The organism is Leisingera sp. ANG1, from assembly GCF_000203975.2.
GTDB lineage: Bacteria > Pseudomonadota > Alphaproteobacteria > Rhodobacterales > Rhodobacteraceae > Leisingera.
On record NZ_AFCF02000008.1, the window covers coordinates 452,349 to 509,428 of the forward strand.

General features: G+C 63.8%; 54 protein-coding genes (2 of these 54 cut by a window edge). 26 read left to right on the forward strand and 28 right to left on the reverse strand.

Features of this window, described 5'->3' with window-relative positions:
* The 3 genes from GC1_RS14825 to GC1_RS14835 form a co-directional block, all read left to right on the forward strand.
* Positions 1-757 carry the 3' portion of a DMT family transporter gene (locus GC1_RS14825; RefSeq protein WP_019298382.1) on the forward strand. It extends 152 nt beyond the left edge of the window, so 757 of the gene's 909 nt are visible here — the last part of the coding sequence; its start codon lies off the left edge, out of view; the stop codon is at positions 755-757.
* Positions 758-849: 92 nt separating this feature from the next.
* Positions 850-1,293 carry a hypothetical protein gene (locus GC1_RS14830; RefSeq protein ID WP_019298381.1) on the forward strand — a complete coding sequence of 148 codons (444 nt, stop codon included), beginning with the start codon at positions 850-852 and terminating at the stop codon, positions 1,291-1,293.
* Positions 1,290-2,201: a DMT family transporter gene (locus tag GC1_RS14835; protein ID WP_019298380.1), complete on the forward strand. Its 912-nt coding sequence runs from the start codon at positions 1,290-1,292 to the stop codon at positions 2,199-2,201. The genes GC1_RS14830 and GC1_RS14835 overlap by 4 nt, the downstream gene beginning before the upstream one ends.
* Positions 2,202-2,213: 12 nt before the next feature.
* On the opposite strand, the gene glmM is transcribed toward GC1_RS14835, so the two are convergent.
* From glmM to GC1_RS14880, 9 genes are all read right to left on the reverse strand, one after another.
* Complete coding sequence (gene glmM, locus GC1_RS14840; protein ID WP_019298379.1) at positions 2,214-3,560, reverse strand: phosphoglucosamine mutase; 1,347 nt, start codon at positions 3,558-3,560, stop codon at positions 2,214-2,216.
* Between the two features lie 23 nt (positions 3,561-3,583).
* Complete coding sequence (folP, locus tag GC1_RS14845; RefSeq protein ID WP_019298378.1) at positions 3,584-4,579, reverse strand: dihydropteroate synthase; 996 nt, start codon at positions 4,577-4,579, stop codon at positions 3,584-3,586.
* Complete coding sequence (locus GC1_RS14850; protein WP_019298377.1) at positions 4,576-5,496, reverse strand: dihydroneopterin aldolase; 921 nt, start codon at positions 5,494-5,496, stop codon at positions 4,576-4,578. The genes folP and GC1_RS14850 overlap by 4 nt, the downstream gene beginning before the upstream one ends.
* Positions 5,497-5,625: 129 nt before the next feature.
* Positions 5,626-6,282 (reverse strand): cell wall hydrolase, encoded by a 657-nt coding sequence (locus GC1_RS14855; RefSeq protein WP_029205058.1) that lies wholly within the window; start codon positions 6,280-6,282, stop codon positions 5,626-5,628.
* Between the two features lie 172 nt (positions 6,283-6,454).
* On the reverse strand, positions 6,455-9,031 hold the full coding sequence (locus GC1_RS14860; RefSeq protein ID WP_019298375.1) for a putative PEP-binding protein: 2,577 nt from the start codon (positions 9,029-9,031) through the stop codon (positions 6,455-6,457).
* Between the two features lie 178 nt (positions 9,032-9,209).
* Positions 9,210-11,417: a glycine--tRNA ligase subunit beta gene (glyS, locus tag GC1_RS14865; RefSeq protein ID WP_019298374.1), complete on the reverse strand. Its 2,208-nt coding sequence runs from the start codon at positions 11,415-11,417 to the stop codon at positions 9,210-9,212.
* 73 nt (positions 11,418-11,490) lie between these two features.
* Positions 11,491-12,027: a DUF6446 family protein gene (locus GC1_RS14870; RefSeq protein ID WP_019298373.1), complete on the reverse strand. Its 537-nt coding sequence runs from the start codon at positions 12,025-12,027 to the stop codon at positions 11,491-11,493.
* Positions 12,020-12,559 (reverse strand): hypothetical protein, encoded by a 540-nt coding sequence (locus GC1_RS14875; protein WP_019298372.1) that lies wholly within the window; start codon positions 12,557-12,559, stop codon positions 12,020-12,022. The genes GC1_RS14870 and GC1_RS14875 overlap by 8 nt, the downstream gene beginning before the upstream one ends.
* Positions 12,556-13,485: a glycine--tRNA ligase subunit alpha gene (locus GC1_RS14880; RefSeq protein WP_019298371.1), complete on the reverse strand. Its 930-nt coding sequence runs from the start codon at positions 13,483-13,485 to the stop codon at positions 12,556-12,558. The genes GC1_RS14875 and GC1_RS14880 overlap by 4 nt, the downstream gene beginning before the upstream one ends.
* Before the next feature lie 256 nt (positions 13,486-13,741).
* Between GC1_RS14880 and GC1_RS14885 the strand changes: the two genes are divergently transcribed.
* Entirely contained in the window at positions 13,742-15,514 is a 1,773-nt protein-coding gene (locus GC1_RS14885) for a trypsin-like peptidase domain-containing protein (RefSeq protein WP_019298370.1), read from the forward strand.
* Between the two features lie 271 nt (positions 15,515-15,785).
* On the opposite strand, the gene GC1_RS14890 is transcribed toward GC1_RS14885, so the two are convergent.
* From GC1_RS14890 to GC1_RS14905, 4 genes are all read right to left on the reverse strand, one after another.
* Positions 15,786-16,427, reverse strand: a complete 642-nt coding sequence (locus GC1_RS14890) for an SDR family oxidoreductase (RefSeq protein ID WP_019298369.1) — start codon at positions 16,425-16,427, stop codon at positions 15,786-15,788.
* 28 nt (positions 16,428-16,455) lie between these two features.
* Entirely contained in the window at positions 16,456-16,971 is a 516-nt protein-coding gene (locus tag GC1_RS14895) for a DUF1178 family protein (RefSeq protein WP_019298368.1), read from the reverse strand.
* 78 nt (positions 16,972-17,049) lie between these two features.
* Positions 17,050-17,823: an EcsC family protein gene (locus GC1_RS14900; RefSeq protein WP_019298367.1), complete on the reverse strand. Its 774-nt coding sequence runs from the start codon at positions 17,821-17,823 to the stop codon at positions 17,050-17,052.
* A 47-nt stretch (positions 17,824-17,870) separates the two neighbouring features.
* On the reverse strand, positions 17,871-18,377 hold the full coding sequence (locus GC1_RS14905) for a GNAT family N-acetyltransferase (RefSeq protein ID WP_019298366.1): 507 nt from the start codon (positions 18,375-18,377) through the stop codon (positions 17,871-17,873).
* A gap of 79 nt (positions 18,378-18,456) precedes the next feature.
* Here GC1_RS14905 and GC1_RS14910 point away from each other — a divergent pair, with 79 nt between their 5' ends.
* A complete protein-coding gene (locus GC1_RS14910; RefSeq protein WP_019298365.1) occupies positions 18,457-19,062 on the forward strand; it encodes a flavin reductase family protein in 606 nt (201 codons plus the stop codon).
* A gap of 8 nt (positions 19,063-19,070) precedes the next feature.
* A complete protein-coding gene (locus GC1_RS14915) occupies positions 19,071-19,712 on the forward strand; it encodes a CatB-related O-acetyltransferase (RefSeq protein ID WP_019298364.1) in 642 nt (213 codons plus the stop codon).
* A gap of 251 nt (positions 19,713-19,963) precedes the next feature.
* On the opposite strand, the gene GC1_RS14920 is transcribed toward GC1_RS14915, so the two are convergent.
* Positions 19,964-21,607: a SulP family inorganic anion transporter gene (locus tag GC1_RS14920; protein ID WP_019298363.1), complete on the reverse strand. Its 1,644-nt coding sequence runs from the start codon at positions 21,605-21,607 to the stop codon at positions 19,964-19,966.
* Positions 21,608-21,836: 229 nt separating this feature from the next.
* Between GC1_RS14920 and GC1_RS14925 the strand changes: the two genes are divergently transcribed.
* The 4 genes from GC1_RS14925 (at position 21,837) to GC1_RS14940 (ending at position 26,020) form a co-directional block, all read left to right on the forward strand.
* Positions 21,837-22,475 carry a PRC-barrel domain-containing protein gene (locus GC1_RS14925; protein ID WP_019298362.1) on the forward strand — a complete coding sequence of 213 codons (639 nt, stop codon included), beginning with the start codon at positions 21,837-21,839 and terminating at the stop codon, positions 22,473-22,475.
* A 280-nt stretch (positions 22,476-22,755) separates the two neighbouring features.
* Positions 22,756-24,246 (forward strand): hypothetical protein, encoded by a 1,491-nt coding sequence (locus GC1_RS14930; RefSeq protein WP_019298361.1) that lies wholly within the window; start codon positions 22,756-22,758, stop codon positions 24,244-24,246.
* A gap of 215 nt (positions 24,247-24,461) precedes the next feature.
* Positions 24,462-25,340, forward strand: coding sequence for an S-methyl-5'-thioadenosine phosphorylase (locus GC1_RS14935; protein WP_019298360.1), 879 nt, complete (start codon positions 24,462-24,464; stop codon positions 25,338-25,340).
* A gap of 140 nt (positions 25,341-25,480) precedes the next feature.
* Complete coding sequence (locus GC1_RS14940; protein ID WP_019298359.1) at positions 25,481-26,020, forward strand: adenine phosphoribosyltransferase; 540 nt, start codon at positions 25,481-25,483, stop codon at positions 26,018-26,020.
* A gap of 218 nt (positions 26,021-26,238) precedes the next feature.
* On the opposite strand, the gene GC1_RS14945 is transcribed toward GC1_RS14940, so the two are convergent.
* The 11 genes from GC1_RS14945 to coxB form a co-directional block, all read right to left on the reverse strand.
* Entirely contained in the window at positions 26,239-27,657 is a 1,419-nt protein-coding gene (locus GC1_RS14945; protein WP_019298358.1) for an FAD-binding oxidoreductase, read from the reverse strand.
* A gap of 41 nt (positions 27,658-27,698) precedes the next feature.
* Positions 27,699-28,523, reverse strand: a complete 825-nt coding sequence (locus GC1_RS14950; RefSeq protein ID WP_019298357.1) for an MBL fold metallo-hydrolase — start codon at positions 28,521-28,523, stop codon at positions 27,699-27,701.
* Positions 28,524-28,781: 258 nt separating this feature from the next.
* Positions 28,782-29,372: a GNAT family N-acetyltransferase gene (locus GC1_RS14955; protein ID WP_019298356.1), complete on the reverse strand. Its 591-nt coding sequence runs from the start codon at positions 29,370-29,372 to the stop codon at positions 28,782-28,784.
* Entirely contained in the window at positions 29,372-30,634 is a 1,263-nt protein-coding gene (locus GC1_RS14960; RefSeq protein WP_019298355.1) for a M16 family metallopeptidase, read from the reverse strand. Before GC1_RS14960 ends, GC1_RS14955 begins: the two co-directional genes overlap by 1 nt.
* Positions 30,631-32,019: a threonine synthase gene (thrC, locus tag GC1_RS14965; RefSeq protein WP_019298354.1), complete on the reverse strand. Its 1,389-nt coding sequence runs from the start codon at positions 32,017-32,019 to the stop codon at positions 30,631-30,633. Before thrC ends, GC1_RS14960 begins: the two co-directional genes overlap by 4 nt.
* Before the next feature lie 20 nt (positions 32,020-32,039).
* On the reverse strand, positions 32,040-32,702 hold the full coding sequence (locus tag GC1_RS14970; RefSeq protein WP_019298353.1) for an SURF1 family protein: 663 nt from the start codon (positions 32,700-32,702) through the stop codon (positions 32,040-32,042).
* A 102-nt stretch (positions 32,703-32,804) separates the two neighbouring features.
* On the reverse strand, positions 32,805-33,614 hold the full coding sequence (locus GC1_RS14975) for a cytochrome c oxidase subunit 3 (protein ID WP_019298352.1): 810 nt from the start codon (positions 33,612-33,614) through the stop codon (positions 32,805-32,807).
* A 23-nt stretch (positions 33,615-33,637) separates the two neighbouring features.
* On the reverse strand, positions 33,638-34,225 hold the full coding sequence (locus GC1_RS14980) for a cytochrome c oxidase assembly protein (protein WP_019298351.1): 588 nt from the start codon (positions 34,223-34,225) through the stop codon (positions 33,638-33,640).
* Positions 34,225-34,404 carry a hypothetical protein gene (locus GC1_RS14985; RefSeq protein WP_019298350.1) on the reverse strand — a complete coding sequence of 60 codons (180 nt, stop codon included), beginning with the start codon at positions 34,402-34,404 and terminating at the stop codon, positions 34,225-34,227. Before GC1_RS14985 ends, GC1_RS14980 begins: the two co-directional genes overlap by 1 nt.
* Before the next feature lies 1 nt (position 34,405).
* Positions 34,406-35,347: a heme o synthase gene (cyoE, locus tag GC1_RS14990; RefSeq protein ID WP_019298349.1), complete on the reverse strand. Its 942-nt coding sequence runs from the start codon at positions 35,345-35,347 to the stop codon at positions 34,406-34,408.
* A gap of 97 nt (positions 35,348-35,444) precedes the next feature.
* Complete coding sequence (gene coxB, locus GC1_RS14995; RefSeq protein ID WP_019298348.1) at positions 35,445-36,290, reverse strand: cytochrome c oxidase subunit II; 846 nt, start codon at positions 36,288-36,290, stop codon at positions 35,445-35,447.
* Positions 36,291-36,485: 195 nt separating this feature from the next.
* On the opposite strand from coxB, the gene tldD reads away from it, so the two are divergent.
* The 3 genes from tldD to topA all read left to right on the forward strand — a co-directional run bounded on the left by tldD (position 36,486) and on the right by topA (position 42,145).
* On the forward strand, positions 36,486-37,907 hold the full coding sequence (gene tldD / locus GC1_RS15000) for a metalloprotease TldD (RefSeq protein ID WP_019298347.1): 1,422 nt from the start codon (positions 36,486-36,488) through the stop codon (positions 37,905-37,907).
* Positions 37,908-38,138: 231 nt separating this feature from the next.
* Positions 38,139-39,320, forward strand: coding sequence for a DNA-processing protein DprA (gene dprA, locus GC1_RS15005; RefSeq protein WP_036762742.1), 1,182 nt, complete (start codon positions 38,139-38,141; stop codon positions 39,318-39,320).
* Between the two features lie 182 nt (positions 39,321-39,502).
* Positions 39,503-42,145 (forward strand): type I DNA topoisomerase, encoded by a 2,643-nt coding sequence (gene topA, locus GC1_RS15010; RefSeq protein WP_019298345.1) that lies wholly within the window; start codon positions 39,503-39,505, stop codon positions 42,143-42,145.
* On the opposite strand, the gene GC1_RS15015 is transcribed toward topA, so the two are convergent.
* Positions 42,142-42,729, reverse strand: coding sequence for a TetR/AcrR family transcriptional regulator (locus GC1_RS15015; protein WP_029205054.1), 588 nt, complete (start codon positions 42,727-42,729; stop codon positions 42,142-42,144). The genes topA and GC1_RS15015 overlap by 4 nt on opposite strands.
* A gap of 65 nt (positions 42,730-42,794) precedes the next feature.
* Here GC1_RS15015 and GC1_RS15020 point away from each other — a divergent pair, with 65 nt between their 5' ends.
* The 3 genes from GC1_RS15020 (at position 42,795) to GC1_RS15030 (ending at position 44,713) form a co-directional block, all read left to right on the forward strand.
* The gene (locus GC1_RS15020; protein WP_019298343.1) at positions 42,795-43,220 is read left to right on the forward strand and encodes a VOC family protein; all 426 of its coding nucleotides are present in this window, start codon (positions 42,795-42,797) and stop codon (positions 43,218-43,220) included.
* Positions 43,221-43,358: 138 nt separating this feature from the next.
* The gene (locus GC1_RS15025) at positions 43,359-44,084 is read left to right on the forward strand and encodes a CoA transferase subunit A (RefSeq protein ID WP_019298342.1); all 726 of its coding nucleotides are present in this window, start codon (positions 43,359-43,361) and stop codon (positions 44,082-44,084) included.
* Positions 44,084-44,713, forward strand: coding sequence for a CoA transferase subunit B (locus GC1_RS15030; RefSeq protein WP_019298341.1), 630 nt, complete (start codon positions 44,084-44,086; stop codon positions 44,711-44,713). Before GC1_RS15025 ends, GC1_RS15030 begins: the two co-directional genes overlap by 1 nt.
* Positions 44,714-44,774: 61 nt before the next feature.
* On the opposite strand, the gene GC1_RS15035 is transcribed toward GC1_RS15030, so the two are convergent.
* Positions 44,775-45,251: a hypothetical protein gene (locus GC1_RS15035; protein ID WP_019298340.1), complete on the reverse strand. Its 477-nt coding sequence runs from the start codon at positions 45,249-45,251 to the stop codon at positions 44,775-44,777.
* Between the two features lie 876 nt (positions 45,252-46,127).
* The gene (locus GC1_RS15040) at positions 46,128-46,937 is read right to left on the reverse strand and encodes a lytic transglycosylase domain-containing protein (RefSeq protein ID WP_019298339.1); all 810 of its coding nucleotides are present in this window, start codon (positions 46,935-46,937) and stop codon (positions 46,128-46,130) included.
* 358 nt (positions 46,938-47,295) lie between these two features.
* On the opposite strand from GC1_RS15040, the gene GC1_RS15045 reads away from it, so the two are divergent.
* The 10 genes from GC1_RS15045 to GC1_RS15090 form a co-directional block, all read left to right on the forward strand.
* Complete coding sequence (locus GC1_RS15045) at positions 47,296-47,502, forward strand: hypothetical protein (protein WP_019298338.1); 207 nt, start codon at positions 47,296-47,298, stop codon at positions 47,500-47,502.
* A 176-nt stretch (positions 47,503-47,678) separates the two neighbouring features.
* Positions 47,679-48,536: a Flp pilus assembly protein CpaB gene (cpaB, locus tag GC1_RS15050; protein WP_019298337.1), complete on the forward strand. Its 858-nt coding sequence runs from the start codon at positions 47,679-47,681 to the stop codon at positions 48,534-48,536.
* Between the two features lie 215 nt (positions 48,537-48,751).
* Positions 48,752-50,158, forward strand: a complete 1,407-nt coding sequence (locus GC1_RS15055; RefSeq protein WP_029205052.1) for a type II and III secretion system protein family protein — start codon at positions 48,752-48,754, stop codon at positions 50,156-50,158.
* 15 nt (positions 50,159-50,173) lie between these two features.
* The gene (locus GC1_RS15060; protein ID WP_019298335.1) at positions 50,174-50,803 is read left to right on the forward strand and encodes an OmpA family protein; all 630 of its coding nucleotides are present in this window, start codon (positions 50,174-50,176) and stop codon (positions 50,801-50,803) included.
* 155 nt (positions 50,804-50,958) lie between these two features.
* The gene (locus tag GC1_RS15065) at positions 50,959-52,188 is read left to right on the forward strand and encodes an AAA family ATPase (protein WP_029205051.1); all 1,230 of its coding nucleotides are present in this window, start codon (positions 50,959-50,961) and stop codon (positions 52,186-52,188) included.
* A gap of 24 nt (positions 52,189-52,212) precedes the next feature.
* A complete protein-coding gene (locus GC1_RS15070) occupies positions 52,213-53,649 on the forward strand; it encodes a CpaF family protein (protein WP_019298333.1) in 1,437 nt (478 codons plus the stop codon).
* The gene (locus tag GC1_RS15075) at positions 53,649-54,617 is read left to right on the forward strand and encodes a type II secretion system F family protein (protein ID WP_019298332.1); all 969 of its coding nucleotides are present in this window, start codon (positions 53,649-53,651) and stop codon (positions 54,615-54,617) included. Before GC1_RS15070 ends, GC1_RS15075 begins: the two co-directional genes overlap by 1 nt.
* A 10-nt stretch (positions 54,618-54,627) precedes the next feature.
* Complete coding sequence (locus GC1_RS15080) at positions 54,628-55,611, forward strand: type II secretion system F family protein (protein ID WP_019298331.1); 984 nt, start codon at positions 54,628-54,630, stop codon at positions 55,609-55,611.
* Complete coding sequence (locus tag GC1_RS15085) at positions 55,611-56,201, forward strand: tetratricopeptide repeat protein (protein ID WP_019298330.1); 591 nt, start codon at positions 55,611-55,613, stop codon at positions 56,199-56,201. Before GC1_RS15080 ends, GC1_RS15085 begins: the two co-directional genes overlap by 1 nt.
* 31 nt (positions 56,202-56,232) lie before the next feature.
* On the forward strand, positions 56,233-57,080 hold the 5' portion of the coding sequence (locus tag GC1_RS15090; RefSeq protein WP_019298329.1) for a tetratricopeptide repeat protein. The gene runs 1 nt beyond the window's last position; the window shows 848 of its 849 coding nt (coding positions 1-848); the start codon lies at positions 56,233-56,235; its stop codon straddles the right edge of the window (only 2 of its three bases are visible, at positions 57,079-57,080).

Sequence of the window (57,080 nt, forward strand, 5' to 3'; positions counted from 1 at the left end):
CCTGGGGGTGGTCTCTGCGATGGGAATCGGCTTGCCCTCACCGCGCACGCGTGACGGCCGGATCATCTGGGCCTGCGCCATCGGCATGGGATTTTTCACCAACGCCCTACCCTTCACCCTGCTCAGCTGGGGGCAGACCTATGTGGCCAGTGGCTTTGCCGGGGTCTGCATGGCGGTGGTGCCGCTGTTTGTGCTGCCGCTGGCGCATCTGCTGGTTCCGGGCGAAAGCATGACCCTGCGCCGCACCATCAGCTTCCTGATCGGCTTTGCCGGCGTGGTGGTGCTGATCGGGCTCGACGCCTTCCGCTCTGCCGGCACCGACTTTGAATCGCTGGCCCGCCTGGCCTGCCTGGGCGCTTCGCTCTGTTACGCCATCGGCTCAATCATCACCCGGCTCTGCCCGCAGGTGAACATGCTGTCGCTCTCCGCCGCCGCTCTCCTCTGCGGGGCCGCCATGATGACCCCGGCCGCGCTCTGGGCCGAAGGTGTGCCGGAATTGCCCGCCGTCCTGCCGCTTGGTGCCGTTATCTACCTTGGCCTGCTGCCCACTGCCCTCGCCCAGGTGCTGCTGGTGCAGGTCGCCCGCAGCGCAGGCCCGGCGTTCCTGTCTACCGTGAACTATCAGGTGCCGGTCTGGTCGGTGATCTTCGGCGCGGCCCTGTTGGGTGAAACCCTGCCGCCGCAGCTGTTTGCGGCGCTGGCTCTGATCCTCGGCGGCCTCCTCCTCAGCCGCAGCCGCCGCCCGCGCGTGGCGTAAAGCGCAGACTGTTCGATCGGTAACAAAGCAATTGCCATTGACCCCGCCCGCCCGGCGGGGTCTTGTCGCGCGGTGAACGGCAAGAGGACCCCATGCCCGATATCGCACCTCGCGACACTCCCAAGCAATGGCTGATGGCAATTGTGATCTGGGCCTTTCTGGGTGTTTGGATCTACTTCTTCTCATTCAGCCTCTACGCCTCCGGATGCCGCAAATTCAGCCACCCTGCAGAGGAACGGCTGCGCAAATGCGAAAACAGCCTGCGTTTCACAGGCTTCCTATTAACCGACCACCAGCGCGCCACCAATTTGATCAATCAAGGCATAGCGCAGGCCGATCTTGGCAAAGATGCAAAAGCAATAGTCCTGTTCTTCGAGGCCATCCCCTTACTAACCGGAGCCAACTCGTCCAATTTTCGCCCACCTCAGCGACAGCTCGAGATACTTGAGCGAAAGATGAAGGACCTGGCAATCCCGCCACGCGCCCACGAACTCTTTCGGACCGCATTTGACGAATGGGCCAAGAGCCGATCATGAGCACAAGCAGCATCGCCCCGCGCTACTGGCTGATGATTGCCACCCTGGGCTTTGTCTGGGGCGGAACCTTTCTGCTGATCAAGCTGGCGCTGGACGGCATCACCCCGTTCTGGCTGGCGGCCAGCCGGATCGGATTTGCCGCGCTCCTGCTGTGCGCGGTCTGGGGCTGGCGCGGGTTCAAGCTGTTCAAGGCTGAGACCAACTGGCCCTCGCTGATCCTGATCGGCATCCTCAGCACCGCCCTGCCTTTCATGCTGATCAACTGGGGGCAACAGCATGTCTCCTCCGGCTTCACCGGCGTCAGCATGGCGGCAATCCCGCTGCTGGTGCTGCCCTTGGCGCATATCTTTGTGCCCGGCGAGCAGATGACCCTGCGCCGCCTCATCGGCTTCTGCATCGGCTTTGCCGGGGTTGCTCTGCTGATCGGTGGCAAGGCATTTGAAACCAGCGGCGCCGAACTGGAGGCCTATGGCCGCGCCGCCTGCCTGTCAGCGGCGGCCTGCTACTCGGTCAGCTCAATCCTGACCCGCCGCCTGCCGCCTGCCGACCCTGTCGGGCTGGCCGCCATATTCCTGGTGATCGGCTGTTTCATCATCTTTCCAGCCGCATGGGTTGCCGAAGGTCCGCCGGTAATGCCAGACACCCGGACCTTGCTGATTGCCGCCGTGCTCGGCCTGATCCCAACAGCCGCCGCCAACCTGCTGCGGGTCATCGTGGTGCGCGAGGCAGGCCCCACCTTCATGACCCTCACCAACTATCAGGTGCCGGTCTGGGCCGTGGTGCTGGGCGCGGTTTTCCTGGGCGAGGAGCTGCCGCCCTCGATGCTGCTGGCAATGGTGATGATCCTCGGCGGCCTCGGCCTCAGCCAGTTCGGCAGGCTCAGCCGCCTGTTCGGAAAACGGGGCTGAGCGCCCGCCGCCTTAATCGGCGACGGCGGCCTCAACCGCGGCAACCACGCTGTCGACTGCCAGCGTCATCAGCTCAGCGTCTTCGCTTTCAGCCATCACCCGCACCAGCGGCTCGGTGCCGGACTTGCGGATCAGCAGACGGCCCTGGCCGTCCAGCATCTTCTCTGCCGCGGCAATCGCCTCCTGCACCCGGGCTTCCTCCAGCGGCACCTGGCCTGCCTGGAAGCGCACGTTGCGCAGCCGCTGCGGCACGGTTTCAAACTGATGCGCCAACTGGGACGCCTTCTGCCCCGTCTGCACCATCTCCGCCAGGAAATGCAGCCCCGCCATCAGCCCGTCGCCGGTGGTGGCGTAATCGCTCATTACGATATGGCCGGATTGCTCCCCGCCCAGGTTAAAGCCGCCTTCGCGCATCCGCTCCACCACGTACCGGTCACCAACAGCCGTGCGCTCCAAGCCCAGGCCATTGGCTTTCAGATGCCGCTCGAGACCAAGGTTCGACATCACCGTCGCAACCAGTGCGCCGCCGTCCAGCTGCCCCTGCTCAGCCCAGCGGGTCGCCAGCAGCGCCATCAGCTGGTCGCCATCAGCGACAGTGCCGGTCTCGTCGATCAGGATCACCCGGTCTGCATCGCCGTCCAGGCAAATGCCTACATGGGCGCCATGCGCCACCACCGCCTCTGCCGCGGTCTGCGGATGCGTCGAACCGCAGCCGCGGTTGATATTCAAACCATCCGGCGACACCCCAACCGGGATCACTTCCGCCCCCAGCTCCCACAGGACCTCAGGCGCGGTCCGGTGCGCCGCGCCATTGGCGCAGTCGATCACAACCTTCAGGCCATTCAGACCCAGGTTTCGCGGAAGCGAGCTTTTGACCCGCTCACCATAGCGGAAGCGGGCATCGTCGATCCGCTTGGCGCGGCCGATGTTTGCGGCCTGGGCCGGCTCAACCCCGGCTTCAACCAGCGCCTCGATCTCCATCTCCACACTGTCCGACAGTTTGAAGCCGTCGGGGCCGAAGAACTTGATGCCATTGTCCTCGGACGGGTTATGGCTGGCAGAAATCATCACACCAAGGTCCGCCCGCATCGAGCGCGTCATCAGCCCGACCGCCGGCGTTGGCACCGGCCCCAGCAGCAGCACGTTCATACCGGTCGAGGTCAGCCCCGCGGTCAGCGCGTTCTCAAACATGTAGCCGGACAGCCGGGTGTCCTTGCCGATCACCACACGGTGCACCCCGGTGCCGTCGCGCCGGAAATACCGCCCGACTGCCGCACCGATGCGCAGCGCCATCTCGGCGGTCATGGGATGGGTGTTGGCGGTGCCGCGCACGCCATCGGTTCCAAAGAGTTTCCGCATTATGCTTTCCTGCCTAAAAGGCCTTACCGGACCGCCTGCCAAAGCCGCAGAGCCTGAACCGTCTCAGCCACGTCATGCACCCGCAGGAATTGCACGCCTTGCGCCAGGGCCGCAAGCCCCACCGCAATTGAACCCGGCGCCCGGGCATCCGCGCGCGGTGCATCGCCGATGGTGCCGATGAATTTCTTGCGGGAAACCCCCAGCAGCACCGGGCAGCCAAGCCCGTGAAACAGGCTGAGATTGCGCAGCAGCGTCAGATTATGCTCCTGCGTCTTGCCAAAGCCGATGCCCGGGTCGATCACGATCTGCTCACGGACCACGCCGATGGCCTCCAGCCGGTCGATCTGGTCGCTCAGGAAGTCATAGACATCCAGCAGCACATTTCCGTATTGCGGATCATCCTGCATCGTCGCCGGGTCGCCTTGCGCATGCATGATGCAGACCGGCACGCTGGCCTGCGCCGCCAGGGGCGCCAGCGCCGGATCAAAGGTAAAGCCGGAGACATCATTCAGCAGGTTCGCCCCCGCCTCCAGCGCCTCCATGCCCACCGTGGCCTTACGGGTGTCGATGGAAACCGGCACCGGGCACTCCGCGCGAATGGCCGCGATCACCGGCGCCGTGCGCTCGATTTCTTCGGCTTCCGGAACCTCAGCGGCCCCGGGCCGGGTGGATTCGCCGCCCACGTCGATGATCGTGGCGCCACCAGCCACCATCTGCAGCGCCGCTTCCTTTCCAGCCTCAATACCGGCATGCTTGCCGCCATCCGAGAAGCTGTCCGGCGTCACATTCAAAATGCCCATGATCTGCGGCTGGGTCATGTCCAGCCCGGCGATCGAGGCACGCCGCGCGCTCAGGCGGCGGCGCTCGGCCTCCGGCACCAGACCGGCAGGCACGATCCGCGGCGGCGCATCGCGGCTCAGGATCTCAACCTCGGTAAACCACAGGGCACTGCCCGCCAGCGGGACCGCGCCTTCGGGGCGCGCCTCGCCGTGCTGAACCAACGGCCGGTAATATGTCACAGTTGTGCTTGCTCCACGCTGACATCCCGCAGGGGGACACCGGGATTATCAGGCAAATCCCCGCCAAGCACAATCATCTCACCCGCTTCAAAGGTCGCTGCAAACCAGGCCGCCAGCGCAACCGAGTTCGACGGCGGCGCCGAAGGGCCGTCCACCGCGTCCAGCACGATCTTGGACGGCGCCCAGACGCAGATCTGGCGGTTCTTCATCGCCCAGTCCAGTTCGGTCCGGGTCGACACCACGACGCAGCGATCGTCCTTGGCGGCCAGACGCCAGGCATTCTGTTCAATCGCCAAGAGGTCGATCCGCCGCTGGGTCCATTTGTGCCCTGTCTCGGGCACCGCCAGCGGGTGCGTCCCGACACACAGGATCAGCGGCCGCTGGCGGCACTCCATCTGGTCGATCCATCCGGTCAGGTTTTCACTGTCGATGGCCGCGTTGGACAGATACATCAGCCGCGGATGCGGGCGGTCCTGCTCTTCCGCCAAATGGGTGATCTGGTCCTTGGAGCGCACCACTTCGACGCCCAGAGCGCCGGGGCCGCGGTCCAGCTTCTCGATCCGCACGAAGGCGCGCACCGCCTGATGCTCCAGCAGGATCCGTTCAGCCACGCGTTCTGCCAGCGTCTCCAGCAGGTTCAGCCGTTCCGCCGCCAGCTCATGGGCGATGGCTTCGGTCAGCTTGTCATAGGACAGGATCCGGTCGACATCGTCATCCAGGTCCTTGGGCAGCGGCGCGATTTCGACCACCACATTGAAACTGATCCGCTGGGTTGTGCCGCGCTCCGCCTGGAACGCGCCGATCTCCACCTCGACAGTATGATCGCGCAGCGAAATGCGGTCCAGCAGGCCGGGCGCGGCAGTGGCCATCGAACGCTCGGACGGATGCGCAAAGGCAAGGCGGATTTCAGAGGGCATGGCAGAACGGGCCTTTGGCTGGCTGTGTCAGGTGTGGGACCCAACAATAGACTTTCGGCGGCTTCTTAACAGTCCCGCATACGCCATGCCAGTAGCAGAAAGCGGCACATGCATGCCGCCTTCAGGCCATCAGTTGCTCATCGCGGTCTGGTAGCGATCGTCGCGGTAGAACAGGTGCACACCAATGCGCGTGGTGTTTGTGAAGGTGCGGCTCCAGCGCGGGCGCACCGCGGTGGTATGATAGTAGGTCGCACCTTCCGTCAGCTCCGACTTCAGCCCGTCCAGCGCCGCGCGCGCCACCTTGGCTACCCGCTGATACGCTTTCTTCTCGCGGATCACTTCCTTGTGGCCGTCGCAAGTGTAGGTGAACTGGCACTGGTACTTGCGCCCAGTTCCCTGGTTGATCACCCCGCAAGGGGTGTTCGGGAACTGCTCGCTTCTGACCCGGTTCAGGATCACCTCGGCCACCGCAAACTGGCCCTTCACGGTCTCGCCGCGCGCCTCGAAGTACAGGGCCTCAGCCAGGCAGGCGAATTGCTCGCCCCCGGTCGCTTTCGGCTGGTCATCCAGCCAGGCCTTGGAGTACTCCACCTGCTGCGTGCCGGTCTTGCGGTTCTTGAACGGATTGGAGCGGAATCCGAAAAATCCGCTGAACTTCCGCGCAGGCACCGCGTTGAGACTGGCCTGCTCACGCTCGATCAGCGTATCCAGGCCGGTTTCGGCAGCAACACTCTTACCCATCGTGATGGTGGCAGCCATCACGGCAATCATAGTCAACAATTTCATTCAGGGTTCCCCCGTCCTAACAGCCTGCAACCGGTTTCCCCGGCCACATGCGGTCGCATCCCTTAATGGAAACAGCCCCAAACGTCCAGCTTGCCGCCCCGGGGTGCGACAGCATGGTTAACGCAAGTGCGGAGCCATCCCCGTTTCCTGCGGCTGGATGACCTGAATTTTCCTAATATTTTGTGTAAGTTGGCGCGATCTGACCGGTTTTACTGCCAATTGCCAGCTGAGCGGCGGCTAACCGCGCAACGGGCACGCGGAACGGCGAGCACGAAACGTAATCAAAGCCCGCGTCACGGCAGAATGCAATCGATTCGGGGTTGCCGCCATGCTCTCCGCAGATCGAAAGCGTTATTTCGCCGTTCTCTGCCCGGCCCCGCTGAACCCCCAGTTTCAGCAGTTCGCCGACCCCGTCGGTATCCAGAACATGGAACGGATCCTCCGGAAACACCCCCTGGTTGACATATTCCGACATGAACCGCCCGGCATCGTCGCGCGACAGCCCATAGGTCATCTGCGTGAGGTCGTTGGTGCCAAAGCTGAGGAAAGCCGTGTGCGGCGAAATCTCCCCTGCCCGCAGGGCGGCGCGCGGTGTCTCCACCATCACGCCCAGCCGGTAGGTGAAATCCTCGCCCCGCTCCAATTTAACCGCCGAGGCCACCGCGTCGATGCGGGCCTTCACCAGCTCCACCTCCCGCTTGGCCGAGACCAGCGGGATCATGATCTCCGGCACCACCGGCTCACCCCATTTAGAGGCTTCAAGCGTGGCCTCGAAGATGGCCCGCGCCTGCATGTCATAGATTTCCGGCACCGTAACACCCAGCCGCACACCGCGCAGGCCCAGCATCGGGTTGTATTCGTCCATCTCCTCCACCCGGCGCGTCACATCGCTGACCGGAATGCCCAAGGCCTCCGACAGCTCACGCTGGCCGGTCTTGGTCGCGGGCAGGAACTCATGCAGCGGCGGGTCGAACAGCCTGATGCAGACCGGCATCCCCTCCATGATCCGGAACAGCTCGCGGAAGTCGTCGCGCTGCATCGGCAGCAGCCGCTCCAGCACCGCTTCCCGGCCCGAGGGCGTCTCGGCAAAGATCATCTCCCGCATCACCGTCAGCCGGCCGGGTTCAAAGAACATATGCTCCGTGCGGCACAGCCCAATGCCCTGAGCATTGAATTTCCGCGCCATTTCAGCATCTTCCGGTGTATCCGCATTGGCACGGATACCGATATCACGGGCCTCGTCCGCCCAGGCCAGCAAGGTCAGCAGCGCGCCATCCTCAGCCGCTTCCAGCATACGCGGCTGGCCTGCCAGAACCTGCCCGCTGCTGCCGTCGATGGTGATCGTGTCGCCCGGCTTGAAGATCCGCCCGTCTGCCGCCTCCAGCATCTTGCGCTTGCTGTGGAACTTCATGTTCGAGGCGCCGACGATGCACGGCAGCCCCAGACCGCGGCCGATCACCGCCGCATGGCTGGTCATGCCGCCCTTTTCGGTCAGAACCGCAGCGGCGGCATGCATACCGCGCACATCCTCGGGCGAGGTTTCCCGGCGCACCAGAATGCACGGCTCGCCGCGCGCGGCACTGGCCTGCGCCCCGGCGGCAGTGAACACCAGCTTGCCTGTGGCCGCGCCCGGGCTGGCCGCAATGCCGCGCCCGATCACGTCGCGTTCAGCATCCGGTGCCACCTGACGGTGCAGCAGTTCATTCAGGATATGCGCATCGACCCGGATCAGCGCTTCCTCCTTGGGGATCACGCCATCCTCGGCCAGCGCGACCGCAATCCGCACCGCCGCCTGGGCGCTGCGCGTCACCCGAACCCCGTCCAGGATATGCACCCGGCCGTTTTCGACCACAAATTCCAGCTGCATCTCCTCGCGCAGTTTCACCCGCATCAAGGCTGCATGGGCTTTCAGGTCGGCAAAGGCCTCCGGCGCCAGTTCCTCCAGCGACAACCCGCGCGCATCTTTCGCCAGATACAGCGCCCCGGCCCCGGCTCCCAGCGCATCGCGCCCCTGGCTCTGGCTCAGGTAGCGCCCCGTAAGCTGCGGCATGCCGGTGGTGGAATTCACCAGCTGCAATACGCCCGATCCGCATTCCCCTTGGCCCACGCCAGGGATCATTTCCTGCACCACCAGCCCGAGGCCCGCATCGGCAGGCGCGCCCTTGGCCTGGCGCAGCAGCCGGGCTGAGGTGCCCTCCCACGCCCGCGCCATCGAGCGCAGCACCGCCGCCAGCTGCTCACCCGGGTCCTGCGGGAACTGCTCGTCGGTTTCCGCCTCATAGGCGTGCAAGATCTCGGTCAGCGCATCCGGGCCGCCGTCCTCGACATCGTCGAACACATCCGGGTCCAGCCGTGCCACATGCACCGCATAGGACTGCACGAACCGCAGATAGAGCGCCGCCGCCGCCTCCCGCCCCAGGCTATCGCAGAGGTCGACGTAACGCGCATCGTTCATGCCGATATTCAGGATTGCCCCCGGCCCGCCCCAATCAGGGTCCTCCGAGGACGGGCGCACGCACAGCAATGCCTCCGGATCAAATTCAGCCAGCACCGCGTTCAGATCCGGCATCTGCCCTTCGGCAATGGAATGCACTGCGTCAAACGACAGCGCCACTGTGCGCGGCACCGGCAGGTCCAGCCGCACCAGCCGCTGCAGGCATTTCGCCCGGCCGCCATGGGTGGCGGTGGCAATAGGCGCTGTCGAAGTGATCAGCGAGGCCGGCGGGATCTGTTCGAAATCTTTCTGCACTGCAGCACGTCTCCTTTGAAAGTCACCATAAGGCCAAGACGCGACGGCGCAAGAGTCTTGTAACGGGCCGGTGACGGATCAGGCAGGCGCAGATACGAAAAACCGGCCTTCCCTTGCGGAAAGGCCGGTCCCTGCGGGGCGGGTATTTTTGACCAGAAAGAAGCAGCCGGTCCGGCGCTTAGCCCTCAACCTTGGTGAGGTCCGCAACCTGGCCGCAGACCTGGCGGATCTGGCTGAGGAGGTTCAGGCGGTTGCGGCGGACGATGTCGCTGTCCGCATTGACCTGTACCGCCTCGAAGAACGCATCGATCGGAGCGCGCAGGGCGGCCATGCCCCGCATGGCAGCCGCGAAATCTTCGGCCTCGATGGCCGGAGAGATCGCCGCCCCGCCCGCCTCCAGCGCATCAAACAGCGCCTTTTCGGTGTCGTCCTCGGCAAACTTGCGGTCGGCGCCATAGGAGTATTCCACGCCGTCCTTTTCTTCCGCCTGGCTGAGGATGTTGTTGGCGCGTTTGAAGCCCTGCAGGAGGTTGGTGCCGTCCTCGGTCTTCAGGAAATCCTCCAGCGCCCGCGCACGTTTCACCAGCAGCGTCAGGTCGTCATTGCCATCCATCGCGATACACGCGTCGATCACGTCGTGGCGGATGCCCTGATCGCGCAGGAACACCTTGAGGCGGTCGTGGAAGAAGGAGAGGAGGTCTATTGCCCGTTCGTCAATGTGCCGACCGCCTACATCTTTTGAAACGGTGATTGTAGCGGGACCACCCTGAATTGTTGCAGCCCCAGTTTTCTGTCTATAGTCCTCACCCAGCCTTTCTTGTTCGGCCGCGATGGTTTGCGAAATTGCAGTATCAGCCCTAGCTAGCTGAGAAGAGAACTGATCCAAAACAGCCACACGAACATCATTCTCCAGCACCAGCCGGATCACCCCCAGCGCGGCGCGGCGCAGGGCGAAGGGGTCTTTCGAGCCGGTGGGCGTTTCCTCAATCGCCCAGAAGCCGGTCAGCGTGTCCAGCTTGTCGGCCAGCGCCACGGCAACCGAGACAGGCTCCGACGGCACATCATCCCCCGGCCCCAGCGGCGAGTAATGCTGCTCGCAGGCGTTTGCCACGGCTGAAGGCAGGCCCGCAGCCTCGGCGTAGTAGCGGCCCATCAGGCCCTGCAGTTCCGGGAACTCATAGACCATTTCCGAGCTGAGGTCCGCCTTCGCGACCCGCGCCGCCTGCTCTGCCAGATCGGCATCGGCGCCCACCACCGGTGCGATCTCCCGCGCCAGCGCGGCAATCCGGTCGATCCGCGCCGCCTGGGTGCCCAGCTTGTTGTGGAAGGTCACATTGCCGAGGTTCTCCACCCAGGAACCCATGCCCGCCTCGGACTTCGCCGTGCGCAAATCGTTCTCCCAGAAGAACTTGGCATCCGCCAGACGCGCCGACAGGACCTTTTGATTGCCTGCCAGGATGGTGGCGCCATTGTCCGCGGTCTCGCGGTTGGCGACGGTGATGAATTTCTCGATCCGCCCCGTCTTGGGGTTCTTCACCGAGAAGAACTTCTGGTGCTCCTTCATCGAGGTCTGCAGCACCTCCGGCGGCAGCGCCAGGAATTCTTCGTCAATCGCGCCCATCAGCACCACCGGCCATTCGACCAGCCCGGCGACCTCAGCCAAGAGGCCCTTGTCCTCGACCACTTCCAGCCCGTTGGCAAAGGCCTGATTGGTCGCCTCCTGCCAAATCGCCTCCGCCCGCTCGCGGGCGTCCAGCACCACATGCGCGCGCTTCAGCTTGGCGGCGTAGTCGTCAAAGCCGGTGACGGTGATCTCCTCCGGCGCCATGAAGCGGTGGCCGCGGGTGGTGTTGCCGGACTTGATACCGTCGATGTCCAGATCGACCACGCTGGCGCCTGCCTCATCCGACAGAATGCACAGGATCGAATGCAAGGGGCGCACCCAGCGCAAGGATCCTGCGCCCCAGCGCATGGATTTCGGCCAGGGGAAGTTGCGGATGGTGTCTTCCAGCACTTCGGCAATGATTTCGGCTGCCGGACGGCCCGGCTTTTCGATCATCGCGAAATAGACCGCGCCCTTGGGGGTCTCGCGCTCTTCCAGCTGCTCGCGGGTGAGGCCCGCACCGCGCAGGAAGCCTTCGATGGCCTTGTCCGGCGCGCCCTTTTTCGGCCCCTTGCGCTCTTCCCGGATGGTGGGGCTTTCCGCCAGCAGGCCATCCACCGCCAGCGTCAGGCGGCGCGGCGTCGACAGTGCGGCGGCCCCGGCATAGGTGAGACCCGCCTCGACCAGACCATCGGTCACGCGCTTTTTCAGGTCCTCGGCGGCACGCGCCTGCATGCGCGCCGGGATTTCCTCGGAAAACAGTTCAATCAGCAGATCGGGCATCAGATATCCTCGGGCGTGGCCGCGCGGGCGGGCGCAGCGGAAAATTCAGAAAAGGCGGGCAAGATGCGGGGCACTATCCGTTGCCTCCGCCGGCCTCAGGCCGGGCTGGGCATTCCTCGCCCACCACAGTGCCGTCATAGGCTTTCTGGCCGCAGTCATTCAGCTCATGCCAGACATAGCCGCGGCCCTCGTCTGTGACGGCGACAATGCGGTCGACGCCATAGGAGATGTTCTTGACCGACAGGAAGGATTTGGCAGAGCCATCCGCCAGCTTGGCGCCGATGGCGGCGGCATCAAAGCATTCGAACCAGTCCGGCGCATTGCGCGGCTCAGTCTTGTCCGACAGGGTAAAGACCTGCGCCAGCGCGCCCGGCGTCATCTTGGTGCTGAAGCAAGCGCGGTAGCGGATGGGGGAGCTGTCAGCATCAATCGCCTCGAAATCCGCATAGGCAATCGGCTGGGCCTCGCCGCCGTCCAGCGGCACCAGCATCACATCGCGGCCCGGCTGCAGCGCGACCTCATCATAGAAGCCATAGACCTGCAGGTAATACATCGCCCCCCCGGCGGCGAGGCCGGAGACGATCAGGATCAGGGCCAGAAACTTACCCATCGGCACCTCCTCCAATTGAACCTTCATTCAGTGCGCCGGTTTCCACGCCGGTCAGAATTCGTTTCTGATACGGACGCAACAAAAGTCGCCCCTCAGACACGGTGCGCCCGGATCTTTGCAACTCGGCCGTCTCGTCTTCCGTGACTGCGGCGGACGTCAGCAACTTGCCCTCCGCTTCGCAGTCTTTAAGCATTTCCAAGAACCATGGCACATGAGAGGTGCACAAATTGACGGTAAACTCGAACCCATCTTCGCCAAGCGGCGTCAGCCAGAAGTGCTTACCTTTCGGGTGAGAGCGCGGTGAGTTCTGCTTCAGGTTTTCCTCATCACAGAAAAAAACTTCCAAGGAAACAAACCCATCCGCCGTCATGGGTTCCTGATGACAGTCCCAAATGTCCTGCCCCTTGTCATAGACAAAGCTGCCAAACCCATTGAGTCTGGTCACAAGCGGTCTCCAATTTCCTGTCGACCAGTTCACACTGCTTTCGAGGCGTTTCTCGAAGCTGTGAAACTGCATAAACAGCTTGGTCAAGCCGCATGCCCTCCAGCCTCGGTCAGCACGAATGCATCGGCGCATTGCTTGGCGAGCGCCCGGACGCGGCCGATATAGGCCTGGCGTTCAGTGACGGAGATCACCCCGCGCGCATCCAGCAGGTTGAAGATGTGGGAGGCCTTGATGCACTGGTCGTACGCGGGATGCGCCATGACAATGCGCTTGCCGGTCTTCGGGTCCATATGCTCCTGCGCCAGAATTGCCGCGCATTCGGCCTCGGCCTCCTCGAAATGGCGCAGCAGCACCTCGGTATTGGCCACGTCAAAGTTCCAGCGGGCGTATTCTTCCTCGGTCTGCTTGAACACATCGCCATAGCTCAGCGGGATCAGTGCGTCCGGGTCGTTGAAGGGCATATCCATCACGTGATCGACGCCCAGCACATACATCGCCAGACGCTCCAGCCCATAGGTCAGCTCACCCGACACCGGGTGGCAGTCATGGCCGCCGACCTGCTGGAAATAGGTGAACTGGCTGACTTCCATGCCGTCGCACCAGACTTCCCAGCCCAGGCCCCAGGCGCCGAGCGTTGGCGACTCCCAGTCGTCCTCGACAAAGCGGATGTCATGCATCGCCATATCAACGCCGATCGCCTCAAGGCTGCCCAGATACAGCTCCTGCAGGTTCGGCGGGCTGGGTTTGATCAGCACCTGGTACTGGTAGTAATGCTGCAGACGGTTCGGGTTTTCGCCATAGCGCCCGTCGGTCGGGCGGCGCGAGGGCTGCACATAAGCCGCGGCCCAGGCCTTGGACCCCAGCGAGCGCAGCGTGGTCGCCGGGTGGAAGGTGCCGGCGCCGACTTCCATGTCATAGGGCTGCATCACCGCGCAGCCTTTGGCGGCCCAGTAGTTCTGGAGCCTCAGGATAATCTCTTGGAAGGAGCGCGGCGCGCCGTTGGTCTGGGTCATCTCTTATCCCTTTGGGGGCATCTGGGGCAGCAATTGCGGTGTTCTTCCTATGCAAGGCTCTTGGCAGGGTCAACGCCCTGCGGCGCGTCAGGCCCCGGCTCTGCCCCGATGCCCGCAGCGCATCGGCAACAAAAGTGCGGGAATGCGGCAACGGGCGGGGAATTCCCCCTGTCATGAGGAGTTCCCTTTGCCGCCGCAAAATGCTTTATCTCCGCCTCAAAGAATAAGAGTACTTCCGGGATACGAGGCCCTGACCATGAAAAAACTGTTTGCCGCTCTGGCCCTGCCGCTGATTGCGCTGGCCATTGCGTTCACGGCGCCGGTTTCGGCGCAAAGCAGCCGCGACGGTGTCTGGATCCAGATTGCCGCCCGCCCCTCCCTGCGCGAGGCCGAAAACGAGGCCCGCAGCTATGCCGCCCGCCTGCCCGATGTCTCCGGCTATGCGCTTGGCGGCGGCTGGTACGGCGTGGTGCTGGGCCCCTACGCCCGCGAGGACGCGGAACGCGTGCTGCAGGTCTACCGCGCCGAGGGCCAGATCCCGCGCGACAGCTTCATCGCGTTCCAGCGCAACCTGCGCAGCCAGTTCTACCCGGTTGCCGCGGATGCCACCCAGCCCGCAGAGCCGGCTCCGGCGCCCGCACCGGCTGAACCTGCAGTGCAGGAGCCCGAACCGCAGCCGCAAACCGCTCTGCAGACCACCCTGCCGGATGAGACCCCTGCACAGGCACGCCGCAGCGAAAGCGCGCTCAGCCGTGAACAGCGGATGGAGCTGCAGGTCGCCCTGAAGGCGGCAGGCTTCTACAATTCCGGCATCGACGGCGCCTTCGGCCGCGGCACCCGCGCCTCGATGAGCGACTGGCAGGCGGCCCGCGGCTTTGAGCCGACCGGCGTGCTGACCACGGCCCAGCGCCAGGTTCTGATGGATGAATACAACGCGCCGTTGATCTCGGTCGGCATGGCCCGGGCCGAGGACGCCAAGGCCGGCATCGCGCTGCAGATCCCGGCGGGGGAAGTTGCCTTTGACCGCTATGAATCGCCCTTTGCCCACTACTCCAGCAAAGGCGGCCTGGGTGCCCAGCTGCTGCTGATCAGCCAGCCCGGCGACAAGCGCACCCTGTTCGGCCTCTACGACATCCTGCAGACGCTGGAAATCGTGCCGCTGGACGGCCCGCGCGAACGCAGCGCCAGCAGCTTCACGATCGAAGGCCGCAACAATCAGATCGTCTCCTTCACCCAGGCCAGCCTGAACAACGGCGAGATCAAGGGCTTCACCCTCGTCTGGCCCGCCGGTGACGAAGAGCGCCGCGCCCGTGTTCTGGCCGCGATGCAAGCCAGCTTCACCCGCCTCGACGGCGTGCTGGATCCGGCTGCAGGCGGTGAAGCCGTGCAGGATATCGACCTGGTCTCCGGTCTCGAAGTCCGCAAGCCGAAACTGTCGCGCACCGGTTTCTTCGTGGATGACCGCGGCAGCGTCCTGACCACGTCCGACGTGGTGGCCGGCTGCACCCGGATCACCCTCGATCACGGCTACCAGGCGGAAGTCGCGGCCAGCAACGCCGCCGACGGTATCGCTATCCTGAAACCGGCGGAGGCGCTGGCGCCTGCGGCGGTCGCCGGCCTCAGCACCGCCTCGCCCCGCCTGCAGTCCGAGGTTGCGGTCTCCGGCTTCTCCTACGAGGGCGTGCTTGGCGCTCCCAGCCTCACCTGGGGCAAGATCGCTGATGTGAAAAGCCTGGACGGCAACACCAATGTTGCCCGGCTGGAGCTGGCAGCACAGCCCGGCGATGCCGGCGGCCCGGTGATGGATGCAACCGGCGCGGTGCTGGGGATGCTGCTGCCGCAGCAGACCGGCGGCCAGCAGCTGCCCGAAGGCGTCAGCTTTGCCGTGAACGCCGATGTGATCCGCGGCGCCCTGGACGCTGCAGGTGTAACCCCGGCTGCACAGCCGGCCTCCGCGGGCAGCCTGCCGAACGCGGCGATCACCCGTCTGGCCTCCGGCATGACCGTTCTGGTCAGCTGCTGGGAGTAACCTGCGCCTGCAAGCAAACTGATGACACAAAACAGCCGGCGCGGATTTCGCGCCGGCTTTCTTCTTTGCAGTGCCCGCAGTCTCCCATGCGGTGGCGCGCTCCCGCCCGGCACCGGGCCTTTTCAGGCCCTCAGCCCGTTGGGCATGGCACCGTGCCTGCGCACGGTGCCGCGCCGCGCATCCGCGCGGCGCCCGGCCCAAGGCCGCCAAGGCGTCTGGCGCAGCCAGGCACCTGCGGGCGCGGGAGCGCTCCGCTGCCTGAAGCCTCTGATCAGTAGGGGTGGATACGGCCGTCCCAGGTGTGAAAGCAGCCGGTGGTGTCCAGGGTCAGAACGTCGAATTCGTTGATCAGCCCAGTAACCGACTCCTGCACCGTGATATCGCCGTCATAACCGCCCATATCGGTCTGCACCCAACCGGGATGATAGATGCCGACGGCAATCCCTTCCGGCTTCAGGTCGGTTGCCAGGTTGCGCCCGATATTCAGCGCCGCCGCCTTTGATGCGCGGTAGGCATAGCTGCCGCCCGGCGCTCTGGTGTGGCTTGCCATCTGCGACGACAGAATGGCGATCTTGGGGCTTTCCGCCAGCCGCAGGTTCGGCAGCATCGCCTGCACGGTCAGGAACACGCCGGTCACATTGGCGGCCATCGTTTTGGTCCAGACCTCGGCGGAATAATCCTCTAGCCCCATTGCCTTGTCGATATAGACGCCGGCATTGCAGACCAGCAAGTCCACCGGGCGGCCCTTGATCTGGGCCGCAAAACGCGCCTGCTGGCCCGGGTCGGAGACATCCAGCTTGACGCCCGAGGAATGGTCCCGCGAGGTGCCCGTCACCTCATGACCCGCCTCCCGCAGCTGCTTTACCAGCTCCTTGCCGATCCCACGGCTGGTTCCCGTTACAACTGCATGCATTCTGCCCTGTCCTTCAGTTTTCTGGCCCTCAATTTGATTTGCGTCCGGGACGGAAGGGCAGCGGCATCACCGGCACCCCTTCCTCGATCAGCTCCCGCGCGTCTTCCAGCTTGGCCTCACCGTGGATCGCCCGCTCCGGCGCCTCGCCCAGATGCATCGCACGGGCCTCCCGCACGAAGCTGTCCCCCACATAATCGGAGTTTTCCTCAACCTTCTTGCGCAGCTCGGCCAGCGCCTTTTCCACCTCGCCAGAGGGGCGGCTCAGCATGCCCGGCCCTGACGCAGAGGGCACAGGTGCGGGGGGCGCAGGCGCAGGGACTGGCGCAGCTTTCGGCGCGGCCTGTGGTTCCGGCTCGCCGACACCGGACACGGCCTTGCGGCCCGTGCGCACCCGCGGCGCCATGATGGCCTTTGTCACCTTGGTGCCGCCGCAGACCGCACAGGACACCATCCCGGCTGCCGCCAGCTTGTCAAAAGCCGCCGCCGACTGAAACCAGCTGTCGAACGCATGCCCGTCCGCACATTTGAGGCTGTATTGAATCATGCTTTCTCTCTTAGCAGGAAAGGCTGATTAAATCTGCCTTTCCGGCAAGCGCAAGAGGTCTCTGTGTCCGCCGCGCAGCTACCGCGCGCCATTCTGGTTCTGCAGCCGCTGCCGCAGCCGTGCTGTCAGCTCCTCCGGCGCCACATCCGCCTCCACTGCCAGCCTTCTCAGGCCAAAGTGCACATGCGCCATCTCCCGGTAATAGCCGGAAAACACATAGTTCACCGCCGCCCCCGCAACTGCGCCGGCAACCGGCACCGCCTGTGCCGCCAGTTTTTGCCCCAGCACCGCACCAAGCTTGGGCGCCACCTGCGCAATCAGCTTGTGCAAGGCCCCGGGCAGCCCCAGCCGGACAGAGACAAACCCCAGGTCGGCCCCGTCATCCTCCGCCAGAGGCCCAGCCGCGGCAAACACCTGGATGCAGTCAAAGGTCACGCTTTCAGCATCGGGATCAAACCCTTCTTCCGCCGCCGCGCTCTGGATGGTGCGCAGCAGAAAGGCGGTGGTGGCCGGCAGTTCCACCAGGGCGCCCGGCAGCCCGGCAGCGCCGCCCGCGGCCCCCATGGCCGCGCTCACCATCCGGTCAACGCCGGGTTTCTGATCCGGCACCAGGCGGCGCGACTGGCTGGCGCCCTTCATCGCCACCCGCAACGCGGTCTCCGTGGCACCGGTCAGCCCTGCCCGCACCGGTTCCGGCAGCCGCTCCAGCAGGCTCTCACCGCTGCCGCCCAGCCGGTTCAGCAAGTCAACGCCGGCCCCGCCAGCCGCCCGGTAGCGCGCCGCCAGCGCATCCAGCTCGGCGTCGATCTCCTGCGGGGTATAGGCCCGCGCGTTTGTCACGATGTCTTCCACATGCGCCTCCTCTGCCTCCCTAAAGATCGGCAGCGAAAGGCATAATTTCAAGCCTGCCAGCGGCTCACCTGCCCCTGCACGCCGTCCCAGGCACCCGCCTGCAGCGCCAGCCCCAGAACCCGCTCCGGGTTGGTCGGGGGCGGCATTTCCACCCCCGTGAGCTTGGTAAAACCAAAGCGCTGGTAATAGGGCGCGTCCCCTACCAGCATCACCCTGGCCCAGCCGGTTTCCTCTGCCTTGGCCAGGCTGTCGCGAATCAAAGACCCGCCCAGCCCCTCGCCTTGCCGCGTCGGGTGCACTGCCACCGGGCCCAGCAGCAGCGCAGAGGCACCGCCAATCAGAACCGGCCAGTACCGGATTGCCGCGGCCAGAATGCCGTCGCTGTCGCGTGCCACCTCGCTCAGGCCCTCAACCGGCGGCACCCCATCGCGCAGACGGTAGGACGACAGCGCCTCGCGCCCGGGCGCAAAGCACAGGTCATACAGCGCCTCGACCTCCCACCGGTCCTCCGGCTGCTCTGCCCTCAATTCGATCACGCTGCCCTGCCTCCGCATTCTTCCCTGCAGGCTGGCGTTTGGCCTAGCATGCGCGTAAGCCTTGGGCAAACATCTATGACCAGAGCAGGAAACAGAAATGTTCTACCGGCCCGAGGACGGCCACGGCCTCCCCCACAATCCGTTCAACGCCATTGTCACGCCGCGCCCGATCGGCTGGATTTCCAGCCGCTCACCGGACGGGGTGAACAACCTGGCGCCCTATTCCTTCTTCAACGCCGTCGCCTATACCCCGCCGCAGGTGATGTTTGCCTCCACCAGCGCCAAGCCGGACCAGGACGGTACCAAGGATTCGGTCGCCAATATCGAGGCCACCGGCGTCTTCTGTGTCAACGTGGTCTCCTACGCGCTGCGCGATGCGATGAACGCCAGCTCCGCCGCCCTGCCCAAGGGCACCGATGAGTTTGCCCATGCTGGCCTTGAAGCCGCGGAATGCGAAACCATCATCTGTTCCCGCGTCGCCGCCGCCCCCGCGGCGCTGGAGTGCAAACTGACCCAGATCGTCACCCTGCCGGGCGAAGCCAACAAGGTGGTCTTCGGCGAGGTGACCGGTGTGCACCTGCGCGACGACTGCCTGCGCGATGGTGCCTTCGATGTCACCGCGTTCCAGCCGCTGGCCCGCCTCGGCTACCGCGATTATTCTGTGGTGCGCGACCTGTTTTCCCTGTCCCGCCCCGGCGAGTGAGGCCCGCGATGCCGCTTCCCGATCCCCGTAAGCGCAACCCGATCACCCTGCCAGACGGCACGCCCCACGCGGGCACCGTGATGCTTTCGCAGGTCCTCGATCATCCGAACATCAAGGCAGGCGACTATTCCTACGCCTCCGATTTCGATCCGCCGCAGGACTGGGCGCAGCACCTGGCCCCCTACCTGTTCCCCGGATCGCGCGAGCGGCTGGTCATCGGCCGCTTCTGCCAGATCGCCCACGGGGTCCGCTTCATCACCGCCTCGGCCAATCACGCCCAGGAGGGCCTCAGCTGCTATCCCTTCCCGGTTTTTGACCCGGAGCAGATGGCAGGCTTCCAGCCCGACACCCGCGACACCACGGTGGGCAATGACGTCTGGATCGGCTACGGCGCGCTGATCCTGCCCGGCGCCCGCATCGGCGACGGCGCCATCATCGGCGCCGGCGCGGTGGTGCGCGGCACGGTGCCGCCCTATGCCATCGTCACCGGCAACCCGGGCGCGGTGCAAAGCTACCGCTTCTCCAAACCCCAGATCGCCCGCCTGCTGGCGCTGAAATGGTGGGACTGGCCCGCCGACCTCATCACCCGCGCCGAACCGGCGCTGCTGTCCGGCGACCTCGACATGCTGGAAAGCATCGCCCCCGACTGACGCCCTGCCCCCGCGACAAGCCGCGCATCACCGGCGCGCGCGGGGGTGATCCCGACGGTCGTGACTGGCAATTTATCTCTGCCAAGTCCGTAGACCCTCTCTCTGTTGCGCCCAGCCTCACCAAATCACCGCCGCGTGGGCGCGCGCCGGTGATGCGCGGCGGCCTGCGGCCTTGTTCCGCGCGCACCGGAAAACAGAAAAACCCGCGGATCAGCCAATCCGCGGGTTTTCTCATTTTGCCGTCAGGCCGCTCAGTGGCCGCCCAGGATCCCGGTCTTGACCGAGTAATCCACCGCAACCTCATACTCCGGGTCGTCGTCGCTATCGACCATCAGGTGGCCCGCCTTTGACAGCAGCTGATGGCAGTCCCGGCTCAGGTGCCGCAGCACCAGCGTCTTGCCTTCCGCCTCATACTTGCCGGCCACCGCCTCGATCGCCTGCAGCGCCGACTGGTCCACCACCCGGCTGCGGGCAAAGTCCACGATCACGCGCTCCGGATCACCTGCCACATCAAACAGCTCGATGAACCCGTCAGTGGAGCCGAAGAACAGCGGCCCCTCGATTTCATAGACCTTGGCGCCCTTGTCGGTCGCGGACTCGCGGGTATAGGCGTGGATACGGCGCGCGTTGTTCCAGGCATAGGCCAGAGCCGAGACGATGACGCCCACAACCACCGCAACCGCCAGGTCCGACATCACTGTGACAACCGTCACCAGCACAATCACAAAGGCATCCATCAGCGGCACCTTGGTCATGATCTTCAGGCTGTTCCAGGCAAAGGTTCCGATCACAACCATGAACATCACACCCACAAGTGCGGCCAGCGGGATCTGCTCAATCAGCGGCGAGGCGACGACGATGAACAGCAGCAGGAACAGCGCCGCGGCAATGCCCGCAATCCGCGTCCGCCCGCCGGATTTCACGTTGATCATCGACTGGCCGATCATCGCACAGCCGCCCATGCCGCCAAAGAAGCCGGTCACCACATTGGACGCGCCCTGCGCGATGCATTCCTGCGACGCGCCGCCGCGCTTGCCGGTGATCTCCCCCACCAGGTTCAGCGTCAGCAGGCTCTCAATCAGGCCGATGGCAGCTAGGATCACCGCATAGGGCAGGATGATCCACAGCGTCTCCAGCGTGAACGGCGCCAGCGCAGTGCCATAAAGCCCCTCACCGGTGCCGAACGGGTTGTGGAACGCCGGGAATCCGCCCTTGATCGAGGCCATATCGCCAACCGTCGGCACGTCGATGTTCAGCGCAATGACCAGAACCGCCACAACGCCGATCCCCGCCAGCGGCGCCGGGATCACGGATGTGATCTTCGGCATCCCCCAGATGATCAGCATGGTGAGGCCAACCAGCCCCAGCATCATATAGAGCTGCATCCCGCTCAGCCATTCCGCGCCACCGGTGCCCGGCACCTTGAACTGCGTCAGCTGCGCCAGGAAGATCACAATGGCAAGGCCGTTCACAAAGCCCAGCATCACCGGATGCGGCACCAGGCGGATGAACTTGCCCCAGTGCATGACACCCGCAATGATCTGCAAAATCCCCATCAGCACCACGGTGGCAAACAGGTACTCCACCCCGTGCTGCGCCACCAGCGCCACCATCACCACCGCCAGCGCGCCGGTCGCGCCTGAGATCATGCCCGGACGCCCGCCGAACACAGCCGTGATCAGCCCCACCATGAAAGCCGCGTAAAGCCCGACCAGCGGATGCACCCCCGCGACAAAGGCAAAGGCGACGGCTTCCGGCACCAGCGCCAGCGCCACGGTCAGGCCCGACAACAGCTCGGTGCGCACGCGGCCCACGGTAAAGCCCTCGTCCTGCATGATCGAAAGATTGGGCGGGGAAATCTGCTTGGCCAGCAAAGCCACGGCTGCGCGTCTCATGTCAGGTACCTGTGCTCGGGAGGAGGAGTGTTCGCTGCCCGCCCCTAGCGGAAAACCGCCAACGGGGCAAGGGCGCGGGGCGTTTGCGCACCATTGCGGCCCCATCGGCCTCTGCCTCGCCGCCCAGCAGCGGCTTTTTCTCAAATCCCGCGGGAACCGAACCCCGCGCAGGGCGTTTCTCCGATGAGTACTCACGCACAAGCAACCAACACACCGAGGAGTGAACGCTATGAAAAAGCTGCTACTTTCCACGGCGCTTGCCGCCGTGACCGCCCTGCCCGCCTTTGCCTCCGATACCACCGTCGGGGAAGCCGCCGAGGCAACCGCCGAACAGGGCGCTGAACTGGCGTCCGATGCCGCAAACGCAGCTGAACAGGCCGGCGAGACAATTGCCGAAGAAACCAGCGAAGCAGCGGCTGAGGCAGAAGCGGCAGCTGAAGCTGCGGCAGAAGAAGTGACGGAAGAAGCCACAGAGGCGGAAGCCGCAGCCGAAGCAGAAACGGCTGAAACCGAAACCATGTCCGGCACCGGAACCACCGCCGCCATGCAGCCCCGCGCCCCGGTTGAGCGCGACGGCTACATGACCGCGGAGGAAACCGACCTGACCGCCGAGAAACTGACCGGCGCCGCCGCCTATGACGCCAACGACGAATGGATCGGCGAGGTCTCCGAACTGCTGCTGACCGACGAAGGCAAGGTCAAATCCGCAGTCATCGACGTCGGCGGTTTCCTGGGCCTTGGCGAAAAGCCGGTTGAGCTGGAGCTCTCCAAGATCGACATCCTGCGCGCCGACGACGGCTCCGACCTGCGCGTCTACATCCCGATGACCGAGGACGAACTGAAGGCAATGCCCGACTACGAGGGCTGACCCCAACCGCGCTGCCCCTGCAGACCACCGAGACCCCGCCCCCCGGCGGGGTCTTCGCGTTTCCGGGCGGCTTGCGTAGCGGGTTTGCAAACCGGGCCGGCTTTCCCGTGCCTCTTTTGATGCCTCTCCCCGCCCAGCTCGCAATGTGTCGCGCGCGAAAAATCTGGTCAGACGGGCCGGGATAAAACTTTAGCGCTTGTTGGGATTTCACTGCTCGCCCCGCCTTGTAATCGCGCCCCAAGCCGCCGATGATCCCCAAATTCGGTTTGAAGGATTTGAGATGCAGCGGTTTAAAAGCTGGAGCGAGATTGAACCCACCGCAACCAAGGCGGAGCGGAAGCTGAAGCAGGCGGCAGTGGCCGGTAAACTCTGCATCTGCGGCCCCGATGGTCAAACCCCGCCAGAGCCAGAGGACTGGTCGTCGCTGCCCGCTGACCGCCACATCCGCGCCGACGTGCTGCGCTTCTTCCTGCGCGGCGGCTGCGAAAACAGCCAAGTCACGGAAGTCGGCGTTGGACTGGCAGGCGTGGTAATCACCGGTGAGTTAAATCTGAGGGACTGCGAAATCCCCGGCAACATGCTGCTGCACAATTGCCGGTTTCAGCATGGCATCTACGCCACCCGCTGCAACGCTAAGAAAGATTTCCGGCTGCGCTCATGCAAGCTGCCGTTTCTTTCCGCTGGTGGCCTTAAGGTCGGCGGGCAGCTGAACTGCAAAGGGGCAGAGTTCCAAAACAAGGGCGGAGAGGCGCTGAACCTCCAGGACGCAGATATTGGCCAAACCCTGTCCCTCGACTCTGTAAAAGTCCTCGGCGCGGCGGATCTGAATGGCCTCAAAACCGGCGGGCAGTTGGATTGCGAAGGGGCAGAGTTCCAGAACGAAGGCGGAAAAGCGCTAAACCTCCAAAATGCGGTTATTGGCAAAGGCTTTCTCTTTCGCGATCAGGTAACTGTACAGGGGTCCATTGACCTGGCCGCTGCACACTGCGGTGACTTGGTGGATGATCCTGACTGCTGGCCGGACAGCGGGCACCTCATCCTGGACGGCTTCACCTATCGCCGCCTTCACGGCCCCACCGATGCCCGCACCCGGCTCAACTGGCTGGCGCAGGGTGACCGCTGGAATGGGGAGTTCTACCCCCAGCCCTACAAACAGCTCGCCAAGGTGCTGCACGATATGGGACATGAGGCGGATGCGATGAAAGTCCGCGTCACACTTGCCTGCAAACTGCGCGCAGAAGCACGGAAGGAAGTCGTTCCAAGGTCACCTGTCTTCGCATTCATGCGACCAGTAAGACGCGGCGTGCTTTGGGTCTGGCACGGGCTTTCGTATTTATTGACGGCACACGGATACCGCCCTTGGCAGTCACTTTTTGCGCTGACCCTTTTGATTGTCATGACCTCCATTCCAACAAAGCGGGCCTGGGAAGAAGGCAGCTTTGCGCCCAATTCCAGCGTGATCCTGAACTCGCAAAGCTGGGCAACCTATGCCTCACATTCCAGCCATCCACCGCACCCGAATCCGGCACAGGATTGGAGCAAAACTTCCATCCCTGGCCGTGACTGGGAAAGCTTTCACCCGCTCGCTTACGCAGCAGACGTCGTGATCCCTATCATCAACTTCGGCCAGACCGACGCCTGGGCGCCCTCGACAGAGCGCGGCACGTGGGGATATCACCTCTGGTGGGCACGCTGGGTCTTCACCACTCTTGGCTGGATCGTCACCGCCCTCGGCGCGGCGGCGCTGACCGGGATCATCCGGCGCGAATAGCCCCCGCTCTTTCATCTTTCCCCAAATACTCATGTCCCGCTGCCCGGCAGGCGGCTCTACCGCCGAGAGGGGCAGGCAACCGCCCCCGGCACCCATCCGCTGCACAGGGGGTGCACAGGGGGTGCACGCATGTCACCCCCTGTTGATCACCCCGCTCTTGCCAAATCCCATCCCGCTTGCGCATATCCAAATCAGCAGCAACAGGAGGGCAGGACATGACCCGGGAAACCATGATCGCCGTGATCGGCGGCTCCGGTATTTATGAGATCGACGGGCTGGAAGGCGCCCAGTGGACCACGGTCGAAACGCCCTGGGGCGCGCCCTCGGACCAGATCCTGACCGGCACGCTGGACGGCGTCAAAATGGCCTTCCTGCCCCGCCACGGCCGCGGCCATGTGCATTCCCCCACCGAGGTCCCCTACCGCGCCAATATCGACGCGCTGAAGCGGCTGGGGGTGACCGATGTGTTCTCCGTCTCCGCCTGCGGCTCCTTCCGCGAGGAGATGGCGCCGGGCGATTTTGTTGTTGTGGATCAGTTCATTGACCGCACCTTCGCGCGCGAGAAAAGCTTCTTTGGCACCGGCTGCGTCGCCCATGTCAGCGTCGCGCATCCGACCTGCGAACGGCTCTCGGACGCGGCAGAGACGGCAGCGCGCGATGCCGGCATCAAGGTCCACCGCGGCGGCACCTATCTGTGCATGGAGGGGCCGCAGTTCTCTTCGATGGCCGAAAGCAAGATGTACCGCGAGCAATGGGGCTGCGACGTGATCGGCATGACCAATATGCCCGAAGCCAAGCTCGCCCGCGAGGCGGAGCTGTGTTACGCCTCCATCGCCATGGTCACCGACTACGACAGCTGGCACCCGGAGCATGGCGCGGTGGAAATCACTGATATCATTGCCACTTTGCAGGGCAACTCCGCCAACGCCCGCGCGCTGGTGCGCCGCCTGCCCGGCCTCTTGGGCAAGGCGCGGCAGGACTGCCCGCACGGCTGCGACAAAGCGCTGGAATACGCCATCATGACCGCCCCGGAGAAACGCGACCCGGCGCTGCTGGCCAAACTGGACGCGGTGGCGGGCCGGGTGCTGGGCTGACGAGCGGACAGCCCGCGCTGCAAAAGCCCTGTGCTGCCAAGGAAGCCCTTGCATGGCCCGGCAGCATCGGCCAAACCCGCTGTGGCCCCGGGCGCGAAACCCGGGGCGCCGCATTCAATTCGCCAAGGGGAGCCGCGCCGATGCCCAAGAAACCCGCCGTCAAGGATTACATCCGCACCATCGTCGATTTCCCGCACGAAGGGATCATGTTCCGCGACGTGACCACGCTGTTTGCCGATCCGCGGGGATTTCGCATGGCCATCGACCAGATGCTGCACCCCTACGCCGGTGAGCAGATCGACAAGGTCGTGGGGCTTGAGGCGCGCGGCTTTATCCTCGGCGGCGCGATTGCCCACCAGCTGGGCACCGGCTTTGTGCCGATCCGCAAGAAGGGCAAACTGCCCGGCACCACCATCAGCCAGGACTACAAGCTGGAATACGGCGAGGCGATTGTGGAGATTCACGACGACGCCATCCAGCCGGGCGAGAAGATCCTGGTGGTCGATGACCTCTTGGCCACCGGCGGCACCGCGGGCGCGGGCATCAAGCTGATCGAACGGCTGGGCGGCGAGATCGTCTCCTGCGCCTTCATCGTCGATCTGCCGGAACTGGGCGGGCGCAAGCTGCTGGAGGACATGGGCATGGACGTGCATGTGCTCTGCGAGTTCGAGGGTCTCTGAACACCCTCAACTGACCGCCTGTGCATGTTAGGAGGGCTCCCGCCGGTCAGGCGCCTTTCCAGGGAAAGGCTGTTCCCGTTGGGCATGGCCCCTTCAGGCCCCTTGGGCCGGAAGGGGCGCGCCGCGCATCTGCGCGGCGCCGGGCCCAAAGCCGCCAGGCGGTCCGGCACAGCCGGGCAGCCGCGGGTGCGGGAGCCCCCCAAAGATACCAGACCAAATCACTCCGCGCGCAGCACCGCGCCCGGATTCATGATGCCATTGGGGTCCAGCGCCTGTTTGATGGCGCGCATCGCCGCCAGCTTGGCCGGGTCGCCATAGCGCTCCAGATCACCTGATTTCATCCGCCCCACCCCGTGCTCGGCACTAAAGGAGCCGCCGAAGGCCTGCACCAGATCATGCACCGCTTCTTTCACCGCACCGCGCGCGGCCTCATACTCCTCGCGCTTGCGGCCCTTGGCCGGGAACACGTTGTAATGCAGGTTGCCGTCGCCCAGATGGCCAAAGCAATTGATGCGGAAATCGCCCAGCCCGGCAACCGCCGCCCTGCCCCGTTCGATGAAGGCGGGGATCTCCGAAATCGGCACCGAAATGTCATGGCTGGACACCGAGCCGATAGCCTTGTTGGCCAGCGGGATATGCTCGCGCACCGCCCACAGCATCTGCCGCTGGCTGTCCGACTGGGCGATCACCCCGTCGCTGGCAAGCCCTGCCGCCTCGGCGGCTTCAAACAGCGCGGCCAGGGTGTCCTCCGCCTCCAGCCCGCGCGGCAGTCCCAGCTCGATCAGCACGCACCATTCCGGCGCCTCGGCAAAGGGCTGGCGGACCTGCGGCAGCGTCTCCGCCAGGAAATCCAGCCCCTGCCGGTGGATCAGCTCAAAGGCGCTGACGCCCTCACCCGCGTGATCCCGGGCCAGGGCCAGCAGATCAATGGCCGCCTGCGGGTCCGTCACGGTAAAGACCGCGGTGCCTTGCGACGCCGGGATCGGCGACAGTTTCAGTGCGGCAGCGGTGATCACTCCCAATGTGCCCTCGGCCCCGATCAGCAGGTTCCGCAGGTCATAGCCGGTATTGTCTTTCCTGAGCCGCGACAGCCCGTTCCAAATCTCGCCTGAAGGCAGCACCGCCTCCAGCCCCAGGCAGAGGTCGCGGGCATTGCCGTAGCGCAGTACGTTAACGCCGCCCGCATTGGTCGCAAGGTTGCCGCCGATCCTCGCCGAACCTTCTGCCGCCAGTGACAGCGGGAACAGGCGCCCGGCTTCCTGCGCCGCCGCCTGCACGTCCGCCAGAATGGCGCCACCTTCCGCGATAAGGACATTCTCCCGGGCGTGCACCGCCCGGATCGCCGCCATCCGCTCCAGCGAGATCAGCAGCGGCGCCGGTCCCTTCGCCATCACCTGGCCGCCGACCAGCCCGGTGCCGCCGCCATAAGGTACAACCGGCACCCGCGCGGCATTGGCTTCGCGGACCAGGATGGACACTTCCTCCACGCTGCGCGGCAAGGCCAGCAGCCCCGCCTGCCCCCGGTACCGCCCACGCGGCTCTTCCAGATAACGCGGTTCGGGAGCGCGCAAAACGCCCTCTGGCAGCAGGGGTGACAGGCGGGCAGCAAAGGCGGGATCGGCGGGGTTCAGCGTCATGCCCTATCCATGCCGCAAGGCCCCGCAACTGGCAAGGCAGCTCACTCCCCGTCCAGCAGGTACTTGGGCCGCAGCACATGGATGGTCGGGCGGCTGGGCAAGCTGCGCAGGGACACCGACAACTCGCTGTTGCCCTCATCCACCACATCAAACTCCGGGCCGATCCGGGACAGGAAACTCTGCAGCGAATAGTCGCTGAACCAATGCATCGGAATGATCACCGAGGAGCGCAGCCGCCCCAACACCTCCAGCATCTGATCCAGCGGCAGGGTGATGCCGCCATCCACCGCCGCCATCACAACATCAAGCCGCCCCAGCGCGGCATATTGCTCCGGTGTCGGCACGTGGTGCAGGTGGCCGAGGTGGCCAATGCACAGACCCGCAGCCTCAAAAACAAAGATCGAATTGCCGCGCGCCTCCACCCCGCCAAACATGTTGCGGATGTCTGTGGGCACATTGCGGATCAGCATCTCGCCGAGGTCGAGGTGATGCTCGATGCCTGCACCAAACGGCCCCCAGCCCTCCAGCACATGCGGGATCGCGGGGTCGGGATGAGCGGTCCAATGGGTTTCATGGGCGTGGTTCATGGTGACCACATCCGGGATCAGCGGCGCAGCGCCGGTGAAGCCGGTGAAATCGGTGACCACATTCAGCCCGCCCTCGGTGCGCAGCAGGAACGAGGCATGGGCGATGTAGCGGATCTGCACGCTGTCTTCTGCCACCGGGTCCTGCCAGCTGGCCTGCTGCAGGTACTCCAGACCGGGCGTCGCCTCTGCCAGGGCAATGCAATGGCTCTGCCTCCGCTCCTGCGCCTGGAGGGCAGCGGAACACAGAATGAAACACAGGAAAGTGGCAAACGCGCGCATGAGGCAGGTTCTAGGGCGCAAACCGCCATTGTCAGCCCTTACCGCAGAAAATTCGCCCTGCAAGCGCTCCCGCCTGCGCCAGCGGAATTGAAAATTCCGCACCGCCGTTGGGCGTGGCGCCCTGCTAGCGCAGGGCGCAGCACCGTTTGCCCCACGCGCCGCGCCGCACCGCAGGGGCGGCGCCCGGCCCAACGGGAGCGGCGCATCTTCTGATGCGCAAGCGACGGGCGGGAGCACCTCGCTAATAGAATGTTTTGCTTAGGCCTGCCCCGCCAGCGTCTTGCCGCGGCGGTCGTGGCGCAGGGAGGCATAAAGCACATGGGTGCGCCAGCGGCCATTGATCTGCAGATAGGACTGGGCCACGCCCTCATACTTGAAGCCGGATTTCTCCAGCAGCCCGCGCGACGCCTGGTTTTCCGGCAGGCAGGCGGCCTCGATCCGGCTCAGGTCCAGCTTGGTGAAGGCATGATGCACCACCGCGCCGATCGCCTCGCGCATGTAGCCCTGGCGGGCAAACGACTGGCCGGTCCAGTAGCCAAGCGTGCCGGCCTGGGCCGGGCCGCGCCGGATATTGTCCAGGGTAATCGCCCCGACCAGCAGGTTGTCGGACCGGCGGATCAGGAACAGCGGCAGCGCGGTGCCGCCGGAAACCGACCGCCGCGCCCAGTAGACCCTGTTGGTAAAGCTCTTGCGGCTGAGGTGGTCCGCCGCCCAGCTGGGTTCCCACGGGGTAAGATAGGGCTGGCTCTGCAGCCTCAATGCCGCCCAGCCGTGAAAATCCGCATGCACCGGCGGCCTGAGGGTCAGGCGCTCGGTTTCGATACGGACCTTGCGGCGGTTGAGCAGCATCAGGCGGCGCGCCTCTCCTGCAGCCGCTCCAGCGCCGGGGCGTCCGCGACCGGGCCGTACAAAGCCAGCGCCGCAGGCGCCGTCACCGCCATGGTCTCCGCCAGCTCGCGCACGTCCTTGGTGGTGACCGCATTGATCCGCTCCACCGTGCGCTCCAGCGACGGCACCTTGCCCCAGATCTGCACCAGCCGCGCCAGCCGTTCAGCCCGGTTCGAGGGGCTTTCCAGCCCCATCAGCATCCCGGCCTTCATCTGGGCGCGGGCGCGCTCCACCTCGGCATCGCTCATGTCGTCCGCGGCGCGTTTCATCTCGTCGATGGTGATGCCTGCCAGCTCCGTCAGCTGTTCACCCGAGGTGCCTGCATAGACGGTCATCGAGCCGGTATCGGCATAAGAGCCCGCTTGCGAGAAGATCGTGTAGCAGAGGCCGCGTTTTTCGCGCACCTCCTGGAACAAGCGCGAGGACATGCCGCCGCCCAGGGCGCTGGCATAGATCTGCGCGGTGTACATCGACTGGTCGCGGTAGCCGGGGCCTTCAAAAGCCAGCGCGAAATGCGCCTGCTCCAGATCCTTCACTTGCCGCGCCTCGCCGCCGGTGAACTGCGCGCCCTCGGCGGTGAACTCCGGCTTGGCCTCCATATGGCCGAACAGTTGCTCCGCCAGTTTGACCAGCGCATCGTGATCGACGCCGCCCGCCGCCGCCAGGATCATCTGGCCGGGGCCGTAGTGTTCACCGACAAAGCCCTGCAGATCCTCGCGGCTGAAGCTGCGCACACGTTCCGCAGGCCCCAGAATGGTCCGCCCCAGCGGCTGCCCGCGGTAGCTTTCCTCCTGCAGCCAGTCAAAGATCACGTCGTCCGGCGTGTCCAGCGACTGGCCGATCTCCTGCAGGATCACCCCGCGCTCAACCTCGATCTCGCGCTGGTCGAACACCGGATTGAGCAGGATATCCCCGATCACATCCACCGCCAGCGGCACGTCGTCTTTCAGCACCCGGGCGTAATAGGCCGTCACCTCGCGCGAGGTGTAGGCGTTGATATAACCGCCCACATCCTCGATCTCCTCTGCGATCTGCAGGGCCGAGCGCCGCTTGGTGCCCTTGAAGGCCATGTGCTCCAGAAAATGGGCAATGCCGTTCTGCTCCAGCCGCTCGTGGCGGCCGCCGGCGCTCACCCAGATCCCGACCGCCGCGGATTCCAGACCCGGCATATGCTCGGAGACGATACGGAACCCGTTGGCGAGTGTGTGCTGCTGAACTGTCAATTCGCGATGTTCTTTCTGATGTGATCCTCAAGGGCAGCCAGATCATTGGCGATCCGGGTGACCCGTTCCGGCCTCTCATACAGGTCGGACATGCGCGGCGGCAAGGGCGGATGAATGCCGCTGGCTTCTTCCACAGCAGCCGGGAATTTCGCCGGGTGCGCTGTGGCCAGCGTGATCATCGGTACCTCCGCCTTGCGGTGTTCGTTCGCCACTTTCACGGCAACCGCGCCATGCGGGCAAATCAGTTCGCCAGAGGACGCCAGCTCGGACTTGATGGTCGCCAGCGTCTCTTCCTCGGAGGTGCGGCCAGAGGTGTAATTCTCCGCCAGCGCCTGCATCGCGCCCTGCGACACGTCAAAGCCGCCGTTCTTCAGTTCATCCATCAACAGCGCCACCGCCTTGCTGTCCTGCCCGTAGGCATAGAACAGCGCGCGTTCAAAGTTCGAAGACACCTGAATGTCCATCGAGGGAGAGATCGAGGGCTGGGTGTCGCCCTTGTAGTAGCCCTGCCCGGACAGGCAGCGGTGCAGAATGTCGTTCTGGTTGGTGGCAACCACCAGCTGGTCGATCGGCAGACCCATCTGCTTGGCGATGAAACCCGCAAAGATGTCACCGAAGTTGCCGGTCGGCACGGTGAAGCTCACCTTGCGCTGCGGCGCGCCCAGCGACACGGCGGAGGAGAAGTAATAGACCACCTGCGCCAGCACCCGCGCGATGTTGATCGAGTTGACGCCCGCCAGCTTTACGCCGTCGCGGAAGTCGAAGTCGTTGAACATGTCCTTCACACGCGCCTGGCAGTCGTCGAAGTCGCCATCGACGGCCAGCGCGTGCACATTGGCGTCCTGCGGCGTGGTCATCTGGCGGCGCTGCACCTCGGACACGCGGCCATGCGGGTAGAGGATGAACACATCCACATTGTTCAGGCCGCGGAAGGCTTCCATGGCGGCAGAACCGGTGTCGCCGGAGGTGGCGCCTGCAATGGTCACCCGGTCGCCGCGGCGCTCCAGTGCAGCCTGGAACAGCTGGCCGATCAGCTGCATCGCAAAGTCCTTGAACGCCAGCGTGGGGCCGTGGAACAGCTCCAGCAGGAAATGGTTCGGCGCCAGCTGCTTCAGCGGTGCCCGGGCGGCGTGTTCAAAGCCCGCGTAGGCGCGGGCGATGATGGCGCGGAATTCCTCATCGGTGAAGCAATCGCCGACGAAGGGCCGCATGACGCGGAACGCGGTTTCCTCATAGGACAGCCCCGCCAGCGCCGCGATGTCGTCCTGGGACATCTGCGGGATTTCCGCCGGCACATACAGGCCGCCGTCACGCGCGAGGCCGGTCAGCATCGCATCTTCAAAGGTCAGCTCGGGCGCTTGGCCCCGGGTCGAGATATATTTCATCGCCTTCAGCTCTTTCGGGTTCAGGGGCGGCTGCGCCGCAGGAAGTAGACGGTCATCGCGGCCCAGATAAAGGCCAGCGAAAACCAGGTGATCGCATATTGCAAGTGGTTGTTCGGGATGCCCGCAGTTGTCACAGCCTGCGGAGTGACCGCCGCCTCAGGCGCTGTGCTGCGGGCGACAATCAAAACGGGTTCGGTGTTCAGGCGCTCTGCCATATAAGCCACGTCCCTGGCATAGAGGATATTGGTGTCCACTTCCGGCGCGGGCGTCGTCCAGTCGCCCTCATCCGGCCAGAGAAGATTGCCGGTGACGGTTGCCTGCCCGATGCTGAGAGATGTGGTCTTTTCAGCGGCAGGGATGAAGCCCCGGTCCAACAGGACACGCCGGCCATCGGTGGTCACGAATGGGGCAATGACCCGGTACCCCGTTTCGGCGTCTTTGGTGACCCAGAACACATGCAGCGCATTGCCTTCGATTTCACCCTCGACGGTAACGGCCCGGTAGCGGTCTTGCTCCTTCACCGGGACTTGCGGCAAAGCCGCCGGTGCAGCCGCGATGCTGGCCTCAATCGTCTGAAGCAGGTCTTCCTTCCAGCCCATGCGCTGCAGCTGCCAGGTGCCTAGGCCGATCAGTATCGCCAGGCCCGCGCCTCCGATGATCAACAGGAAGATGACACGCCGCATCCGGGCCGCTCCGCTTCAAAAGACAAGGCGCGCAAGGTGTCCCCTGCGCGCCTTGCTCATTAAGGTCTGTCTGCGGTTTTTGGAACCGCAAACATGTAACCGTTACAAACCGGAGGTGCCCCAGATGTAGACGGCCACGAACAGGAACAGCCAGACAACGTCCACGAAGTGCCAGTACCAGGCAGCCGCCTCAAAGCCGACGTGCTGCTCGGGGGTGAAATCACCCTTCATCGCGCGGATCAGGCAGACGGTCAGGAAGATGGTGCCGATGATCACGTGGAAACCGTGGAAGCCGGTTGCCATGAAGAAGTTCGAGTAAAACTCGTCTTCGCCGAACTTCCAGCCTTCATGCAGCAGGTGGGCGTATTCATAGCCCTGCAGCGCGGTGAAAGCGATGCCGAAGGCGATACCGATCGCCAGGCCCTGGATCAGCGCCTTGCGGTCGTTGTTGTGCACCAGCGCGTGGTGCGCCCAGGTCACGGCACAGCCGGACAGCAGCAGGATCAGGGTGTTGATCAGCGGCAGGTGAAACGGGTCGACCGGGTAGATCGCCGGGGCCACATATTCAGTGCCGACATAGGTCTCCATCGGGTACATGGCGTGTTTGAAGAACGACCAGAACCAGGCGAAGAAGAACATCACCTCGGACATCACAAACAGGATGAAGCCATAGCGCAGGCCGATGCGGACGACGGGGGTGTGATCGCCGACCTTGCTTTCGGCAACAACTTCGGACCACCAGGCGAAGGCCGAGTACAGCACGGCAACAAAGCCGATCCAGAAGGCCCAGGCGGTGATGCCCTTCATCCAGAACACTGCGCCAACCAGCATGACGAAGGTGCCCACTGCGGCAGCCAGCGGCCAGATCGACGGCGGCAGAATGTGATAATCGTGATTTTTAGCATGCGCCATTTAAGTGTCCCTCACCTAGCGGCCTAGTTCGTGGTTGTGCCTGCCCCGGTGTTACCCCCGGTGTCGAGAGCGGCAACGCCCTCGGGCAGATCGATTTCATGGAACGTGTACGACAGCGTGATCGTATGCACGTATTTTGCGTCCCGGTCGTCAATGATTTCCGGGTCAACATAGAAGGTCACGGGCATCTGCACCCGCTCCCCCGGCTGAAGCACCTGCTCGGTAAAGCAGAAGCAGTCGATTTTCTCAAAGAACCCGCCGGCCTGATAGGGCGCCACATTGTAGGACGCCTGCCCCGCCACGGGGCGGTCGGTCGGGTTATAGGCCTCGTAAAAGGCCAGGCCGGTTTCCCCCAGCTTGATCTCCATCTCGCGCTGCATCGGCTTGAATTCCCACGGCATGCCGCGTTCCTTGGAGCCGTCAAAGCGGACTTTGATGGTCTGGTCCAGAACCGTGTCCGATCCCGCGCTGGCCACGCCGGTGACGCCGCCAAAGCCGGTGACGCGGCAGAACCAGTCATAAAACGGCACCGACGCCCAGGACAGCCCGCCCATCAGGACGACAACGCCGACCAGCTGGACAACAGTCTTTTGGGGCCCCTGCAGCGCCATCAGTTCTGCTCCCCCTGTTCACCAGAGGACTGTGCATCGGGGAACTTGAAGCTGGCCGAAGTCACCTTGACCATGGTCAGCGCCATGATCAGCACCACAAAGGCCGCCAGCAGAATGCCGACTCCCTTGTTCAGGCCGGAGCGGCGCTTGTGGATCTCATGTTCCTTTCGCAGGGCCATCTTACCAGCCTCCCAAGCCATAGGGCTTCAGCAAAGCCTCGGCCAGAATGGCGCCGAAATGCAGGAACAGATACAGCAGCGACAGCTTGAAGAAACTGCGCTCCACCTTGAAATTGTCACCCTCGGAATCATCCTCGTCGCGGCGGGTGATCTTCCAGGCGCCATGCAGGAACAGCGCGTTCATCACCAGCGCCGCGGCCAGATAGATCGGGCCGCCAATGCCGGAGAACGCGGTGCCAACAGCCAGCACGGCCAGCAGCACGGTATAGGCCAGGATGTGAATGCGGGTAGAGCGGCGGCCGTGGGTCACGGTCAGCATCGGCACGCCCGCGTCGTCATAGTCAGAGCGCATGAACAGCGCCAGCGCCCAGAAATGCGGCGGCGTCCACATGAAGGTCAGCAGGAACATCAGCCAGGGCTCAACCGACATGGTGCCGGTGGCGGCGATCCAGCCGATGACCGGCGGGAAGGCTCCAGCGGCACCGCCAATCACAATGTTCTGCGGCGTCGCCCGCTTCAGCCACATGGTGTAGACCACCACGTAAAAGAAGATGGTGAAGGCCAGGAACGCACCGGCAAAGACATTGGCGGCCAGCGCCAGCATGATCACCGACAGGCCCGACAGCGCCAGGCCGAACGCCAGCGCCTCGCCGGCCTCAACCTTGCCCGCCGGGATCGGGCGCGACTTGGTGCGCTTCATCACCTTATCGATATCCGCGTCCCACCACATGTTCAGCGCGCCGGAGGCACCGCCGCCGATGGCAATGAACAGGATCGCGCAGAAGCCGACAACGGGATGCACAGAAACCGGCGCGGCCAGCAGGCCGACCAGAGCGGTGAACACCACCAGCGACATGACACGGGGCTTCAGCAGGGCGAAATAATCGCCAAAGCTGGCCTCGTCCTCATATGCCCGGCTTGCGTTGATGCTTGCGTCGCTCATCTTGGGTCCTTTGGCGGCAACGGGTGCGCAAGCTTGCGCACCCAGATCTTGTCACTGTACCACACGGCGCCCCTGCAGGCCCCATGCGGCCAGGCTATCAGTTGGAAGCGACCTGGTAGGCCTGCGGGATGCCCGCGAATTCTTCCTTGGCGCCTTCCAGCCAGGCGTCATATTCTGCCTGGGTCACCACTTTGACGGTGATCGGCATATAGGCGTGGTCCTTGCCGCACAGCTCAGAGCACTGGCCGAAGTAGATGCCTTCCTTGCCTTCTTCGACCTTGAACCACAGCTGTGCCAGACGGCCGGGAACCGCGTCCTGCTTCACGCCGAAGGCCGGGATGGTCCAGGAGTGGATCACGTCAGCGCCGGTCACGTTCATCACGATGGTCTTGCCCGACGGCACCACAACGGCGGTGTCGGTGGCCAGCAGGTACTCATCCTCGGCATAGCCGTTTGCGGCCAGGTCTTCTTTCGGCAGCATGAAGCTTTCAAAGCCGAACTCGTGGTCGGAATACTCATAGCCCCAGTACCATTGGTAGCCGGTCACCTTGATGTTGATGTCGCCTTCCGGGATTTCCTGCTGCGCAAACAGCTGCGGCAGCGAGAAGGAGCCGATGAACACCAGCACCAGGATCGGGATCACGGTCCAGGCGATTTCGATCGGGGTGTAATGGCTGAACTTTGCCGGGGTCGGGTTGGCGCGCTTATTGAACCGGACGATCGCCCACAGCAGCAGCGCAGCAACGAAAATGCAGATCACGGTGATGATCACCAGGATCATCCAGTCCAGCTTGTGGATCCCTTCCATCAGCGAGGTCGCCGCCGGCTGGAAGTTCAGGCCGCCGTCCACCGGCTTACCAATGGTTTTCAGGCCTTCTTGCGCCATTGCTGGAAGGCTCGAAAGGCCGGCGAAAAGGCCCGAAAGCATCAAAGCGTTTTTCATGTTCTGTCCTGATCGGTTGATCGTATTGTTCCTGCGGCAGCACGAAATGCATGGGAATCAATGATTCCGCAAAACGCACCTGCCCCGTTGTCTTTGATGCAGCTTAAAACCATATTCGGGCGTACAGATAAAGAGGCAGCCAAGCGTCAAACCGTCGCTTTCTTGATTTAGATCAAAAAATCTGAGGACCGTGCCATGGAAAACCCATCCTTCCGACCCTTCGAAACCGCGCTTCCGGAGGATGAGGCGCTGGCCACCCTGCGTGATGCCCTGAACGGTGCCGAGGACGGCGAGATCTTTGCCGAACGCCGCAAGTCGGAGGCGCTGTCCTTTGATGACGGGCGGCTGCGCAGCGCCAGCTACGATGCCTCCGAAGGCTTTGGTTTGCGGGCCGTGAACGGCGATGTGGCTGGATATGCCCATTCCACCGACGTCTCCATCGCCTCGCTGCGGCGGGCGGCGGAAACCGCCAAGCTGGCGGTTGGCACCGGCGGCGGCACCTATGCGGACGCGCCGCTGGCCACCAACAAGAAGCTTTATACCGACGCCGACCCGATCAGCGCCATGCCCTTCCCGGTCAAGGTGGAGACGCTGCGCGAGATCGACGATTACGCCCGCAATCTCGACAAACGCGTGGTGCAGGTGTCCGCGTCATTGGCCGCCTCCCTGCAAGAGGTGGAGATCCTGCGCGCCGACGGGGTGCGCGTGCGCGACACCCGCCCGATGGCGCGCCTGAATGTCTCCGTCATCGTCGAAAAGGACGGCCGCCGCGAGAGCGGCTCCGCCGGCGGCGGCGGGCGGCTGGGCCTGGACGGGCTGGTCGATCCCGCGCACTGGCAGGCTCAAGTGCAAGAGGCGCTGCGCATCGCCCTGGTTAACCTGGATGCAGTCCCTGCCCCAGCGGGGGAAATGGACGTGGTGCTTGGCCCCGGCTGGCCCGGCATCCTGCTGCACGAGGCAATCGGCCACGGGCTGGAGGGCGATTTCAACCGCAAGGGCTCCTCTGCCTTTGCCGGTTTGATGGGCCAGCAGATCGCCGCCAAGGGCGTCACGGTGCTGGATGACGGCACCATCCCCGACCGGCGCGGCTCCATCACCGTCGATGACGAGGGCACCCCCAGCCAGAAGACCACGCTGATCGAGGACGGGGTTCTGGTCGGCTTCATGCAGGACCGCCAGAACGCGCGGCTGATGGGGGTCTCCCCCACCGGCAACGGGCGGCGGCAAAGCTATGCCCATGCACCGATGCCGCGGATGACCAATACCTACATGCTGGGCGGCGAGGCTGACCCCGGCGACCTGGTGGCGGGCATCAAGAACGGCATCTGGGCGGTGGGCTTTGGCGGCGGCCAGGTCGATATCACCAACGGCAAGTTCGTGTTTTCCTGCACCGAGGCCTACCGCGTGAAGGACGGCAAGGTCGGTGAACCGGTTAAGGGCGCCACCCTGATCGGCGACGGCGCCACCGCGCTCAAACAGATTCGCGGCCTTGGAAATGACATGGCGCTGGACCCCGGCATGGGCAACTGCGGCAAGGCCGGGCAATGGGTTCCGGTCGGCGTTGGCCAGCCGTCTGTGCTGATGGGCGGGCTGACAGTTGGCGGCTCTGCTGCGTAAATTCGCGGCAAAACCATATGCTTGCCGCAAAATCCGGGGCCCGGCTGTACAGCCAGCCGGGCCAAAACGCTGCAAGCACAATCGCACAACCTTTGATTGCATGTGAATTTCTTAAGCAGTTTTCACAACTTAGCAAAAATTTTCAGGGCATTGCCAAAATCTTTCCAGCCGTTCACCACCTGTTAACCCCCTCAAGGTTAATTCTTGTCCTGCAAACAGGCGGAGCTGCGGATGACCGAAGAAACACTTTCTTCCACTCACCCCCCACTCCCACCCACCACGGAAGATGACCGGTATTCATGGCTTCGCCTTTTGCGCTCCAAACGGGTTGGCCCGGTGACCTTTCACCGGCTGCTCGCAGAATATGGTTCAGCGCAGAACGCGCTGGATGCGCTGCCCGAAGTGGCACGCTCCGCAGGCATCAAAGGGTATGAAACATGCCCTGCCAAGGCGGTGGACAAGGAACTCAAGACCGCAAAAGCCGCCAAAGCGCGGCTTTTGTGCTTTTCGGACCCCGAATATCCAGCTCTGCTCAAAGGCATCAAAGATGCCCCGCCCCTGCTGTGGGCCATCGGCGATCTGTCGGTGCTGGACCGCCCGATGATCTCGATGGTCGGCGCCCGCAATGCCTCCTCGCTGGGGGTACGGATGGCCCGGTCGCTGGCCCATTCCCTTGGTGAGGCCGGGAATGCTGTGGTCTCCGGCATGGCCCGCGGCATCGACACCGCCGCCCATCAGGCCGCTTTGAAAACCGGCACTATCGCGGTGCTGGCAGGCGGGGCGGACGTGATCTACCCGGCGGAAAACGCCAAACTTGCGGCTGACATCACTGAGACCGGGCTGCGGCTGTCAGAGCAGCCCATGGGCCTCACACCGCAGGCCCGCGATTTCCCCAAACGCAACCGGATCATTGCCGCCATGTCCCGCGCAGTGGTGGTGGTGGAGGCGGCTGCCAAATCCGGCAGCCTGATCACCGCCCGCGACGCCCTCGACTATGGCCGCGAGGTTCTGGCGGTGCCCGGCCACCCGTTTGATGCGCGCAGTTCCGGCTGCAACCGGCTGATCCGCGACGGCGCCACCCTGGTCCGCGACGCAAGCGACGTGCTGGAGGCGCTGCCGCCGCAGGAAATGCCAGCCGCGCCGGCCTGCGCACCGCAGGACCTTCAGCAAGCGCTTGCCGCCCTGCCGCCGCCCCCGCCGCAGCGGCGCAGCCTGGCGGAAACTCACGCCCTGCATCAGCAGATCCTCGGCAGTCTCGGCCCCTCCCCCACATCCGAGACGCAGTTGATCCGCGACCTGTCCCTGCCGCCGCAGGATCTGGCCCCCGCGTTGACGGACCTGGAACTGGACGGCGCGATCCGCCGCGAACCCGGCGGCCTGCTGTCCCGGGCCTACCCTGAAGACGACGATTAATCCCCTGTCTCTGAAACGGCGGCAAAGCGGCATCCGGAACCAGGCAAATCGCTCTGCAGCAGGTCCGCAAAGGCAGGAATTGCACCGCGTCCATTGCACCCGGATTGACATTCTCCCCTTGCGCCCCACATCCTGCCCCGCCATAGAACCCGGCAAACCGGTCCGAAGAGGTATCAGAATTTATGCCAGTAGTAGTTGTCGAATCCCCGGCCAAAGCAAAAACAATCAATAAATATCTTGGCCCCGACTATACGGTTCTGGCGTCTTACGGGCATGTGCGCGACCTGCCGCCCAAGGACGGATCGGTCGACACCGACAATGATTTCGGCATGACCTGGGAGGTCGCCAACGATTCCCGCAAGCATGTGAAGGCCATCGCCGACGCGCTGAAAGACGACAATGCGCTGATTCTCGCCACCGACCCCGACCGCGAGGGAGAGGCAATCAGCTGGCACCTGCAGGAGGCGCTGACCAAACGGCGCTCGATCAAGAAGGACACCGCCGTCAGCCGGGTGACCTTCAACGCGATCACCAAGGAAGCGGTGACCGAGGCGATGCAGAACCCGCGCCAGGTCGACATGCCGCTGGTCGAGGCCTATCTGGCGCGGCGCGCTCTGGACTATCTGGTGGGCTTCAACCTGTCGCCGGTGCTGTGGCGCAAACTGCCGGGCGCGCGTTCGGCGGGCCGTGTGCAATCCGTCTGCCTGCGCCTGATCGTCGAGCGCGAGATGGAGATCGAGGCCTTCAACGCACAGGAATACTGGTCCGTGCGCGCCCAGCTGGCCACCCCCCGCGGCCAGGAGTTCGAGGCGCGCCTGACCGTCATGGGCGGCGACAAGCTCGATAAATACAGCCTCAAGAACTCGACCTCTGCTGAAATGGCGGTGCAGGCGGTGGCCTCGCGCAAGCTGTCGGTGCTGTCGGTGGAGGCCAAGCCCGCGGCCCGCAACCCCTCTGCCCCCTTCATGACCTCGACCCTGCAGCAGGAAGCCAGCCGCAAGTTCGGCATGGGCGCGCGCCAGACCATGAACGCGGCGCAGCGGCTGTATGAGGCCGGCCTCATCACCTATATGCGGACCGACGGCATCGACATGGCACCCGAAGCGGTGCAGGAAGCCCGCGCCGAGATCGAAAAGCGCTATGGCGCAGAATACGTGCCGTCCTCGCCGCGGATCTACAAGAACAAGGCAAAGAACGCGCAGGAAGCGCACGAGTGTATCCGCCCCACCGACATGAGCCGCGATGCCGCCAGCCTGAAGGTTTCGGACGACGATCAGCGCAAGCTCTATGACCTGATCTGGAAACGGACCCTCTCGTGCCAGATGGAAGGCGCCCGGCTCGAGCGCACCACCGTCGATATCGGCTCCAGCGACCAGCAGGTCGTGCTGCGCGCCACCGGTCAGGTGGTGCTGTTTGACGGCTTCATGCGGGTTTATGAGGAAGGCCGCGACGATGTGGCGGATGAGGACGACAAGCGCCTGCCGCAGATCATGCAGGGCGAGGCGCTGAAATTCGCATCCTCCTTGGCAGCGCAGGCAGAGAAGGCAGGCAAGGACGCCTCTGTCCTCTCTGAGGACGGTGCCGTGCTGGCGCTGCAACACCACACCCAGCCGCCGCCGCGCTATACCGAGGCGACCCTGGTCAAACGGATGGAAGAGCTGGGCATCGGCCGCCCCTCGACCTATGCCTCCGTGATCACCACGATCCAGGACCGCGAATACGTCCGCAAGGAAAAGAACCGCCTGTTCCCGGAGGACAAGGGCCGGATCGTTACCATCTTCCTGCTGAACTTCTTCCGCAAATACGTGGGCTATGAATTCACCGCCAATCTGGAAGAAGAACTGGACGACGTGAGCGCGGGCGACGGCGACTATAAGGAGCTTCTGGGCAAGTTCTGGCGGGATTTCTCCGCTGCCATTTCGGAAACCTCCGACCTGCGCATCACCGAGGTGCTGGACGTGCTGGATGATGCACTTGCGCCGCAGCTCTATCCGCCGCGTGAAGATGGCACCGACCCGCGCACCTGCCCGAAGTGCGGCGCAGGCCAGCTGCACCTCAAGACCTCGCGCACCGGCGGCTTTGTCGGTTGCGGCAATTACCCGGAATGCAACTACACCCGGCCGATCTCCGGTGAGGGTGCCGAAGGCTATGAGCGTATTCTGGGCGAGGACGACGGCGACGAGATCCACCTGAAATCCGGCCGCTTCGGCCCCTACGTTCAGCGCGGCGAGGCGACGCCCGAGAACAAGAAGCCGCCGCGCTCCTCGCTGCCCAAACAGGGCAAGGATTTCCTGCCCGGCTGGGGCCCGAATGAAATCACGCTGGAACAGGCGCTGACCCTGCTGACCCTGCCGCGCGAAATCGGCCAGCACCCGGACGGCGGTGCGATCCAGTCCAACCTGGGCCGCTTCGGGCCGTACATCGCGCACCAGCTGCCGGATGATGAAAAGCCGGTTTACGTGAACCTCAAGGAAACGCTGGACGTCTTTGAGATCGGCATGAACCGCGCGGTGGAGATGCTGGCCGAGAAACGCGCCAACCCGGGCCGCGGCCGCAGCCGGGCCGCAGCGAAGCCGCTGAAGGAGCTGGGCGAACACCCCGACAGCGGCGGTGCCATCAACATCATGGACGGGCGTTACGGGCCTTACGTCAAATGGGAGAAGGTGAACGCCACCCTGCCCAAGGACGTGGAGCCCAAGGACGTGACCATGGAGATGGCGGTGCAGCTGATTGCCGAGAAGTCCTCCAAGGGCGGCAAGAAAAAGGCCGCGGCGAAGAAGCCCGCCGCCAAGAAGAAACCTGCCGCCAAAAAAGCCTCGACCTAAGTCACCGGTACGATGGCGGCACGCATCAATGCCGCCATCGCCGCCTCATAAGGCGCGGACTCAGCACCTTCGGCAATGGCAAGCGCTGCCCTGTCGAAGGCCGCTGACATCACCGCCGCCAGCGCATCAAGCTCACCTTCTTTCAGGCCCGTGCCCGCAGACGCCAGCCCCGCGCGCAGCGCACTGCGCCCGCCGCCGGCATCAATTTCGTCCATCGCAGCGGCTCCCAGCACAGCGGGCCCGTCCACCAGCAGTATGCGGGCGCGGCCCGGCTTCGCCATTGCGGCAAAGAACGCCCGGCTGCCCGCCTCCAGCCCCTCCCCGCCCGGCACCTTGGCCGCGGCCTCGATTGCCTTGGTAACCGCTTGGGCCTCGGCCTCGGCAACAGCACGGAACAGCGCCTCCTTGCCATCGAAGTGATGGTAAAGCGCGCCGCGCGTGACCTCCGCGGCCTTGACGATTTCCGGCGTTGATGTCTCGGCGTAGCCCTTTTCCGAAAACAGTTTGCGGGCGGCAGCGATCAGCCGCTCACGCATGGCGGCGCGGCGCGCGGTGTTCGGGACGGGAGCATTTCTCTCTTGCATACATGCAGCCTGTATGTTTATTTCCACATACATACAGACTGTATGTTTTTCAAATGAGGTGCAAGATGAAAGTCACTCAATACTACCCGGTGCTGCAGACCAGCGATGTCGCCGCCACCGCGGCGTTTTACCAAACCCATTTTGGATTCCAGCCGGCGTTTGAATCGGACTGGTACGTGCATCTTCAGTCGAGCACTGATCCTGCCGTGAACCTGGCCATCCTGGATGGCACGCACCCCACGGTCCCAGAGGCCGGGCGCGGCAACAGTGCCGGCGTCATCCTGAACTTCGAGGTGGAGGATGCCGCAGCCGAATACACCCGGCTGACCGGCGCCGGTTTGCCGGTGCTGAAGCCGCTCACCGACGAAGACTTCGGGCAGCGCCACTTCATCACGGCAGACCCGAACGGTGTGCTGATCGACGTGATCACCCCGATCCCGCCCAGCGCGGCGTTCGCGGCGCAATACGCCGAAGACGCCCTGCCTGTATGACTTCCGGCCTTGACGGTCTGCCGGAACTGGCGGGCCGTCAAAGCGGCTCCGTAGAAATACGCAGCCGTCTCCGTATTCATTGACTCTGCACCGGCTGAGCGCCAGAACTCCCTGCAACCGGCATAATGGGAGATCTCCATGAAAAAGGTATATTCCAGCGCCGCTGAAGCGCTCGACGGGCTGCTTCACGACGGCATGTTCATCGCCGCGGGCGGCTTTGGCCTCTGCGGCATTCCCGAGCTGCTGCTGCAGGCGATCAAGGACGCGGGCACCAAGGACCTGACCTTTGCCTCCAACAACGCGGGCGTTGACGATTTCGGCATCGGCATCCTGCTGCAGACCCGGCAAGTGAAGAAGATGATCTCCTCCTACGTGGGGGAAAACGCCGAATTCATGCGCCAGTATCTGAGCGGCGAGCTGGAACTGGAGTTCAACCCGCAAGGCACCCTGGCCGAGCGCATGCGCGCCGGCGGCGCGGGCATCCCCGGCTTTTTCACCAAGACCGGCGTCGGCACCGTGATTGCCGAGGGCAAGATGGAAAAGCAGTTCCCCACCGGGCCGGACGGCGCGATGGAAGACTACATCATGGAGGAAGGCATCTTTGCCGACCTCGCCATCGTGAAGGCCTGGAAAGCGGATGAGACCGGCAACCTGGTGTTCCGCAAGACCGCCCGCAACTTCAACGCGCCGGCCGCGACCTGCGGCAAGGTCTGCGTGGTTGAGGTCGAGGAGATCGTGCCCACCGGCTCGCTGGACCCGGACTCGATCCACCTGCCCGGCATCTACGTGCACCGCATCATCAAGGGTGACCACGAAAAACGCATCGAACAGCGCACCGTCCGTCAGAAGAAGGAGCAAGCATAATGCCTTGGGACCGCAATCAGATGGCGGCACGCGCCGCGCAGGAGCTGCAGGACGGCTGGTATGTGAACCTCGGCATCGGCATCCCGACGCTGGTCTCCAACTACATCCCCGAGGGTGTGGAAGTGACCCTGCAGTCGGAGAACGGCATGCTGGGCATGGGCCCCTTTCCTTACGAGGGCGAAGAGGATGCCGACCTGATCAACGCCGGCAAGCAGACCATCACCGAGCTGCCGCAGACCGCCTATTTCGACTCGGCGCAGTCGTTTGCGATGATCCGCGGCGGCAAGATCGCAATGGCGATCCTGGGGGCGATGGAAGTGGCGGAGAACGGCGACCTGGCGAACTGGATGATCCCCGGCAAGCTGGTGAAGGGCATGGGCGGCGCCATGGACCTGGTGGCGGGCGTCGGCCGTGTGGTGGTGGTGATGGATCACGCCAACAAGCATGGTGACAGCAAGGTTCTGAAGGAATGCACCCTGCCGCTGACAGGCCGGGGCGTGGTGGACCGGATCATCACCAACCTGGGCGTTCTGGACGTTGTCGAGGGCGGGCTGAAGATCGTGGAATGCGCTGAGGGCGTCAGCGAAGACGAGCTGCGTGCAGCCACCGAAGCCACCATCGTGGACTGAGTTTCTATTTCTGAATTTGAAACGGCCCGCCTGTCTCAGGCGGGCCGTTTTCTGTTACGCCCTATACTCCGGCAGCCAGACCGGGCCGGTGGCGGGGGCGAAGGGTGTGCCAGACTGCCCCCTCAGGCGGGTTGACGATCTCGTACATGTAGACCCGCTTGTTGTACCAGTTGACGATCTTTTCCTGCCCGTCTTCGAACACCACAACGCAATAGCTGCCATCCGCCGGATCACAGCTGTCCTTGCCCAGCAAGGTTACAATGACGGGATCGGCCAGGTGCCGTTTGAACAGCACGGTGGCTTTGGTCATTTTACCCGAGGCATAAAGCCCGCCGGCAAAAAGTGCCGCCGCCAGAAGAATGAAACCGCCGCCCGAAAAGTTCCGGAACGGGTTGGACTTTGCGAGGCCGGGGCCAAAGGCCACAAAAATCATCCGGCCGAAGAAACCGACAAACGCAATGGTTCCGAACATGACAAATGTGCTGGTCACCTCTTGCGAGCCCGCGGCCACCGCCGACGGATCAATACCTAAATCCAATCTCTGTCTCCAATGACTTGTACGTCTGAAAATACCGGTCAGAAATCAGTCAACTGGGGCAGCAACAAGGCCAGCCGTCAGGGACACCGGCAATTTTCCGAAAAAACGCAGCGTCAGCCTGATCAAAGGCTTAGCGCACCTAGGGTCAGGACCGCGCAGCCATCGGACAGGACCAACGGCGGCGTCATGCGCGCCCCCCCCGGAAACGCAGCAGATTTGGCCGCCGGGGGCATTTTGCCCTTGGCGGTTTTTCCTTGCAGGTCCCTGTTTCTTTTCTTCGGTCCGTTCGGTTGTGCCTGAGGTCCCAATTAAGGGGGCGGCGCCGCCGGGGTGGAGGTGGACAGACCCCACAGGGGGCCTGCTCGGACAAGCTCGCTTGGACGACCCCCTTTTTATCAGGGCCGGTCTCCGGGTGTTGCCCATTCAGCCGCACAGATGCCTGGGCCTCGTATCATGGTCCCGCGCGCGGGATCCATGGCTGGGGGATCGCGATCATTTGGGAGTGTGGCACAGGGAAATGAGGATCGCGTGAAGGGGGCGTACGCTGGGTGCGCAACACCTTGCGGTGTGCCGTACCCACAGCTTGATGCAAAGGGCGGGCGCCTGCCCGCGGGGTGGCGCCGCAACGCTGGTGCAGGGCAAATTATCCCGGCAACGTCCGTACAAGCTTTCAATGGAGCATTACCCTTTCCAAAGCGCCAGCCCGGTGGGGCGGCCTCTCGCGCATTGCAACGCAATGCGCTGCCGGCAGGCGATTGCAAGCAATCGCCGAGAGGCAGGCGCTCGCCCGGCGTCTGCGGCTTGATTCCGGGCGGGATTCGCCCGGCTCCCCTTCCCCGGCCACTGGCTGCTGGAACCAAGGGGCGCGCAGGGGGGTCAGTTCTGCATCCGGAACACGCATCCGTCCGACAGGAACAGCGGCGGCGTCATGCACAGGCCCCGCGCCACCTGGTAAGCGGCCAGGACCTTGGGAACGTAGTCGCGCGTCTCTGCATAGGGCGGCACGCCCTGATGGCTGCGCACCGCGCCTTCGCCTGCGTTGTACCCTGCCAGAACCAGCATCGGGTCGCCGCCGAATTCCTTCATCAGCCAGTCCAGGTACCGGATGCCGCCGGAGATGTTCTGCTTGGCTTCCAGGGCATCGCTGACCCCGAACCGCGCGGCGGTGTCGGGCATCAGCTGCATCAGCCCCTGCGCACCGGCGGAACTGACAGCATCGGGCTTGCCCGCAGATTCGACGGCAATCACTGCCAGCACCAAGGCGGGCGAAACCTCCGTGCCAATGCTTTCGGTCAGGATCTGCACACCGCGCTCCTGCACGATGTCCTGCATCAGCTGCAGCCGCGGCGTCTTTAGTCCCTTGGCGCCGTTCAGGGCCTGCATCGCATCGTCCAAACGTCCCGGCCCCGCGCCCTCAATCCCCGACGCGACCTTGTCCCAGAACCAGCCGTAACGTCCCGCGGGCGGCACAGCGGCCGGGTCCCCGGCAGCAGGCGCTGCAGCTGGGGCACTCTCTGCTTCGGGTTCCGGTTCGATCTGCACAGTTATACGCTTGCCCGTTCCCGGCGCCGGAGGTTTGACGCGCTTTGCCTCAAACTCGGGAAAGGGAGTCGCCGCCTCCTGCCCGGCCGCGGCCAGGGGCATGGCGCAGAGGGCCAGCGCCAAAACTGCGTTACGCACAAACATTGCTCGGCCTGCTTTTGGTTTTCTTTGGCCTAAGACTCGGAAAACCGGGCCGCAAAATCCAGCATTTCCGCACCAGAATCTGGCGTATTCGCCATATTTGCCCCCAACTGGCGCGGAATTACCACGGGACTCCCGCCAGTAACGATTTTTTAACGCCGCAAAAACAAGGCGTTAAGGCATTTCTTTTTGAAAAGTTAAATTTGGGCAGCAATTTCCGGCTTTCAGCCCAAATCCTGCCACGCTGCACTGGCTATATGTATTCATCCAAGCCGGACAGGAACCAAAGCTGGTGAGAGAGCAGGTTCCAGAGCGACGGCAAGGTGAAGCAAATTCAGAGATCCTTTGGAGGGACCATACCATGATCAAGTTCATCAAAAACTTCCGCAAAGACGAAGACGGCGCCGTGACTGTTGACTGGGTCGTTCTGACCGCAGCTGTCGCAGCCCTGGCCGGTGTTGCCTACACCTCCGTTGCAAGCGGCGTGGACAGCGTTGCAGACGCAACCGGCACCGCCCTGACCAACTCCGTGCCGACCACCTACAGCCTGGGCGACAACCCGACCTAAGGTCCGGCTAACGTCTAAGAGAGCTATGGAAGCCGCCTGCCCTCCAGCGGGCGGCTTTCCTCATGGTTTTTGCCGCGCATAGCGGCTGCGGAGATCCTGCCGCAAAACATGATGACCGGAACCTAAGCAGAGTCTTTGTTCAGCACCCCGGCTGGGCATGCGACCGAAGGAGCGTCATGCGTACTGTATTCGGACTTATTCTCATCCTGGGTGTCGCTTTGGCCGGCGGCGCCGTGATGATGGCGAAAAAATATATCAGCTCATACCAGCAGGCTCTGGCACAGGAACGCGCAGCCCGGGTGGAAGCGGTTCCCACCGTCGACATCTTTGTTGCGACGGAAGAATTGAAATACGGCCACCGGCTGACCAAGGAAAACGTCCGTCAGGTCCGCTGGCCGCAGGAAAGCCTGCCCGAAGGGGTTTTCACCAGCCTGGAGGCTCTGTTCCCGCCGGGTGCAGACGAGACACCCCGTGTCATTCTGCGCACGATGGAGAAGAACGAGGCGATCATGGCCAGCAAGGTCACCCTGCCGGGTGAAGACGCTGGCATCACCTCGCGCCTGGAGCGCGGCATGCGTGCCTTTGCCATCCGGGTGGACGTGTCTTCCGGCGTGTCCGGCTTCCTGCGCCCCGGCGACAAGGTGGATATCTACTGGACCGGCCAGGTGCGTCAGGCCGGGGCCGCCGACGGTGAGTTCACCCGCCTCATTGAAACCAATGTCGAACTGATTGCTGTTGACCAAAAGGCAAACAGTGACATCAGCGGCGCCGTAATTGCCCGCACTGTGACGGTCGCGGCCAAGCCGGAACAGGTTGCCGCCCTTGCCCAGGCGCAGAGCACCGGAAAGCTGACCCTGGCCCTGGTTGGCGCGGGCGACGACACCGTTGCCTCAGTGATCGAAGTTGACCAGCGCAAGCTGCTTGGCCTTGGCGCGATTGAGGTGCAGCCGGAGGTGGAACGGGAAAAAGTCTGCACCGTCCGCACCCGCCGGGGCGCGGAAGTCGTGGAAATTCCGATCCCCTGCACCAACTAGAATTTCCATTCTTGCACAGACTGTTACCTTGTTCAGCCGCCCTTCTTTGCCGAAGGGCGGCTGACCTGTCTGTTGCCAAGGCCCCACATCAGCTGCCGCTTAGGAAAGGCCCCGAAGCCATTGATTCTTGCAATAATTCAGGAACTGAACCACAGTGCGGGAAACAGCGGGCAAAAAGACCCGGATTTTGAGGCGTGATCGGAAAGGCAGGTCACATGGCAATTCGACGGTTCGTGGCGGCGGCCCTGATGGGGCTTTCGCTTGTTGGCATACCGACTGCTGATGGGGCATCGGCGCAATCTCTTCGCGTGGTGAAAAAGGGCACGGCGGCGACGCTTGATGTGCCCATGAACCGCGCTGTGGTGGTGGAGAGCGAGACCCCTTTTGCAGAGCTCAGCATCGCCAATCCCAGTATTGCTGACATTTCCTCTCTCTCCGACCGCACCATTTACGTTTTGGGCAAGTCGCCGGGTCTGACCACGCTGACGCTGCTCGATGGGTCCGGCCGGCTGATCACAAACGTCGATGTCCGGGTTGCCGCAGACGTCACAGAATTCAAGCAGCGGCTGCGCCAGATCCTGCCGAACGAGAAGATCGAAGTCCGCACCGCCAATGACGGCATCGTGCTCTCGGGCACCGTCTCCAGCTCTGCCCGCCTTCAGCGCGCTTTGGATCTGGCAGAGCGCTACGCGCCGGAACGGGTCAGCAACCTGATGTCGGTCGGCGGTGTGCAGCAGGTGATGCTCAAGGTCCGCTTTGCCGAAATGCAGCGCTCGGTCTCCAAATCGCTCAGCGCCTCGCTCGGCTTCAATGGCGGCACCGGCAACGGCCGCACCGGCGGCGTCAACACTCTGAACACCTCCGGGGCGCTGGCAAACTCGCTGGCGGGCAACATCCCTGCCGCCAACGAAAACACCGGCGCCTTCCTGTTCGGCTTCAACGCTGGCTCCGTGCAGGTCAGCCTGCTGCTCGAGGCGCTGGAGCGCAAGGGCGTGGTCCGCACCCTGGCTGAGCCCAACCTGTCTGCCCTGTCGGGGCAGGAAGCGAAGTTCCTGGCCGGCGGCGAATACCCGGTTCCGGTGGCGCAGGAAAACGACGTTATCACCATTGAATTCAAGCCCTTCGGCATTGAGCTGAACTTCATTCCGCGGGTGGTTGACGGTGATCTGATCAACCTGGAACTGAACGCCGCTGTGTCCGCGATCGACCCGACCAACTCGCTGGAGCTGAACGGCCTGTCGATCGACGCCTTCTCGCGCCGCGAAACCTCGACCACGGTGGAGATGCGCGACGGTGAAAGCTTTGCCATTGCCGGCCTGATCCGGGACGAGTTCCTCGACAACTCCTCGCAGCTGCCCTGGCTGGGCGATGTTCCGGTGCTGGGCGCACTGTTCCGCAGCGCCGACTACCAGCGCGAGCAGACTGAGCTGGTCATCATCGTCAGCGCGCATCTGGTGACCCCGACCCGTGGCGAGGCGCTGACGCTGCCGACCGACCGGGTTGCGCCGCCCAGCGAAAAGGACCTGTTCCTGTTCGGGCGCACCGCCCGCACCAAAAACGGCCCCGCTGCGGAAGTGGCCAAGCAGGACTTCAACGGCTCTTACGGCTACGTGCTGGACTGATAAGGAGTGGCACATATGATCAGAACCGCTGCAATCCTCGGCCTTTTCCTGACCGCAGCCGCCTGTGAACGCGAAGCGGGGCAGGAACTGAACCGCAGGGCGACCTTCGGCGAATCCACCCTCAACAACTCAGCAGTGATGAGCGGCGAGCGCAGCTATGCGATCCAGCTGGCCAACCGGTTTGCCAAGGAAGTTCCGAACACCATCAACTTCGACTTCGACAGCACCCGTCTGGACCAGGCCGCACGTGCAGTGCTGGACCGCCAGGCGCATTGGATCAAGCAGTTTCCGGAAGTGCGTTTCCGGGTCTTCGGCCACACGGATGCCGTGGGCAGCAACGCCTACAACAAATCCCTCGGCCTGCGCCGGGCCCGCGCTGCGGTGAACTATCTGGTTTCGCGCGGCATCAGCCGCAACCGCCTGGAGGCCGTTGTTTCCTTTGGCGAAACCCAGCCGCTGATCCCCACGCCGGAGCGCGAACGCCGCAACCGCCGGACCGTGACCGAGGTGAGCGGCTTCCTGAAACGGCACCCGCAGGTTCTGGACGGCAAGTACGCTCAGATCATCTACCGCGAGTATCTGGAAAGCGCGGTGCCGGAATCGACCCTGTCCTCGCAGCAGTCGTTGTCACGGTCGCTGCAGTAAGCCTTCAGGCGCCCTACAGCGGTTACGAAGTAGTAACAATTCCCCATATTTGGGGATTTTTGGCCCCAATATCGCCTAGATTGCCGCCGACATTGTTTCCAAGAGGCGGACTGTGCCCAAAGCCCGGTCCGCCCAAGTGAACAAGGATGATGGCGATGAGCAGCGGTATGCCGCAAACAGAAACACCTGCGATTGTTGCCTGCACAGTCAGCCGTGACGTGCAGAATTTCGACCTCCTGATTGAAGACATGGAAACCGCACTGGGTGAAGCCTGGGGCGACCTTGGTTTTTCCGAGGCGCTGGCTTTTTTCAGCCAGGCGGAGGCGGAACCGCTGCAATTCATCGCCCTGGCCATCGACAGCGCCGACGAAGGCGACCTGCCGCTGATGGGCGAGATCATCACCCAGGCCAAGTCCCGCGGGATCAAAGTGATTCTGATTGCCGAGGATGTGACACCGGCTGCACTGCATACGCTGCTGCGCCAGGGTGCCGACGAATTTGTCCCCTACCCCCTGCCCGAGCAGGAGCTGCAGGCCGCCATCGACCGGCTGCAGGCCCCGCCGCCGCCAACGGTGCAGAACCCGCACCAGCTGCAAACCGGCAGCCAGCGCGAAGGCGCGGTGATCGTCTGCCACGGGCTGGCCGGCGGCACCGGGTCAACCACCATGGCCGTCAACCTGGCGTGGGAGCTTGCGGCGCTCAGCGAACGCGAGGAGCCCAGCGTCTGCCTGCTGGACCTGGATCTGCAGGCCGGTTCCGTCTCGACCTACCTGGATCTGCCCCGCCGGGAGGTGGTGATGGAAATGCTGAGCGAATCCGAAAGCATGGACGAGGATCTGTTCGGCCAGGCGCTGCTGCCGTTCCAGGAAAAACTGCAGGTTCTGACCGCGCCGTCCGAAATGGTGCCGCTGGACCTGCTGTCGCCCGAGGACATCACCCGCGTCATCGGGCTGGCACGCAGCCACTTTGATTTTGTCGTTATCGACATGCCGCACACATTGGTGCAGTGGTCCGAAACGGTGCTGAACATGGCCCATATCTATTTCGCGCTGATTGAGCTGGACATGCGCTCTGCCCAGAACGCGCTGCGGCTGAAACGGGCGCTGCAGGCCGAAGACCTGCCCTTCGAAAAACTGCGCTTTGCCCTGAACCGGGCGCCGAAGTTTACCGATCTGACCGGCAAGAGCCGGGTTAAGCGGATGGCGGAGTCGCTGGGCATCTCGATCGACCTGCAGCTGCCTGATGGCGGCAAGCAGATCCTGCAGAGCTGCGATCACGGGCTGCCGCTGGCCGTCTCTGCCGCAAAGAACCCGTTGCGCAAGGAAATCGCCAAGCTCGCAGCTTCGCTGCATGAGCTGGGCCGCAATGAAGCAGAAGCCGCCTGAACGGCTTGAATTGGGGGTGAGTTGATGTTTTCCAAGTACAAGAAACAGGCCGCGAAACCTGCAGCACCGGCGCCGGAGCCAGCGGCAGCTCCCGCGGCCTCGGCCAAACCGGCCGCCAGCCTGCGGCGCCCCGTGCAGCGCAAGGCTGCTGAAGCGCAGCCGATGGACAAGGAGCGCAAGCGCAAGGAGCGGCTGAGCGAGATCAAGATCCAGCTGCACCGTGATCTGCTGGAGAACCTGAACCTGTCCGCACTGGAACGCGCAGGTGAAGCGGAGCTGCGCACCGAAATCTCCACCATTGCAACTGAGATCCTGGCCGAAAAAAGCATCGTGCTGAACCGCGAGGACCGGCAGCAGCTGAACAAGGAGCTTTATGACGAGGTCACCGGACTTGGCCCGCTGGAAGCCCTGCTGCAGGACGAAACGGTCAGCGATATCCTGGTGAACGGCCCGCATCAGATCTTTGTCGAGCGCAGCGGCAAGCTGGAACTCAGCGACATCGCCTTCAAGGATGAAAAGCACCTGATGCGGATCATCGACAAGATCGTCTCTGCCGTGGGACGCCGTGTCGACGAGAGCAACCCCTATGTGGATGCCCGCCTGGCTGACGGCTCCCGCTTCAACGCGATGGTGCCGCCGATTGCGGTGGACGGCTCGCTGGTGTCGATCCGGAAGTTCAAAAAAGACAAACTGGGCATTGATGATCTGGTGAATTTCGGTGCCTTCACCGAAGAAATGGCAGCCTATCTCCAAGCCGCGGTTTCGACCCGCCTGAACGTCATTGTTTCTGGCGGTACCGGTTCCGGTAAAACCACCACGCTGAACGCGCTGTCGTCCTTTATCGACAACGCCGAGCGCATCCTGACAATTGAGGATACCGCTGAACTTCAGCTGCAGCAGACCCATGTGGGCCGGATGGAAAGCCGCCCGCCCAACGTCGAGGGCAAGGGTGAGGTTTCCCCCCGCGACTGTCTGAAAAACGCGCTGCGGATGCGCCCCGACCGCATCATCGTCGGCGAGACCCGCGGCGAGGAAGTGATCGACATGCTGCAGGCCATGAACACCGGCCACGACGGTTCGATGACCACGATCCACGCCAACTCTGCCCGCGACGGCATCTCGCGTCTGGAAAACATGATCGCCATGGCCGGTATCGAAATGCCGATCAAGGCCGTGCGCAGCCAGATCGCCTCAGCTGTGAACCTGATCGTGCAGGCCTCGCGCCTGCAGGACGGCTCGCGCCGGATGACTTCGATCACCGAAGTCACTGGCATGGAGGGCGACGTGATCTCGATGCAGGAAATCTTCCGGTTCCAGCGCGTCGGCCTGACGCCGGACAACAAGATCATCGGCCATTTCACCGCCACCGGCGTGCGCAGCCACTATTCCGAGCGCTTCCGTCTTTGGGGCTATGACCTGCCGTCGTCGATCTATGAACCCACAGTGATGGAGCAGCGCTGATGGAGCTGAGTTCAGAACCGCTTATCTATGGCGCGATCTTCTTTGGCGTCCTGGCGCTGGTGGAAGGCCTGTATCTGTTTGTCTTCGGCAAGTCGATCAGCCTCAACAGCAAGGTGAACCGCCGGCTGGAGATGATGGAAAAGGGCGGCAACCGCGAGCAGGTGCTGGAGCAGCTGCGCAAGGAGCTGGGCCAGCACGCCAGATCGCAGTCGATCCCGCTTTACTCTCTGCTGTCGGAACGGGCGCAGAAGGCGGCCATCGCCTTCTCCCCCAAACAGCTGATCCTGATTATGGCAGGTCTGGCAGGCATCGCCTTTGTCGGCCTCGGCATCGGCACCAGCGCGCCGCTGCCGGTGCGCGTTCTGGGCTCTGTCATCATCGGTGTCGGCGCGGTGTTCTTTTGGGTCAACAAGAAGGCCGCCAAGCGCATGGCACTGATCGAGGAGCAGCTTCCCGACGCGGTGGAGCTGATGGTGCGCTCCCTGCGGGTCGGCCACCCGTTTACCTCTGCTGTGCAGATCGTCGCCAATGAGGTCGAGGATCCGCTGGCCACCGAGTTCGGCATCATCTCCGATGAGTGCGCCTATGGCCGCGACGTTGGCGAGGCGCTCAAGGAAATGGCGGAGCGGCTCGATATGCAGGACATGCGCTTCCTCGCGGTTGCAGTGACGATCCAGCAGCAGTCGGGCGGCAACCTGGCCGAGGTCCTGGCGGGCCTGGCCAAGGTGATCCGCGCCCGTTTCCGCCTGTTCCGCCGCGTGAAGGCGATCACCGCCGAGGCGCAATGGTCCGGCAAGTTCCTGTCCGGCTTCCCGCTGCTGTGTCTGATCGGGATCCTGGTCAAGGACCCGGGCTACTATGACGAGGTGATCGACCATCCCTGGTTCATTCCCGCCTGTTTTGCAGTGGGCGTGATGCTGACCGCCAACCTGATTGTCATGCGCGTGCTGACAAACATCAAAGTGTAAGGAGCGGATCGTGGATTTTGTAACCGGTATTGACGGCTTCCTCACATCGCAGTTCGGCGAGTTCGGACCGCTCCTGGCGCTTGGCATTGCGGGCATGTTCATGATCCTGCTCGCTATTCCCTTACTGCTGAACCAGCCGGAAGACCCGCTGAAGAAGCTGCAGAAGAATATCAAACCCGAAACCCGGCAGAGCACGCAAAAAGAGCGCCTGAGGCAGACCAGCCGCAACGAACAGCTGCAGAAGTTCGCCAACTTCCTGGAGCCGCAGAACGCGGATGAGCTTTCCGCGATGGAGCTGAAACTGCGCCAGGCGGGCTATCACTCCAAGGACTCGGTGCGCCTGTTCCATTTCGCGCAGTTTGCGCTCGGCCTGCTGGGGCTGATCGGCGGGCTGTTCTTTGTCTATGTGATCAAGGCGGACATCGACTACGACAGCCAGCAGATGGCGCTGCGCATCATCGCACCTGGCGGGGCGGGCTATATGCTGCCGAAATACTGGATCACCCGCCGCATCGGCGAACGCCAGCAAAAGATCACCGAGGGCTTCCCCGATGCGCTCGATATGATGCTGGTCTGTGTCGAGGCCGGCCAGTCGCTGGACCAGGCCATTGTGCGGGTGTCTCAGGAACTGCACGCGTCCTTCCCGGAACTGGCTTCGGAATTCGAAGTCGTCGCTTACGAACTGAAGGCGGGCAAGGAAAAGGACAAGGTGCTGCGCGACATGGGCACCCGCTGCGGGGTGCAGGATGTGTCCTCCTTCGTGACGGTGATGATCCAATCCGCCAGCTTCGGCACCTCAATCGCCGATGCCTTGCGGGTTTATGCCGGGGAAATGCGCGACAAGCGCGTGATGCGCGCCGAAGAGGCCGCAAACAAGTTGCCCGTGAAGATGACACTTGCCACAATGGGGCTGACAGTCCCGCCGCTGCTGATCATTCTTGTTGGTCCGTCGGTGCAGGGCATCATGAACATGGGCAATATGGGACCCCAGTAATGAAAACGGCACTACGGGCAGCTTCTGCCCGTCTGCTCAAGGTTACAGCTGCCGCCAGCGCCCTCGCGCTGGCGGCAGCGTGTTCGACCAGCGGGCTGAAACAGGACAAGGGCAGCCCCTGGGCACCCGGGGATGATCACCGTCAGCAGGCCGCAGACGGGCTGGTAGTCGGCCACCGGCTGATGGCAGCGGGCGAACACGAGCTAGCCCTGGAGGCCTTCACCCGCGCCGCCCTGGATCACGGGCTGACGGCGGAGGTGCTCTCGGGCATGGGCAGCGCCAAACTGGGCCTCAGGCGGCTCGGCCAGGCCGAAGACCTGCTGCGCCAGGCCGTGGACGCGGATCCCGCCTGGCCGGAGCCGATGAACAACCTTGGCGTGGCGCTGATGGAGCGCGGAAAGACCGCCGAGGCGGTGCAGGTCTTCCAGCGCGCCTATGCCCTCGACAATGGCGAAAGTGACGCAATCCGCGATAATTTACGCCTGGCCCTCGCAAAACTTGAAAATCCCGCGCATAGTGAGCCTCAAAAAGAAGACTATAAATTGGTGCGGCAGGGCAGCGGCAGCTACCTGATTCGCGAAGCACCATAACAGAGGCAGAGCAGTAAAAAGGACGCACAAAATGCGCCAGCAGATTTTCCTATCCGCTTCTCTGGCAGGGGCGCTGGTCCTGTCGGCCTGCGCGGACAAAGCCGATGAAACCGTCGAACGCGCGTTTCAGGAAGTGAACGTCATCGACGAAAGCAACCTCAACGATGTCATGCTGTCGGTGGCCGATCCGAACGAGGCGGTGACCCACTTCCAGCGCACGCTCAAAACCAGCCCGGACCGGATCGATCTGCAGCGCGGCCTGGCGCATTCGCTGATCCGCGCCAAACGCACCACCGAAGGCACCGCCGCCTGGAAGAAAGTGGTGACAATGAAAGGCGCCACCAGCGAGGATCACGTGCAGCTGGCCGGCGCGCTGGTGCGCAGCGGCGAATGGGATGCGGCCAAGGCAGAGCTGGACCAGGTGCCGCCGACCCATGAAACCTATGAACGCTACCGGCTCGAGGCCGTTGTGGCCGACGCCAACAAGGACTGGAAGCGCGCCGACAGCTTCTATGAAATCGCCGTCGGGCTGACCACCACACCCGCCAAGGTGATGAACAACTGGGGCTATTCCAAGCTGACCCGCGGTGACTTTGCCGGTGCGGAGCGCCTGTTCGGCGAGGCCATCCGCCAGGACCAGGGCCTGTTTACTGCCAAGAACAATCTGGTGCTGGCCCGCGGCGCGCAGCGCAATTACACCCTGCCGGTAATCCCGCTGGAGCAATCCGAACGCGCGCTGCTGCTGCACACGCTGGCCCTGTCCGCTGTCAAACAGGGCGATGTCAAGGTTGGCGAAAACCTGCTGCGCGAGGCGATTGATACCCACCCGCAGCACTTCGAAGAAGCCGCGCGCTCTCTGGCAGCGCTGGAAAACGGCTG

Coding starts and splice junctions, on each gene's coding strand:
- GC1_RS14830 (WP_019298381.1), top strand. CDS start 850: ATGCCCGATATCGCACCTCGCGACACTCCCAAGCAATGGCTGATGGCA.
- GC1_RS14835 (WP_019298380.1), top strand. CDS start 1,290: ATGAGCACAAGCAGCATCGCCCCGCGCTACTGGCTGATGATTGCCACC.
- glmM (WP_019298379.1), bottom strand. CDS start 3,560: ATGCGGAAACTCTTTGGAACCGATGGCGTGCGCGGCACCGCCAACACC.
- GC1_RS14850 (WP_019298377.1), bottom strand. CDS start 5,496: ATGCCCTCTGAAATCCGCCTTGCCTTTGCGCATCCGTCCGAGCGTTCG.
- GC1_RS14855 (WP_029205058.1), bottom strand. CDS start 6,282: ATGAAATTGTTGACTATGATTGCCGTGATGGCTGCCACCATCACGATG.
- glyS (WP_019298374.1), bottom strand. CDS start 11,417: ATGCCCGATCTGCTGATTGAACTGTTTTCCGAGGAAATCCCGGCGCGC.
- GC1_RS14870 (WP_019298373.1), bottom strand. CDS start 12,027: ATGGGTAAGTTTCTGGCCCTGATCCTGATCGTCTCCGGCCTCGCCGCC.
- GC1_RS14880 (WP_019298371.1), bottom strand. CDS start 13,485: ATGACCCAGACCAACGGCGCGCCGCGCTCCTTCCAAGAGATTATCCTG.
- GC1_RS14885 (WP_019298370.1), top strand. CDS start 13,742: ATGAAAAAACTGTTTGCCGCTCTGGCCCTGCCGCTGATTGCGCTGGCC.
- GC1_RS14890 (WP_019298369.1), bottom strand. CDS start 16,427: ATGCATGCAGTTGTAACGGGAACCAGCCGTGGGATCGGCAAGGAGCTG.
- GC1_RS14895 (WP_019298368.1), bottom strand. CDS start 16,971: ATGATTCAATACAGCCTCAAATGTGCGGACGGGCATGCGTTCGACAGC.
- GC1_RS14905 (WP_019298366.1), bottom strand. CDS start 18,377: ATGCGGAGGCAGGGCAGCGTGATCGAATTGAGGGCAGAGCAGCCGGAG.
- GC1_RS14910 (WP_019298365.1), top strand. CDS start 18,457: ATGTTCTACCGGCCCGAGGACGGCCACGGCCTCCCCCACAATCCGTTC.
- GC1_RS14915 (WP_019298364.1), top strand. CDS start 19,071: ATGCCGCTTCCCGATCCCCGTAAGCGCAACCCGATCACCCTGCCAGAC.
- GC1_RS14920 (WP_019298363.1), bottom strand. CDS start 21,607: ATGAGACGCGCAGCCGTGGCTTTGCTGGCCAAGCAGATTTCCCCGCCC.
- GC1_RS14925 (WP_019298362.1), top strand. CDS start 21,837: ATGAAAAAGCTGCTACTTTCCACGGCGCTTGCCGCCGTGACCGCCCTG.
- GC1_RS14930 (WP_019298361.1), top strand. CDS start 22,756: ATGCAGCGGTTTAAAAGCTGGAGCGAGATTGAACCCACCGCAACCAAG.
- GC1_RS14935 (WP_019298360.1), top strand. CDS start 24,462: ATGACCCGGGAAACCATGATCGCCGTGATCGGCGGCTCCGGTATTTAT.
- GC1_RS14940 (WP_019298359.1), top strand. CDS start 25,481: ATGCCCAAGAAACCCGCCGTCAAGGATTACATCCGCACCATCGTCGAT.
- GC1_RS14945 (WP_019298358.1), bottom strand. CDS start 27,657: ATGACGCTGAACCCCGCCGATCCCGCCTTTGCTGCCCGCCTGTCACCC.
- GC1_RS14950 (WP_019298357.1), bottom strand. CDS start 28,523: ATGCGCGCGTTTGCCACTTTCCTGTGTTTCATTCTGTGTTCCGCTGCC.
- GC1_RS14955 (WP_019298356.1), bottom strand. CDS start 29,372: ATGCTGCTCAACCGCCGCAAGGTCCGTATCGAAACCGAGCGCCTGACC.
- thrC (WP_019298354.1), bottom strand. CDS start 32,019: ATGAAATATATCTCGACCCGGGGCCAAGCGCCCGAGCTGACCTTTGAA.
- GC1_RS14970 (WP_019298353.1), bottom strand. CDS start 32,702: ATGCGGCGTGTCATCTTCCTGTTGATCATCGGAGGCGCGGGCCTGGCG.
- GC1_RS14975 (WP_019298352.1), bottom strand. CDS start 33,614: ATGGCGCATGCTAAAAATCACGATTATCACATTCTGCCGCCGTCGATC.
- GC1_RS14980 (WP_019298351.1), bottom strand. CDS start 34,225: ATGGCGCTGCAGGGGCCCCAAAAGACTGTTGTCCAGCTGGTCGGCGTT.
- GC1_RS14985 (WP_019298350.1), bottom strand. CDS start 34,404: ATGGCCCTGCGAAAGGAACATGAGATCCACAAGCGCCGCTCCGGCCTG.
- cyoE (WP_019298349.1), bottom strand. CDS start 35,347: ATGAGCGACGCAAGCATCAACGCAAGCCGGGCATATGAGGACGAGGCC.
- coxB (WP_019298348.1), bottom strand. CDS start 36,290: ATGAAAAACGCTTTGATGCTTTCGGGCCTTTTCGCCGGCCTTTCGAGC.
- tldD (WP_019298347.1), top strand. CDS start 36,486: ATGGAAAACCCATCCTTCCGACCCTTCGAAACCGCGCTTCCGGAGGAT.
- dprA (WP_036762742.1), top strand. CDS start 38,139: ATGACCGAAGAAACACTTTCTTCCACTCACCCCCCACTCCCACCCACC.
- topA (WP_019298345.1), top strand. CDS start 39,503: ATGCCAGTAGTAGTTGTCGAATCCCCGGCCAAAGCAAAAACAATCAAT.
- GC1_RS15015 (WP_029205054.1), bottom strand. CDS start 42,729: ATGCAAGAGAGAAATGCTCCCGTCCCGAACACCGCGCGCCGCGCCGCC.
- GC1_RS15020 (WP_019298343.1), top strand. CDS start 42,795: ATGAAAGTCACTCAATACTACCCGGTGCTGCAGACCAGCGATGTCGCC.
- GC1_RS15025 (WP_019298342.1), top strand. CDS start 43,359: ATGAAAAAGGTATATTCCAGCGCCGCTGAAGCGCTCGACGGGCTGCTT.
- GC1_RS15030 (WP_019298341.1), top strand. CDS start 44,084: ATGCCTTGGGACCGCAATCAGATGGCGGCACGCGCCGCGCAGGAGCTG.
- GC1_RS15040 (WP_019298339.1), bottom strand. CDS start 46,937: ATGTTTGTGCGTAACGCAGTTTTGGCGCTGGCCCTCTGCGCCATGCCC.
- GC1_RS15045 (WP_019298338.1), top strand. CDS start 47,296: ATGATCAAGTTCATCAAAAACTTCCGCAAAGACGAAGACGGCGCCGTG.
- cpaB (WP_019298337.1), top strand. CDS start 47,679: ATGCGTACTGTATTCGGACTTATTCTCATCCTGGGTGTCGCTTTGGCC.
- GC1_RS15055 (WP_029205052.1), top strand. CDS start 48,752: ATGGCAATTCGACGGTTCGTGGCGGCGGCCCTGATGGGGCTTTCGCTT.
- GC1_RS15060 (WP_019298335.1), top strand. CDS start 50,174: ATGATCAGAACCGCTGCAATCCTCGGCCTTTTCCTGACCGCAGCCGCC.
- GC1_RS15065 (WP_029205051.1), top strand. CDS start 50,959: ATGAGCAGCGGTATGCCGCAAACAGAAACACCTGCGATTGTTGCCTGC.
- GC1_RS15070 (WP_019298333.1), top strand. CDS start 52,213: ATGTTTTCCAAGTACAAGAAACAGGCCGCGAAACCTGCAGCACCGGCG.
- GC1_RS15075 (WP_019298332.1), top strand. CDS start 53,649: ATGGAGCTGAGTTCAGAACCGCTTATCTATGGCGCGATCTTCTTTGGC.
- GC1_RS15085 (WP_019298330.1), top strand. CDS start 55,611: ATGAAAACGGCACTACGGGCAGCTTCTGCCCGTCTGCTCAAGGTTACA.